This window comes from Streptomyces sp. NPDC049597, assembly GCF_040675505.1.
In the GTDB taxonomy this organism is placed as follows: Bacteria; Actinomycetota; Actinomycetes; order Streptomycetales; family Streptomycetaceae; genus Streptomyces.
Genome location: NZ_JBFAOY010000002.1, coordinates 1 through 56610, shown reverse-complemented (window position 1 = coordinate 56610; position 56610 = coordinate 1). Strand labels below are relative to the sequence as shown.

50 protein-coding genes (1 of these 50 only partly in view) are annotated in these 56610 nt (G+C 73.4%); 22 read left to right on the top strand and 28 right to left on the bottom strand.

The features are described from left to right. Nucleotides 1-748 carry the 5' portion of an alpha/beta hydrolase gene (locus AB0K02_RS04125; RefSeq protein WP_365991008.1) on the bottom strand. It extends 116 nt beyond the left edge of the window, so only the first 748 of its 864 coding nucleotides appear in the window; its start codon is at nt 746-748; its stop codon lies beyond the left edge, outside the window. Between the two features lie 531 nt (nt 749-1279). Continuing rightward, entirely contained in the window at nt 1280-1972 is a 693-nt protein-coding gene (locus AB0K02_RS04120; RefSeq protein WP_215177739.1) for a metal-dependent transcriptional regulator, read from the bottom strand. A gap of 201 nt (nt 1973-2173) precedes the next feature. On the opposite strand from AB0K02_RS04120, the gene AB0K02_RS04115 reads away from it, so the two are divergent. Beyond that, nucleotides 2174-2929 carry an SIS domain-containing protein gene (locus tag AB0K02_RS04115; RefSeq protein WP_365990793.1) on the top strand — a complete coding sequence of 252 codons (756 nt, stop codon included), beginning with the start codon at nt 2174-2176 and terminating at the stop codon, nt 2927-2929. 59 nt (nt 2930-2988) lie between these two features. Here the strand turns inward: AB0K02_RS04115 and AB0K02_RS04110 are convergent, their stop codons facing one another. Next, the gene (locus tag AB0K02_RS04110) at nt 2989-4383 is read right to left on the bottom strand and encodes a PAS domain-containing protein (protein ID WP_365990792.1); all 1395 of its coding nucleotides are present in this window, start codon (nt 4381-4383) and stop codon (nt 2989-2991) included. 408 nt (nt 4384-4791) lie between these two features. Further along, nucleotides 4792-5415 carry a pyridoxamine 5'-phosphate oxidase gene (gene pdxH, locus AB0K02_RS04105; RefSeq protein WP_365991007.1) on the bottom strand — a complete coding sequence of 208 codons (624 nt, stop codon included), beginning with the start codon at nt 5413-5415 and terminating at the stop codon, nt 4792-4794. Between the two features lie 432 nt (nt 5416-5847). Between pdxH and AB0K02_RS04100 the strand changes: the two genes are divergently transcribed. Beyond that, nucleotides 5848-6948, top strand: a complete 1101-nt coding sequence (locus AB0K02_RS04100) for a citrate synthase 2 (protein WP_365990791.1) — start codon at nt 5848-5850, stop codon at nt 6946-6948. Nucleotides 6949-7002: 54 nt separating this feature from the next. Here AB0K02_RS04100 and AB0K02_RS04095 read toward each other — a convergent pair whose 3' ends face one another. The 10 genes from AB0K02_RS04095 to AB0K02_RS04050 form a co-directional block, all read right to left on the bottom strand. Next, the gene (locus AB0K02_RS04095; RefSeq protein ID WP_365990790.1) at nt 7003-7137 is read right to left on the bottom strand and encodes a hypothetical protein; all 135 of its coding nucleotides are present in this window, start codon (nt 7135-7137) and stop codon (nt 7003-7005) included. Next, nucleotides 7134-7730, bottom strand: coding sequence for a TetR/AcrR family transcriptional regulator (locus AB0K02_RS04090; protein WP_365990789.1), 597 nt, complete (start codon nt 7728-7730; stop codon nt 7134-7136). Before AB0K02_RS04090 ends, AB0K02_RS04095 begins: the two co-directional genes overlap by 4 nt. Continuing rightward, nucleotides 7718-8449 (bottom strand): enoyl-CoA hydratase family protein, encoded by a 732-nt coding sequence (locus tag AB0K02_RS04085; protein WP_365990788.1) that lies wholly within the window; start codon nt 8447-8449, stop codon nt 7718-7720. The genes AB0K02_RS04090 and AB0K02_RS04085 overlap by 13 nt, the downstream gene beginning before the upstream one ends. Before the next feature lie 5 nt (nt 8450-8454). Beyond that, nucleotides 8455-10038 (bottom strand): 4-coumarate--CoA ligase family protein, encoded by a 1584-nt coding sequence (locus tag AB0K02_RS04080; protein ID WP_365990787.1) that lies wholly within the window; start codon nt 10036-10038, stop codon nt 8455-8457. A gap of 46 nt (nt 10039-10084) precedes the next feature. Continuing rightward, nucleotides 10085-11215 (bottom strand): acyl-CoA dehydrogenase family protein, encoded by a 1131-nt coding sequence (locus tag AB0K02_RS04075; protein ID WP_365990786.1) that lies wholly within the window; start codon nt 11213-11215, stop codon nt 10085-10087. Further along, on the bottom strand, nt 11212-13119 hold the full coding sequence (locus AB0K02_RS04070; RefSeq protein WP_365990785.1) for a biotin carboxylase N-terminal domain-containing protein: 1908 nt from the start codon (nt 13117-13119) through the stop codon (nt 11212-11214). Before AB0K02_RS04070 ends, AB0K02_RS04075 begins: the two co-directional genes overlap by 4 nt. Nucleotides 13120-13129: 10 nt before the next feature. Beyond that, complete coding sequence (locus tag AB0K02_RS04065; RefSeq protein ID WP_365990784.1) at nt 13130-14728, bottom strand: carboxyl transferase domain-containing protein; 1599 nt, start codon at nt 14726-14728, stop codon at nt 13130-13132. After that, entirely contained in the window at nt 14725-16392 is a 1668-nt protein-coding gene (locus tag AB0K02_RS04060; RefSeq protein ID WP_365991006.1) for an acyclic terpene utilization AtuA family protein, read from the bottom strand. The genes AB0K02_RS04065 and AB0K02_RS04060 overlap by 4 nt, the downstream gene beginning before the upstream one ends. Nucleotides 16393-16457: 65 nt before the next feature. Continuing rightward, nucleotides 16458-17276, bottom strand: coding sequence for a TIGR03084 family metal-binding protein (locus tag AB0K02_RS04055; RefSeq protein ID WP_365990783.1), 819 nt, complete (start codon nt 17274-17276; stop codon nt 16458-16460). Nucleotides 17277-17524: 248 nt separating this feature from the next. Continuing rightward, nucleotides 17525-18391 (bottom strand): EamA family transporter, encoded by an 867-nt coding sequence (locus AB0K02_RS04050; RefSeq protein ID WP_365991005.1) that lies wholly within the window; start codon nt 18389-18391, stop codon nt 17525-17527. Nucleotides 18392-18600: 209 nt separating this feature from the next. Here AB0K02_RS04050 and AB0K02_RS04045 point away from each other — a divergent pair, with 209 nt between their 5' ends. Continuing rightward, on the top strand, nt 18601-19461 hold the full coding sequence (locus AB0K02_RS04045) for a LysR family transcriptional regulator (RefSeq protein WP_365990782.1): 861 nt from the start codon (nt 18601-18603) through the stop codon (nt 19459-19461). 168 nt (nt 19462-19629) lie between these two features. Here AB0K02_RS04045 and AB0K02_RS04040 read toward each other — a convergent pair whose 3' ends face one another. Further along, complete coding sequence (locus tag AB0K02_RS04040) at nt 19630-22452, bottom strand: FAD-binding and (Fe-S)-binding domain-containing protein (protein ID WP_365990781.1); 2823 nt, start codon at nt 22450-22452, stop codon at nt 19630-19632. A gap of 231 nt (nt 22453-22683) precedes the next feature. On the opposite strand from AB0K02_RS04040, the gene AB0K02_RS04035 reads away from it, so the two are divergent. Both AB0K02_RS04035 and serC read left to right on the top strand, forming a co-directional pair. Then, nucleotides 22684-23220 (top strand): ATP/GTP-binding protein, encoded by a 537-nt coding sequence (locus AB0K02_RS04035; RefSeq protein ID WP_365990780.1) that lies wholly within the window; start codon nt 22684-22686, stop codon nt 23218-23220. 94 nt (nt 23221-23314) lie between these two features. Then, the gene (gene serC, locus AB0K02_RS04030; RefSeq protein ID WP_365990779.1) at nt 23315-24433 is read left to right on the top strand and encodes a phosphoserine transaminase; all 1119 of its coding nucleotides are present in this window, start codon (nt 23315-23317) and stop codon (nt 24431-24433) included. A 74-nt stretch (nt 24434-24507) separates the two neighbouring features. Here the strand turns inward: serC and AB0K02_RS04025 are convergent, their stop codons facing one another. From AB0K02_RS04025 to AB0K02_RS04015, 3 genes are all read right to left on the bottom strand, one after another. Next, nucleotides 24508-24873 carry a hypothetical protein gene (locus AB0K02_RS04025; protein WP_365990778.1) on the bottom strand — a complete coding sequence of 122 codons (366 nt, stop codon included), beginning with the start codon at nt 24871-24873 and terminating at the stop codon, nt 24508-24510. A 148-nt stretch (nt 24874-25021) separates the two neighbouring features. Next, nucleotides 25022-25996, bottom strand: a complete 975-nt coding sequence (locus tag AB0K02_RS04020) for a WD40 repeat domain-containing protein (protein WP_365990777.1) — start codon at nt 25994-25996, stop codon at nt 25022-25024. Nucleotides 25997-26027: 31 nt separating this feature from the next. Then, nucleotides 26028-26870 (bottom strand): methyltransferase domain-containing protein, encoded by an 843-nt coding sequence (locus AB0K02_RS04015; protein WP_365990776.1) that lies wholly within the window; start codon nt 26868-26870, stop codon nt 26028-26030. 87 nt (nt 26871-26957) lie between these two features. Here AB0K02_RS04015 and AB0K02_RS04010 point away from each other — a divergent pair, with 87 nt between their 5' ends. After that, nucleotides 26958-27545, top strand: coding sequence for a TetR/AcrR family transcriptional regulator (locus AB0K02_RS04010; RefSeq protein ID WP_365990775.1), 588 nt, complete (start codon nt 26958-26960; stop codon nt 27543-27545). A gap of 97 nt (nt 27546-27642) precedes the next feature. Here AB0K02_RS04010 and AB0K02_RS04005 read toward each other — a convergent pair whose 3' ends face one another. After that, nucleotides 27643-28347: an N-acyl homoserine lactonase family protein gene (locus AB0K02_RS04005; protein WP_365990774.1), complete on the bottom strand. Its 705-nt coding sequence runs from the start codon at nt 28345-28347 to the stop codon at nt 27643-27645. Nucleotides 28348-28440: 93 nt separating this feature from the next. Between AB0K02_RS04005 and AB0K02_RS04000 the strand changes: the two genes are divergently transcribed. Both AB0K02_RS04000 and AB0K02_RS03995 read left to right on the top strand, forming a co-directional pair. Then, nucleotides 28441-29124, top strand: coding sequence for a GDSL-type esterase/lipase family protein (locus AB0K02_RS04000; protein ID WP_365990773.1), 684 nt, complete (start codon nt 28441-28443; stop codon nt 29122-29124). Nucleotides 29125-29273: 149 nt separating this feature from the next. Beyond that, complete coding sequence (locus AB0K02_RS03995; protein WP_365990772.1) at nt 29274-30572, top strand: MFS transporter; 1299 nt, start codon at nt 29274-29276, stop codon at nt 30570-30572. Between the two features lie 78 nt (nt 30573-30650). Here AB0K02_RS03995 and AB0K02_RS03990 read toward each other — a convergent pair whose 3' ends face one another. Then, nucleotides 30651-31103, bottom strand: coding sequence for a carboxymuconolactone decarboxylase family protein (locus AB0K02_RS03990; protein WP_365991004.1), 453 nt, complete (start codon nt 31101-31103; stop codon nt 30651-30653). A gap of 148 nt (nt 31104-31251) precedes the next feature. Between AB0K02_RS03990 and AB0K02_RS03985 the strand changes: the two genes are divergently transcribed. Further along, on the top strand, nt 31252-32241 hold the full coding sequence (locus AB0K02_RS03985; RefSeq protein WP_365990771.1) for an aldo/keto reductase: 990 nt from the start codon (nt 31252-31254) through the stop codon (nt 32239-32241). Nucleotides 32242-32373: 132 nt separating this feature from the next. Here the strand turns inward: AB0K02_RS03985 and thpR are convergent, their stop codons facing one another. From thpR to AB0K02_RS03970, 3 genes are all read right to left on the bottom strand, one after another. Continuing rightward, nucleotides 32374-32943, bottom strand: coding sequence for an RNA 2',3'-cyclic phosphodiesterase (gene thpR / locus AB0K02_RS03980; protein WP_365990770.1), 570 nt, complete (start codon nt 32941-32943; stop codon nt 32374-32376). A 571-nt stretch (nt 32944-33514) separates the two neighbouring features. Continuing rightward, entirely contained in the window at nt 33515-34864 is a 1350-nt protein-coding gene (locus AB0K02_RS03975; RefSeq protein ID WP_365990769.1) for an MFS transporter, read from the bottom strand. A gap of 27 nt (nt 34865-34891) precedes the next feature. Beyond that, on the bottom strand, nt 34892-35338 hold the full coding sequence (locus AB0K02_RS03970; RefSeq protein ID WP_365990768.1) for a MarR family transcriptional regulator: 447 nt from the start codon (nt 35336-35338) through the stop codon (nt 34892-34894). Between the two features lie 147 nt (nt 35339-35485). Here AB0K02_RS03970 and AB0K02_RS03965 point away from each other — a divergent pair, with 147 nt between their 5' ends. Then, nucleotides 35486-35668 (top strand): ribbon-helix-helix protein, CopG family, encoded by a 183-nt coding sequence (locus tag AB0K02_RS03965; RefSeq protein ID WP_365990767.1) that lies wholly within the window; start codon nt 35486-35488, stop codon nt 35666-35668. 10 nt (nt 35669-35678) lie between these two features. Here AB0K02_RS03965 and AB0K02_RS03960 read toward each other — a convergent pair whose 3' ends face one another. Further along, nucleotides 35679-37133, bottom strand: coding sequence for an NCS2 family permease (locus AB0K02_RS03960; RefSeq protein ID WP_307714864.1), 1455 nt, complete (start codon nt 37131-37133; stop codon nt 35679-35681). A gap of 180 nt (nt 37134-37313) precedes the next feature. Here AB0K02_RS03960 and AB0K02_RS03955 point away from each other — a divergent pair, with 180 nt between their 5' ends. The 3 genes from AB0K02_RS03955 to AB0K02_RS03945 all read left to right on the top strand — a co-directional run bounded on the left by AB0K02_RS03955 (nt 37314) and on the right by AB0K02_RS03945 (nt 41552). Beyond that, on the top strand, nt 37314-37607 hold the full coding sequence (locus AB0K02_RS03955; protein ID WP_365990766.1) for a DUF2530 domain-containing protein: 294 nt from the start codon (nt 37314-37316) through the stop codon (nt 37605-37607). A 159-nt stretch (nt 37608-37766) separates the two neighbouring features. Beyond that, nucleotides 37767-40232 (top strand): HAD-IC family P-type ATPase, encoded by a 2466-nt coding sequence (locus AB0K02_RS03950; protein ID WP_365990765.1) that lies wholly within the window; start codon nt 37767-37769, stop codon nt 40230-40232. A 225-nt stretch (nt 40233-40457) separates the two neighbouring features. After that, nucleotides 40458-41552 carry a hypothetical protein gene (locus AB0K02_RS03945; RefSeq protein ID WP_365990764.1) on the top strand — a complete coding sequence of 365 codons (1095 nt, stop codon included), beginning with the start codon at nt 40458-40460 and terminating at the stop codon, nt 41550-41552. Between the two features lie 133 nt (nt 41553-41685). Here AB0K02_RS03945 and AB0K02_RS03940 read toward each other — a convergent pair whose 3' ends face one another. Together AB0K02_RS03940 and AB0K02_RS03935 are read right to left on the bottom strand one after the other, a co-directional pair. Further along, a complete protein-coding gene (locus tag AB0K02_RS03940) occupies nt 41686-44844 on the bottom strand; it encodes a molecular chaperone Hsp90 (protein WP_365990763.1) in 3159 nt (1052 codons plus the stop codon). A 703-nt stretch (nt 44845-45547) separates the two neighbouring features. After that, nucleotides 45548-46489: a DUF3027 domain-containing protein gene (locus tag AB0K02_RS03935; RefSeq protein WP_365990762.1), complete on the bottom strand. Its 942-nt coding sequence runs from the start codon at nt 46487-46489 to the stop codon at nt 45548-45550. 358 nt (nt 46490-46847) lie between these two features. On the opposite strand from AB0K02_RS03935, the gene AB0K02_RS03930 reads away from it, so the two are divergent. The 4 genes from AB0K02_RS03930 to AB0K02_RS03915 all read left to right on the top strand — a co-directional run bounded on the left by AB0K02_RS03930 (nt 46848) and on the right by AB0K02_RS03915 (nt 50714). After that, nucleotides 46848-48197: an MFS transporter gene (locus AB0K02_RS03930; RefSeq protein ID WP_365990761.1), complete on the top strand. Its 1350-nt coding sequence runs from the start codon at nt 46848-46850 to the stop codon at nt 48195-48197. A gap of 438 nt (nt 48198-48635) precedes the next feature. Further along, nucleotides 48636-49118: a DUF2771 domain-containing protein gene (locus AB0K02_RS03925; protein WP_365990760.1), complete on the top strand. Its 483-nt coding sequence runs from the start codon at nt 48636-48638 to the stop codon at nt 49116-49118. A gap of 34 nt (nt 49119-49152) precedes the next feature. After that, on the top strand, nt 49153-49824 hold the full coding sequence (locus tag AB0K02_RS03920; protein ID WP_365990759.1) for a futalosine hydrolase: 672 nt from the start codon (nt 49153-49155) through the stop codon (nt 49822-49824). Then, on the top strand, nt 49821-50714 hold the full coding sequence (locus AB0K02_RS03915; protein ID WP_365990758.1) for a 1,4-dihydroxy-6-naphthoate synthase: 894 nt from the start codon (nt 49821-49823) through the stop codon (nt 50712-50714). The genes AB0K02_RS03920 and AB0K02_RS03915 overlap by 4 nt, the downstream gene beginning before the upstream one ends. 10 nt (nt 50715-50724) lie before the next feature. On the opposite strand, the gene AB0K02_RS03910 is transcribed toward AB0K02_RS03915, so the two are convergent. Continuing rightward, the gene (locus tag AB0K02_RS03910; protein WP_215177820.1) at nt 50725-51108 is read right to left on the bottom strand and encodes a cold-shock protein; all 384 of its coding nucleotides are present in this window, start codon (nt 51106-51108) and stop codon (nt 50725-50727) included. 181 nt (nt 51109-51289) lie between these two features. Between AB0K02_RS03910 and AB0K02_RS03905 the strand changes: the two genes are divergently transcribed. Beyond that, entirely contained in the window at nt 51290-51544 is a 255-nt protein-coding gene (locus tag AB0K02_RS03905) for a hypothetical protein (RefSeq protein ID WP_365990757.1), read from the top strand. A 63-nt stretch (nt 51545-51607) separates the two neighbouring features. Here the strand turns inward: AB0K02_RS03905 and AB0K02_RS03900 are convergent, their stop codons facing one another. Beyond that, nucleotides 51608-52237, bottom strand: a complete 630-nt coding sequence (locus tag AB0K02_RS03900; protein ID WP_365990756.1) for an HAD family hydrolase — start codon at nt 52235-52237, stop codon at nt 51608-51610. A gap of 108 nt (nt 52238-52345) precedes the next feature. On the opposite strand from AB0K02_RS03900, the gene AB0K02_RS03895 reads away from it, so the two are divergent. From AB0K02_RS03895 to AB0K02_RS03880, 4 genes are all read left to right on the top strand, one after another. Next, nucleotides 52346-53356: an iron ABC transporter permease gene (locus tag AB0K02_RS03895; protein ID WP_365990755.1), complete on the top strand. Its 1011-nt coding sequence runs from the start codon at nt 52346-52348 to the stop codon at nt 53354-53356. 202 nt (nt 53357-53558) lie between these two features. Beyond that, nucleotides 53559-54632 carry an iron chelate uptake ABC transporter family permease subunit gene (locus tag AB0K02_RS03890; RefSeq protein WP_365990754.1) on the top strand — a complete coding sequence of 358 codons (1074 nt, stop codon included), beginning with the start codon at nt 53559-53561 and terminating at the stop codon, nt 54630-54632. Beyond that, complete coding sequence (locus AB0K02_RS03885) at nt 54629-55456, top strand: ABC transporter ATP-binding protein (protein ID WP_365990753.1); 828 nt, start codon at nt 54629-54631, stop codon at nt 55454-55456. Before AB0K02_RS03890 ends, AB0K02_RS03885 begins: the two co-directional genes overlap by 4 nt. Then, the gene (locus AB0K02_RS03880; protein WP_365990752.1) at nt 55453-56436 is read left to right on the top strand and encodes an iron-siderophore ABC transporter substrate-binding protein; all 984 of its coding nucleotides are present in this window, start codon (nt 55453-55455) and stop codon (nt 56434-56436) included. The genes AB0K02_RS03885 and AB0K02_RS03880 overlap by 4 nt, the downstream gene beginning before the upstream one ends. Nucleotides 56437-56610 lie beyond the last annotated feature (174 nt).

Genomic DNA, 56610 nt, shown 5'->3' with positions numbered 1-56610 from the left:
GCACGCGGACCATCTCCTGGGCCTCCGCGCGGCCCAGTTCGCCGTCGAGTCCGCGCACCACCAGCGTCGGGCAGCGGACCTGTGCCAGCTCCTCCCAGTGCGCGTCGAGGACCCACGTCTCGCGGGACGTGAGCATCTGACGGCGGGAGAACACCGGGCGCCAGCCGTCCGCCCGTTCAGCCATCACCTCGGCGAAGAACTCGCCCCGCGCCGGATTGGGACGCTCCACCCGGGGGTCGTCCTCACCGAACCACTTGCGGACATCCGCCAGCGTCGCGAACGGCACCGGCCAGGAGCGGAACCATTCCTCCCACTCACGCTGGGACGCCACCCCGAGCGCCGACGCCCGCATGTCGCAGATGACGAGCGCGCGCACGAGGTCCGGACGCCTGGCCGCGAGCTGCCAGGCCGTGAGCGCTCCCATGGAGTGGCCGATCAAAGTCACCGGGGCCAGCCCCAGCTGCTCGACGGCCGCCTCCGCGTCCGCCACATACGCCTCGCGCGTGAACGGCCCGTCGACCGGCTTCTCGCTGCGGCCGTGGCCGCGCTGGTCGAGGGCGACCGCGCGGTGCCGCTCGGCCAGCCACCGCGCCGTGGGCGCCCAGTGCGAGGCGCGGCCCATCAGCCCGTGCAGCAGTAAGACCCCCGGCGCACTCTCGTGCTCCCCGCGCCCCTTCGGCGGATCCGCGAACTCCCAGGCAGCCAGGCGCACTCCCCCGGCTCCGGTCACATCGATGCGCCGCACCATCTGGCCTGGCACCCCCTTGTCTCCCCCGGATCGAGTGGTTCGTGTCGAGATGACGCCAGACTATCGAACCTGTATTCGAAAACGCGGCTCTGCCGCGCAACACCCCTCGTACGAGTGACCAGGCCCGGGGATTGGACGGCGCTGCCGAGGGGAGATTCCCTGCGGGAGGCGGGCCGCTCGGGGAAAACGGTCCGACGGGATTGACCCTGGGAGCTCGGGGCTCCGGGTCAGCACCGGGGAGGACAGGTCCCGGCGCCCTCGGGCGTCGGGACTTCCCCATGTCGGGACGTACGGGACGTACGGGACGTACGGCAGGCGGCGCATCACCCTGGCTCCCCTCCCCGAACCGTGGTCATATGCCTCGGCTTCAGAGTGGCACGCGATCCGACCGGCCGCTGCCATTCCGGGCGGAAAACGGTTCAGCACGGAGGGAGCCCGACAGGGCGCAGGGCGACACACGTCGGGCGGCCCCGGAGCCTTCTGCTCCGGGGCCGCCCGACGTCGTACACCGCCCGGTCAGCCGGGCGCGCCTCAGCGCTTCGCCACGAAGACGTGCGAGGCGATCTCCGCCGCCAGCTCCGCCGCCTCCCCGCTGCTGCCCACCAGCACGCCACCCGGCGACTCCGTCACGCTCACCACCGAGCCGGGCTGCACGCCCGCCCTGCGCAGCGTGTACATCAGCTGCGCGTCCGTCTGGATCGGCTCACCGATCCGCCGCACGACCACCGTCTTGCCGTCCGTGCCCGGGTCGAGCTCGGCCAACGAGACCATGCTGTCGTCCAGGAACGGATCCGCCTCCGCCTTCTCGCCCAGCTCCTCCAGGCCCGGGATCGGATTCCCGTACGGCGACTCGGTCGGGTGACGCAGCAGCTCCAGCACACGGCGCTCCACCGCCTCGCTCATCACGTGCTCCCAGCGGCACGCCTCGGCGTGGACCTGCTCCCACTCCAGGCCGATCACGTCGACCAGCAGGCACTCGGCGAGCCGGTGCTTGCGCATCACGCGCGTCGCCAGCTGCCTGCCCTCGCCCGTCAGCTCCAGGTGCCGGTCGCCCGCCACCGTCACCAGGCCGTCCCGCTCCATGCGGGCCACGGTCTGGCTGACCGTGGGACCGCTCTGGTCCAGCCGCTCCGCGATACGGGCCCGCATGGGCACCACACCTTCCTCCTCCAGCTCGAGGATGGTGCGGAGATACATCTCCGTCGTGTCGATCAGTCCGGACATACGTGCCCCTCGAAGAATTCGTGCGCTGCGGCCCCGGCTCAATTCTTACGCATCCCACCGACAACCGTGCCGCGCGGGCGAAGCCCGTATTGACAGCGCAATGGTCCAGACCGCAACGTGATCGGCGGCACGGATGTTCCCGGGCCGTCACGCACTCGTACCGTTCCTACCCACCTCCCACGCTCCGGAAAGGGCTCGGCGATGAGCGAGAGCAAGCTGGCCGGTCAGTTCTTCGACGCCGCCATCGGTCTGCTGCAGCGCGCACGGGACGAGGAGTCGGCGAACATCGCCGCCGCCGGCTCGGCCGTCGCCGACGCCGTCGCCGCGGGCGGCCGGCTGTTCGCCTTCGGCGCGGGCCACTCCTCCCTCGCCGCCCAGGACGTCGTCTACCGGGCCGGAGGCCTGGCCCTGATGAACCTGCTGGCCGTGCCCGGCGCCGTCGGCGTCGACGTCATGCCCGCGACGCTCGGCTCCGCCCTGGAGCGCGTCGACGGCCTCGCCGCGGCGGTCCTCGACTCCAGCCCCGCCACGGCCGGCGACGTCCTCGTGATCGTCTCCCTGTCCGGACGCAACGCCCTGCCCGTCGAAATGGCGAAGAACGCCCGCGCACTCGGACTCACCGTCATCGGCGTGACGTCCTTGGCGTACGCGCGGGAGACCACGTCCCGGCACGCCTCCGGCACCTTCCTCAAGGACCACTGCGACATCGTCCTCGACTCCAAGATCGCGGTCGGCGACGCCGAACTGACGCACGAGGGAATCGAGGCGCCGTTCGCGCCCGCGTCGACGGTCGTGACCAGCGCGCTGATGCAGGCCGTGATGGCCGCCGCCGCCGAGCACCTGGTCGCACGCGGCATCGAGCCCCCGCTGCTGCGCTCGGGCAACGTGGACGGCGGACACGAGTGGAACGGCCGGGTGATGACGGAGTACCGCGACCGGATCTTCTTCCGCCACTGAGGTGCCACGGCGCGGTGCGCCGACTGCGCCCGCGTACGCCCGTGCTCGGCCCCGCCGCCTCAGCTCGGCCGGTCTTCCTGCTCCGCCTGCTCCGTCACCCGCGCCAGATCCAGCGACGCCGCCACCAGGACCGCCACGCTCTCCGCGTACACCGCGTCCGGGCGCTCGAACGCGGGGCGGCTCGCGGTGCGCAGGAACGTCAGCGCCCCCACCGTGCGGCCCCGGCTCCGCAGCGCCGTGCACAGCGCATGGGCCGCGTCCCCCGGCCACTGACGGCGCTCCGCCCACTCCCCGGGGGTGGCCTCCTGGCCCGCGCTCGCCCGCACCGACCCCGTGCGCTCGATCGCCTGGAACACCGGATGCCCCGGCTCGTACCGCACCGGGAGCCCGCCGCCCGCGGCCGACGCCGAAGGACCCGACGCGCCCGACGGCGAGACCGCCGCCCGCACCAGGCGCTGCCCGTCGTCCTCCGCCAGGTCGAGCAGCGCGTGGTCGGCGAACCCGGCGAGCGCGAAGTCCAACTGCACGGCCGCGGCCTCCAGCGGGTCCTCGCACTCCGCGGCCACCCGCCCCGCCCGGTGCAGCTGCCCCGAACGGAACCGCAGCCGGTCCGCGTCCTGCTCCGCCAGCTTCACGTCGGTCACGTCGTGGAACACCCAGCCCACCCCGAGCGGCACCGGCTCCTCCGCGAGCGGCGATGCCAGCCGCAGGAACCCGCTGCGCCAGCAGCGCCTGCGCTCGCCCTCCGGCGTCGCGACAGTCACCCACAGGTCCACGAGACCGCGCGGCGCGCCCTCCGCCAGCACGTGGTGCAGCGCGCCCTCCAGCTCCTCGACCCCCTGGGAGACGAGCTCCCCGAGCGGGCGCCCCAGCACGTTCGCCCGGCCCGCGCCGAGCACCCGCGCGGCCTCGCTGTTGACCACGGCCGGACGCAGATCCACATCGACCATGACGACACCCCAGGACGCGTCGTCGAACAGCGCCTCGCTCAGCGCGATGGACCGCTCCAGATCGATCTGGGCATGGACCTCGCTGAACGCGCAGTACACCCCGGCCGGCTTCCCGTCGGCGCCAAGCACCCGCGCGGACTGCGTGCGCACCAGCACCCGGCCCCCGTCCTTGCGCAGCAGCGCGAACTCGTGCACCTGCCGCCCCGGCACGGCCATCGCGGCCATCAGCCGCTCCTGCACCTCGTCGGCGTCCGCCCGGCGGACCGCCCACCCGGCGAACCCGCGCCGCCCCACGGCCTCCTCGGCGGTCCAGCCCAGAATGCGCTCCGCCTCGCGGTTCCAGTGCGTGACGGTCCCCTCGGCGTCGAACGCGCACAACGCCGCGTCCATCCCGTCGAGCAACGCCGCGAGCAGGTCGGCACCGGCCGGCCCCGCGGCGCCGGCCCCGGGCTCCGGCTCCCCGGACCCGAGGGCGTCGGTGATCTCACTCCTGGAAGCACTCATCCCGGCACCCCTTGCAGGACGTGTCCACGTGTACTGACGCACCTAGGCCCATTCAACTTCAACGTGACACAGGACACACACCGTTCCCCGAAATCGCCCCCGCTCCGGGAAAGAGAGCCGCCTAATTCGCTTGAACCGTGCCGCAGCGCTTCTTAAGGTGTGGGCACACGCGAAAGGAGGTGATCCGAAAACATGGTTTCTTTTCGGACTCGTGAGGTGACTGCGGGCTAACGGCCTGCCGTCGCACTCTGTGCACCTCGGCAGGCCGCCTGCCGAAACCCAAGCAGTCACCCGACCCGTGGGCCGCCGGTAAGTCCGGCCGGCTCCCTCCGTCCGGACGGAGGGACCAAGGCCCACGGGTCGTCTGCGTTTCCGGGCACGGTCTCCGGGCGCGCGGCGAGGGAGGACTCAGGGCGCGAGGCGTTCCACGCGCCAGGCGCCGTCGGTGCGCACGTAGCGCAGGCGGTCGTGCAGCCGGTTCTCGTGGCCTTGCCAGAACTCGACCTCGTCCGGCACGACCCGGATGCCGCCCCAGTGCGCGGGGGCGGGGACCTGTTCGCCCTCCGGGTAGCGTGCGGCCAGCTCCTCGTAGCGGTGCAGCAGTTCGGCGCGCGAGGCGATCACCGACGACTGGTCGCTCGCCCAGGCGCCGAGCTGCGAGCCGTGCGGGCGGGTGCGGAAGTACGCGGCGGTCTCGTCGCGGCCGATGCGGGACGCGGTGCCGTTGACGATGATCTGGCGCTCGAGCGCGTGCCAGGGGAAGAGCAGCGAGACGTACGGGTTGGCGTCGATCTCGCGGCCCTTGCGGGAGTCGTAGTTCGTGAAGAAGACGAAGCCGCGCTCGTCGTACTGCTTGAGCAGCACGGTCCGCGAGGAGGGCCGCCCGTCGGGCGTGGCCGTGGAGACGATCATGGCGTTGGGCTCGAGCAGCGCCGCCGCCGCGGCCTCGGCGAACCAGCGGGAGAACTGCTCCATGGGTCCGGTGGCCAGTGCCGACTCGTTCAGCGGCGTGGAGCGGTACTGCTCGCGCATGACGGCGGGGTCCGGGACGACGAGCTCGGTCTCGGCCGGGTCCGGCACGGGGAGGCCGGAGACGGTCACGTCCGGCGCGGCGTGGTCCGGGCCGGGGCGGCGCGGGCCGGCGGCATCGTGGGCGGCGTGGTCGGTCACGGGGACATCCTGCCGCAGGCCCCAGTTTGCCCGGCACGGAGTGCCGCCAATCCTCCGTGGGCGAATCGGGGCAGTGTGCCGGATGTCACGCTTCCCCGCATCGGACGGACCGGCCAAAATCTGAGGTCGGGCCACTGTGGCCTCCCTACAGCAGGCGATATCGTGCCTGCCTCCCGGCGGTTGGGTGACCACCGGCCGCACGGGGCATCACCGGGGTGACCGCCCCCGCCGTCCACACGGCACACGCACACCACCCGTGCACACCATGTCGTACGCATCTCGAGGAGCCGCCTGATGTCCGACTTCGTACCTGGACTCGAAGGAGTCGTCGCGTTCGAGACGGAGATCGCCGAACCCGACAAGGAGGGCGGCTCGCTCCGCTACCGGGGCGTCGACATCGAAGACCTGGTGGGGCACGTCTCCTTCGGCAATGTGTGGGGCCTGCTCGTCGACGGCGCCTTCAACCCCGGTCTGCCGCCGGCCGAGCCGTTCCCGATCCCGGTGCACTCGGGTGACATCCGCGTCGACGTCCAGTCCGCGCTCGCGATGCTCGCCCCGGTGTGGGGCCTCAAACCGCTCCTCGACATCGACGAGGCGCAGGCCCGCGACGACCTGGCCCGCGCGGCCGTGATGGCGCTGTCGTACGTCGCGCAGTCGGCGCGTGGCCAGGGCCTGCCGATGGTGCCGCAGCGCGAGATCGACAAGGCCGAGTCGGTCGTCGAGCGCTTCATGATCCGCTGGCGCGGCGAGCCGGACCCCAAGCACGTCAAGGCGGTCGACGCGTACTGGACCTCCGCCGCCGAGCACGGCATGAACGCCTCGACGTTCACCGCCCGCGTCATCGCCTCGACCGGCGCCGACGTGGCGGCGGCCCTGTCGGGTGCCGTGGGCGCGATGTCGGGACCGCTGCACGGCGGGGCGCCCTCCCGCGTGCTCGGCATGATCGAGGAGATCGAGCGCACCGGCGACGCGGGCGCGTACGTCCGGCAGGCCCTCGACAAGGGCGAGCGTCTGATGGGCTTCGGTCACCGTGTCTACCGGGCCGAGGACCCGCGGGCGCGCGTGCTGCGCCGTACGGCGAAGGAGCTGGGGGCGCCGCGTTTCGAGGTCGCGGAGGCGCTGGAGAAGGCGGCGCTCGAGGAGCTGCACAACCGCCGTCCGGACCGGGTGCTGGCGACGAACGTCGAGTTCTGGGCGGCGATCATGCTGGACTTCGCCGAGGTCCCGGCGCACATGTTCACGTCGATGTTCACCTGTGCCCGTACGGCGGGCTGGTCGGCGCACATCCTGGAGCAGAAGCGCACGGGCCGCCTGGTGCGGCCGTCGGCGCGGTACGTGGGGCCGGGCGCGCGCAGCCCGCGCGACATCGCGGGTTACGAGGACATCGCCGGCTGAGAGCCGTCACCGGCCGGACGGGGTGCGCGCGGGGGCCGCGCGCACCCCGGGTGCTCAGACGCCTGTGAGGTGGAGGCGGCCGTCGCAGAGGCGGGCCGTGACGTCGGCGTCCGGGGCGGGCATCACGACCGGCCCGGGCCGGAGCGGGCCCGTCTCGGTGACCGTGGCGTCGACGGTGTACCGCTTCACCCCAGCGCCTCCTCCACCAGTGCCGCCCACTGCGCCACCACCCGCTCGCGCCGCGCCGCGTCGTCGGTGAGGAGGTTGGCGAGGCCCAGGCCGCGCGCCATGTCGAGCAGGCCCTGGACCGTCTCGCGTACGCCGGGGCGCGACTCGTCGGCGTCCAGCAGGCGGACCGCGATGCGGTGGGTCTCGCGGCCGACCCTCGCCTCCAGTTCGGTCACGCGCGGACGCAGCTGCTCCTCGTTGGAGGCGGCCACCCACAGCTGGAGCGCGGCCCGGAACAGCGGGCCCGTGTAGAGGTCGACCAGGGCCGCGACGACCGACGCCCGGTCCTGGACGGGGAGGTCCCGCAGTGCCTGCGAGCGTTCCTCGGCGACGTACTCGACCGCAGCGGTGAACAGGTCCTCGCGGGTGGGGAAGTGGTGCTGCGCCGCGCCGCGGGAGACCCCGGCGCGCTCGGCGACGACGGACACGGTCGAACCCGCCCAGCCGACCTCGGCCAGGCAGGCGACGGCGGCCTCCAGCAGCCGCTGCCGGGTCGCCCGGCTGCGGTCCTGCTTCGGGGCCTTCGCCGCCGGGGGCGGAGTCACAACACCCATGCGGGATCCCGTCGTTCGAGAAAGGCTGTCATCCCCTCGCGCGCCTCGGGCGACGCGAAGAGCGTCGCCGAACGCCGGACCAGGTCCTCGGCGTCCCGGTCGAAGGTTTCCAGCACCCTAGCCGTGACCAGTGCCTTGGACGCGGCCAGCCCCTGGGGGGACGCCCTGCGCAGGCCCTCGACCAGCGGCGCCAGTGCCTCGTCCACGTCGGCGGCGGCGAGCGTGAGCAGCCCGGTGCGGGTGGCCTCGGCGGCGTCGAACCGTTCGCCGGTGAGGTAGTAGCGCTCGGCGGCGCGGGGGGCCATCCGGGGCAGCAGCGGCAGCGAGATCACCGCGGGCGCCACCCCGATCCGCACCTCGGTGAACGCGAAGTCCGACGTGTCCGTCGCGGCGGCGATGTCGCACGCCCCGACCAGACCGAGCCCGCCGGCCCGTACATGGCCCGCGATCCGTGCCACGACAGGTTTGGGCAGCGTCACGATCTGCCGCAGCAGGGCGACGAACGTGTACGGGCTCGGCGGCGCCTTCAGGTCGGCGCCGGCGCTGAACGTGGTGCCGGTGTGCGTGAGCACCACGGCCCGCACGGTCTCGTCCTCGCCGCACCGGGCGAGCGCCTCGGCCAGCTCGCCGACGAGCCGTGCGGACAGCGCGTTGCGGCTGTCCGGGGCGTCGAGCGTCAGGGTGGTGATGCCGCGGTCGCGGTCGGTGCGGATCGTCATGCGGTCTACTCCTCGGAACGGTTCTCGCGGTCCCTGAGCTCTCGACGGAGGATCTTCCCCGACGCGGCGCGCGGGATGCCGACGGTGAACTCGACGCGGCGCACTTTCTTGTACGGCGCGACGCGCTCGGCGACGAACGCGAGGACGTCGTCCTCGGTCAGCCGCTCCGCGTCCGGCTGCCGTACGACGTACGCCTTCGGGACCTCGTTGCCGTGCTCGTCCAGGACGCCGATCACCGCGGCGTCGGCGACGGACGCGTGGGTGAGCAGCAGCGCCTCCAGCTCGGCGGGGGCGACCTGGAAGCCCTTGTACTTGATCAGCTCCTTGACGCGGTCGACGACGAACAGCCAGCCGTCCTCGTCGACGCGCCCGATGTCGCCGGTGTGCACCCAGCCGTCGGCGTCGATCATGGCGGCGGTGGCGTCGGGGCGGCCGAGGTAGCCCTTCATCACCTGGGGCCCGCGGATGGCGATTTCGCCCTCCTCGCCGGCGGCCGCGTCCTCGCCGGAGCCGTCGAGGGCGAGGAGGCGCATCTCGGTGTTCGGCAGGAGCAGCCCCACGGCTCCCGGCGGGGGGTTCTGCGCGGAGAGCGGCACGACGTGGGTGCCCGGGGAGAGTTCGGTCATCCCGTACGCCTGCCGCACCGGCGGCAGGCCGAGGCGGCGGGAGCAGGCTTCGCCGAGCCGGGCGTCGAGCGGGGCGGCCGCGCTGACGATGTAGCGCAGCGAGGACAGGTCGTACTTCGCGACGGCCGGGTGCTTGGCGAGCGCGAGGACGATCGGCGGGGCGACGTACAGGCCGCTGATGCGGTGTTCCTGGATCGCCGACAGGAACGGGTCGAGCTCGAAGCGGGACAGCACGACGACGGTCGCGCCCTGCCGCAGCGGGGCGTTCATCAGGGCGGTGAGGCCGTAGATGTGGAAGAAGGGCAGGACGGCCAGGATGCGGTCGCCGGGGCCCGTCGGGATGAAGGGCTCCAGCTGAGCCAGGTTGGTGGCGATGGACCGGTGTGTGAGCATCACGCCCTTGGGCAGGCCGGTCGTGCCCGACGAGTACGGCAGGGCCGCGACGTCCTCGGTCGGGTCGATCGCCGGCTGGGGCTCGGGGGCGGTGGAGGCGAGCATGTCGAGGACGCTCGCATGCCCGTCGGCGCGGTCGCAGACGAAGATCTCCTCGATTCCGGCGGCGAGTTCGGCGGCGCGGCGGGCGACCTCCAGCAGCGGGGAGACGGTGACGATCCAGCGGGCGGAGGAGTCGCGCAGCTGTTTCGCGAACTCCTCCGCCGTGGAGAGCGGATGGACGGTGGTCACCGACGCGCCCGCCCGTGTCGCCCCGTAGAACACGGCCGGGTAGGCGACCGTGTTGGGGCTGTGCAGGGCCAGCACGTCGCCCTTGACGAGGCCGGCGTCGGCGAGGGCCGCGGCGATCCTGCGGTGGAACAGGTCGAGTTGCCGGTAGGTGACGGTGGTGCCGTTCGCGCCGTCGACGAGGGCTACCGTGTCGCCGTACTCGGCGGCGCGGCCCAGCACGGCCTCGTGGATGGGTTCGACGACGGCCGGGACATCTGCGTAGCTGCTGCGGAACACCATGACGGCCCCCTCGGCGGGTGGGTACGGACGGCCAGGATGTCGTGCGTCAGTACGACTTGGGGAGCCCCAGGGACTGGTGGGACACGTAGTTGAGGACCATTTCGCGGCTGACCGGGGCGATACGGGCCACGCGGGCCGCGGTGACCAGCCTCGCGAGGCCGTACTCGCGGGTGAGCCCGTTGCCGCCGAGGGTGTGCACGGCCTGGTCGACGGCCTTCACGCACGCCTCACCGGCCGCGTACTTGGCCATGTTGGCGGCCTCCCCCGCGCCGACGTCGTCGCCCGCGTCGTACAGGGCGGCGGCCTTCTGCATCATCAGCCGGGCGAGTTCGAGCTCGATGTGGGCCTGGGCGAGGGGGTGGGCGATGGCCTGGTGGGCGCCGATGGGGTCCTTCCAGACCTGGCGTTCCTTGGCGTAGTCGACGGCCTTGGCGAGGGCGTAGCGGCCCATGCCGATGGCGAAGGCGGCCGTCATGATGCGCTCCGGGTTGAGTCCGGCGAACAGCTGGAGCAGACCCGCGTCCTCTTCGCCGACGAGCGCGTCCGCGGGCAGGCGCACGTCGTCGAGCACGAGCTCGAACTGCTTCTCCTGTGCGTGCAGTTCCATGTCGATGGCCGTGCGGTGGAAGCCCTCGGCGTCGCGGGGGACGATGAACAGGCAGGGCTTCAGCCGGCCCGTACGGGCGTCTTCGGTCCGGCCGACGATCAGGGTGGCGTCCGCGATGTCGACCCCGGAGACGAAGACCTTGCGGCCGGTCAGCGACCAGCCGTCGGCGGTCCGGCGGGCGGTGGTGGTGATGCGGTGCGCGTTGGATCCGGCGTCCGGCTCGGTGATGCCGAACGCCATGGTCACACTGCCGTCGGCGAGACCGGGCAGCCAGGTGCGCCTCTGCTGCTCGGTGCCGAACCGCGCGATGACGGTGGCGCAGATCGCGGGCGAGACGATCATCATGAGCAGGGGGCAGCCGGCCGCGCCGGACTCCTCCAGCACGATGGACAGTTCGCTGATGCCGCCGCCTCCGCCGCCGTACTCCTCCGGGAGGTTCACGCCGAGGTAGCCCAGCTTGCCGGCCTCGGCCCACAGTGTGGCGCGGTCGTACGACTGGCCGTGGCGCCTGGCGAGGGCGGCGACGGCGGCGCGCAGGTCCTGGTGGTCCTGGCTCTCGATGACGGTCATGACGCGATGTCCTCCTGGGCTTCCGGTACGTCCTGTACGACGGCGAGCAGGGCGCCGACCTCGACCTGGCGGCCGGGGTGGGCGTGGAGCGCGGTGAGCGTGCCGGAGGCGGGCGAGACGATCCTGTGCTCCATCTTCATGGCCTCCAGCCAGACGAGCGGCTGCCCCTGGACGACCCTGGCGCCCTCGTGGACGCCGTCTCCGACCCGCACGACGGTCCCGGGCATGGGAGCGAGGAGCGAGCCGGGCTCGGCCCCGGCGGCGGGGTCGGTGAACCGGGGGCGGGCGGTGAGGGTGTGGGCGCCGGCGGGGCTGTCGACGTACACGGTGTCGCCGTGGACGGTGACGTCCCAGGCCCGTACGACCCCGTCGGTCTCCAGCCGCACGCGGGAGGGGGCCGCCTCGACGGCGCGTACGCCGGGGGTGCCGGGGAGTTCGTAGCCCCCGTCGCGGGCGGGCCGGTAGCGGACCTCGTGGCCGTTGTAGGTCTTGACCTGGTCCTGGGAGGCGAGGTTGCGCCAGGCGCCGCCGAACCGGCCCCGGCGCCCGGCGGCGTCCGCGAGGGCGGCCGCGACGGCGGCGTGCGCCTCGCCGGGCCGGGGGGCGGTGAGTTCGCCGAGGTGGCGTTCGTAGAACCCGGTGTCGAGGCGGGCTCCGGCGAAGTCGGCGTGCTCCAGCGACCGCACGAGCAGGTCCCGGTTGGTGACGGGCCCGTGCAGGCGGGCCCGCCGCAGGGCGTGCGCGAGCCGGCGGACCGCCTCGGCGCGGGTGGGCGCCCAGGCGACGACCTTGGCGATCATGGGGTCGTAGTGCACGCCGATGGTGTCTCCCGCGGCGTACCCCGAGTCGACGCGGACGGCCGGGGGGCCGCCCGGTACCTCGAAGGCGTGCAGCACCCCGGTCTGCGGGGTCCAGCCGGTGGCCGGGTCCTCCGCGTACAGGCGGGCCTCCACGGCGTGGCCCGCGGACTCGGGCGGGTCCGCGGGCAGGGCCGCTCCCTCGGCCACGGCGAGCTGCAGGGCGACCAGGTCGATGCCGAAGACGGCCTCCGTGACCGGGTGTTCGACCTGGAGGCGGGTGTTCATCTCCAGGAAGTGGGCCCGGCCGTCCCGGCCCACGAGGAACTCGACGGTGCCCGCGCCCGTGTAGCCCACGGCCCGCGCCGCCCGCACGGCCTGCGCGTGCAGCGCGTCGACGAGCCCGTCCGGCAGTCCGGGCGCCGGTGACTCCTCGATCACCTTCTGGTGGCGGCGCTGCAGCGAGCAGTCCCGCGTGCCGAGCGCCCACACCGTGCCGTGCGTGTCGGCGAGGATCTGGACCTCCACGTGGCGGCCGTCCTCCACGTAGGGCTCGACGAACACCGCTCCGTCGCCGAACGCGGACGCCGCCTCCGAACTCGCCGCCTCCAGTTCGCCCGGCAGCGCGGACAGGGAGCGGACGATCCGCATCCCCCGGCCGCCGCCGCCCGCCGCCGCCTTCACGAGGACGGGGAGGTCGGCCTCGGTGAGCGTGCCGGCGTCCAGGGGCGCGAGGCCCATCAGTTCCTTGGCCCGCGTCTTCGACGCCATCGCCTCGATGGCCTCGGGAGCCGGACCGATCCAGGTCAGGCCGGCGTCCTGCACGGCGCGGGCGAAGTCCGCGTTCTCGGAGAGGAACCCGTACCCCGGGTGGACCGCGTCCGCGCCGGCGGCCAGCGCCGCCTTCACGATCAGGTCGCCGCGCAGGTACGTCTCCGCGGGCGCGGCGCCCGGCAGCCGTACCGCCGCGTCCGCCTCGCGCACGTGCAGGGCGCGGGCGTCGGGGTCGGAGTGGACCGCGACCGTCGCGATCCCGAGGTCACGGCAGGTGCGGAAGACGCGGCAGGCGATCTCGCCGCGGTTCGCCACCAGGACAGAAGCAATCACGGAAGGGTCCTCACATCCGGAAGACGCCGAAGCCGCCGCGGGCGCCCTCGACCGGTGCCGTGTGGATGGCGGACAGGCACAGGCCGAGCACCGTCCGCGTGTCGCGGGGGTCGATGACCCCGTCGTCGTAGAGCCGCCCCGACAGGAACACCGGCAGCGACTCGGCCTCGATCTGCTGCTCGACCATCGCGCGCAGCCCGGCGTCGGCTTCTTCGTCGTAGGGCTGCCCCTTCGCCGCCGCCGACGCGCGGGCGACGATCGACAGCACGCCCGCGAGCTGCTGCGGGCCCATCACCGCCGACTTGGCGCTCGGCCAGGCGAACAGGAACCGCGGGTCGTACGCCCGTCCGCACATGCCGTAGTGCCCGGCCCCGTAGGAGGCGCCCATCAGCACCGACAGGTGCGGGACACGGGAGTTGGACACCGCGTTGATCATCATCGCGCCGTGCTTGATGATGCCGCCCTGCTCGTACTCCCTGCCGACCATGTAGCCGGTGGTGTTGTGCAGGAAGACCAGCGGGATGTCGCGCTGGTTGGCGAGCTGGATGAACTGGGCCGCCTTCTGCGACTCGGCGCTGAAGAGCACGCCCTGCGCGTTGGCGAGGATGCCGACGGGGTAGCCGTGCAGCCGCGCCCACCCGGTCACCAGGCTCGGCCCGTACAGCGGCTTGAACTCGTCGAAGTCCGAGCCGTCCACGATCCGGGCGATGACCTCCCGCGGGTCGAACGGCGTCTTCAGGTCCTCCGGCACGATGCCGAGCAGCTCCTCGGCCGCGTACTTCGGGGGCTTTGCCGGAAGGGGATCGGCGTGTGCCTTGCGCCAGTTGAGACGGGCGACGATCCGCCGCGCCTGACGCACCGCGTCCTGCTCGTCGAGCGCGTAGTGGTCCGCGAGCCCGGAGGTGCGCGCGTGCATCTCGGCACCGCCCAGCGACTCGTCGTCGCTCTCCTCGCCGGTCGCCATCTTCACCAGCGGCGGGCCGCCGAGGAAGACCTTCGACCGCTCCTTGATCATCACGGTGTGGTCGGACATGCCGGGGACGTACGCCCCGCCGGCCGTCGAGTTGCCGAACACGACCGCGATCGTCGGGATGCCGGCCGCCGAGAGCCGGGTGATGTCGCGGAACAGCGCCCCGCCGGGGATGAAGATCTCCTTCTGGGACGGCAGGTCCGCGCCGCCCGACTCGACGAGCGCGATGCACGGCAGCCGGTTGGCGTACGCGATCTCGTTGGCGCGCAGGGCCTTCTTGAGCGTCCACGGGTTGGACGCACCGCCGCGCACCGTCGGGTCGTTGGCGGTGATCAGGCACTCGACGCCCTCGACGACGCCGATGCCGGTGACGATCGACGCGCCCACGGGGTAGTCGCTGCCCCACGCGGCGAGCGGGGACAGCTCCAGGAAGGGGGTGTCGGGGTCGAGCAGCAGCTCGATCCGCTCGCGGGCGAGGAGCTTGCCCCGCTTCCGGTGCCGGGCGACGTACTTCTCGCCGCCTCCCGCGAGCGCCTTGGCGTGCTCCGCCTCCAGGTCGGCGAGACGGGCGAGCATCGCCTCGCGGTGGGCGGCGTATTCGGGGCCCGTCACATCGAGGGCCGAGCCGAGGACGGTCACAGCAAAGCCTCCGGGATGTCGGCGTAGCGGGCGCGCAGCCATTCGCCCAGTGCCTTGGCCTGCGGGTCGAAACGGGCCTGGGCGGCCACGCCGTCGCCGAGGATCTTCTCGACGACGAAGTTCAGGGCGCGCAGGTTGGGCAGCACGTGCCGGGCGACGGGCAGCGCGGCGGTCTCCGGTAGCAGGGCCCGCAGCCGCTCGGTGGTCAGTTCGTGGGCGAGCCAGCGCCAGGCGTCGTCGGAGCGGGCCCAGACGCCGATGTTGGCGTCGCCTCCCTTGTCCCCGCTGCGGGCGCCCAGGACGAGACCGAGGGGGGCGCGACGGGTCGGGCCGGGGGGCAGCGGCTCGGGCAGCGCGCCGGGGGGCACCTCGCCGTCCGGCGCCACGCCGGCGGCGGACGGGATGTCCACGCGCTGCCCGTCCGGGAGCACGGCGGTGTGCGGGACCGTGGCCGCGGGGACGTGCACGGCGTCGAACACCCCGTACGGCGCGCCCTTGCCCGGCGGGGCCGTCACATGGAAGCCGGGGTAGCTGCCGAGCGCGAGTTCGATCGCGGCGCCGCTCACCGCGCGCCCGACCCGTTCGGCGTCCGGGTCGCGCACCACGAGCCGGAGGTAGGCGCTGGCCCGTTCCTCGGTGTCGGCGTCGGCCGCGTCGGTGCGGGCCAGCTCCCAGCGCACCTCGGCGGGCCGGTGCTTGCCGAGCGCGTCCTCCAACTGCTCCTGGACAAGTCGTGCCTTGGCCTCGACGTCGAGCCCGGTCAGGACGAACACGACCTCGTTGCGCCAGCCGCCGATGCGGTTGAGCCCCACCTTGAGGGTGGGCGGCGGAGCCTCGCCGCGCACGCCGGAGATCCGCACCCGGTCCGGGCCGTCCTCCTCCAGGCGTACGGTGTCGAGCCGGGCGGTCACGTCCGGCCCCGCGTACCGGGCACCGCCCGTCTCGTACAGCAGCTGCGCGGTGACCGTGCCGACGTCGACCAGGCCGCCGGTGCCGTCGTGCTTGGTGACGACGCAGGTGCCGTCGGCGTGGATCTCGGCGAGGGGGAAGCCGGGGCGGCGCATGTCGTGGCCGGCGAAGAACGCGTAGTTGCCGCCGGTGGCCTGGGTGCCGCATTCGAGGACGTGCCCGGCGACGACCGCGCCCGCGAGCCTGTCGTACTCCTGCGGTCCCCAGCCGAAGTGGGCGGCGGCGGGGCCGGTGACGAGGGCGGCGTCGGTGACGCGGCCGGTGACCACGACGTCCGCGCCGGCGCGCAGGCACGCGGCGATGCCGGCGCCGCCGAGGTAGGCGTTGGCGGTCAGCGCGTCGGGGAAGCGGGCGGACAGGTCGTCGCCCTCGACGTGGGCGACGCGGACGGGGACGCCGATCCGTGCGGCGAGGGCGCGGACGGCGTCGGCGAGTCCGGCGGGGTTGAGCCCGCCCGCGTTCGTGACGATGCGGACGCCGCGTTCGTGGGCGAGGCCGAGGGTGTCCTCCAGTTGCCTCAGGAAGGTCTTGGCGTAGCCGAGGCGCGGGTCCTTGAGGCGGTCGCGGCCGAGGATGAGCATGGTCAGCTCGGCGAGGTAGTCGCCGGTGAGGACGTCGAGGGGCCCGCCGGTGAGCATCTCGCGCACGGCGTCGAACCGGTCGCCGTAGAACCCGGATGCGTTCCCGACGCGCAGCGGCGCGGTGCTGCCACGGAGGGCGCCGTCCGTGGCCGCGGGAACGGGGCCGCCGCCGGCCCGGTTCACCGGTGCCCCCCGTCGTCGGCACCCGGCTTGCGGGTTCCCGGCTCGCGTCCCGTGCCGGGCGGGCCCGCGAAGGCCTGGGCGATGTCGAGCCAGCGGTCGGCGTCGGGCCCCGTCGCGCGCAGCGACAGGTCCGCGCGGTGCGCGCGCTGCGTGACGAGGAGGCAGAAGTCCAGCGCCGGGCCGGTGATCCGCTGGACCGCGTCCTTCGGACCGTGGGCCCACAGGCGGCCGCCGGGTCCGGTCAGTTCGACACGGAACGGCTCGGACGGCGGGGTCAGCCCGTGCACCCCGTACGCGAAGTCCCGCGTCCGCACGCCGAGGCGCACGATCTGCGCGAGCCGCGTCGTCGGTTCCCGCACGACGCCGAGCGCGTCGGCGATGTCCTGGCCGTGCGCCCACGTCTCCATCAGGCGCGCGGTCGCCATCGTCGCGGCGCTCATCGGGGGCCCGTACCAGGGGAACCGGGCGCCGGGCGGGGCCTCGCGCAGGGCGGTCAGCAGCACCTCGCGGCCCTCGCGCCACCGGTGCATCAGGTCGGCGGGGGGCAGGGCCGCGCCTTCGGCCGCGCCGTCGTCGACGAACGAGTGCGGAGCGGCGAGCGCCTTGGTGATCTCCGCGGCGAAGGAGTCGGGATCGGTGACCGCCGTCAGCGCGGCACGGTCGGTCCAGGCGAGGTGGGCGATCTGGTGGGCGACGCTCCAGCCCTCGGCGGGGGTCGCCGCGGTCCATCCGGCGGGGTCCAGACCGGCGACCAGCCGGTCGAGTTCATCGCTTTCGTCGCGCAGGTCGTCGAGCACGGCAGTCGGATCGGACACGTAACGCTCCCTGGGGGCACGACGGTTCGTGCCCGGAGCATGGCAGCGTTCCATAAAACAAGCAAGCGTGCTTGCTTTGATTTTTAGCCGTAACAGGCCCGTTCAGGCCCCACGTGCGTCAGGACCGCAGCGACCACCGGCACCAACCACCAACGGCCCCCGCCCCGGTCAGGAACGGGCCTGGCTGCACCACGTGCATCAGGACCGCAGCGACCACCGGCACCAACCACCAACGGCCCCCGCCCTGGTCAGGAACGGGCCTGGCTGCACCGGACCGCTCCCATGCTCGCCGCGACCACCAGCGCGATCGCCGCCAGCTCGGCGGGTGCCAGAGCCTGGCCCAGGACGAGGAATCCGGCCGTCGCCGCGATCGCGGGCTCCAGGCTCATCAGCACGGCGAACGTCGCCGCGGGCAGCCTGCGCAGCGCCAGCAGTTCGAGGGTGTACGGGAGGACCGACGACATCAACGCCACCGCGAGGCCGAGCCCCAGCGTGGACGGCACGACCAGCTTCGACCCGGCCTCCATCAGGCCCAGCGGCAGACTGAGCAGCGCGCCCACGCCCATCGCGAGCGCGAGCCCGTCCGCCTGCGGGAAGCGCCGCCCGGTGCGGGCGCTGAAGACGATGTACGCCGCCCACATCGCTCCCGCGCCCAGGGCGAACAGCGCGCCCACGGGGTCGAGCCGGTCGAAACCGCCGCCGCTGAGCAGGAACACGCCCGCGAGCGCGAGCCCCGCCCACAGCAGGTTGACGAGCCTGCGCGAGGCGATCACCGACATGACGAGCGGGCCGAGCACCTCCAGGGTGACGGCGGCGCCCAGCGGGATGCGGTGGGCGGCCTGGTAGATGAGGACGTTCATCGCGGCCATCGCGGCGCCGAAGGCGACGACCGTGACCCAGTCGGCGCGCGTGTGCCCGCGCAGGCGCGGCCGGCACACCACGAGCAGCACGAGCGCGGCGAGCACGAGCCGCAGCGTGACCACGCCGAACGGGCCCGTACGCGGCATCAGCATCACGGCGATGGCGGCCCCGAACTGCACGGACAGCGCTCCCGCCACGACCAGCGACACGGGCCCGAGCGACCGCCGCGACCGTCCGGCCGACGCCTCGGCCACGGGCCCGGCCCCCTCGGGGAGTACGACGACGGCCCCGGCGGCACCGGGGCCGCCCGCCCCCGTGGGTACGCCCGAGCGTCCGTCCACGGAGCCCGCCTCGTTCACCGCCCGGCCTCCCTGCTCGCCTCGCCCGGTTCCGTCCCTCCCACGCTACGGACCCGCCCTGCCCCGGTGAAATGTTTTTCTCGCTGCGGTTATGCTCTGTACGTATGAGCATCGAGCTGCGTCACCTCCGCTGCTTCCTCGCCATCGCCGAGGAGTCGAGCGTGACCAGGGCCGCCGCCCGGCTGAACCTCACCCAGCCCAGCGTCTCCCGCTCGCTCGCCGCCCTGGAGAGGCATCTCGGCACCCGGCTCGTCGACCGCTCCACGCACCACCTGGCGCTCACCGCCGAGGGGCGGGCGTTCCGCGACAAGGCGGCCGCCGCCGTCACCGCGTTCGACGAGGCGCTGGACGCGGGCCGGCTGCTGCGCACACCGCTGCGGCTCGGCCACGCCTGGGCCGCCCTCGGCGCGTACACCACGCCGCTGCTGCGCCGGTGGGAGCGCGAGCACCCGCGGACACCGCTCGAACTGCTCCGTGTCGACGACCGCACGGCGGGGCTCACCGGCGGCCGGGTGGACGCCGCCGTCCTGCGCGGCCCCGTCGACACGCCGGGCCTGGTCACGGCGCTGCTGTTCACCGAGGCGCGCATCGCCGCGGTCACGGCCGACGGCCCGCTCGCGGCGCGCGCCACGCTCACCCTCGCCGACGTGGCGACCGGGCCCGTCGTCCTGAACACCGTCTCCGGCATGACGACCCCCGATCTGTGGCCGCCCGACGCCCGGCCCGCCGACACGCTCACCGTCGGCAACACCGACGACTGGCTGACCGCGATCGCGGCCGGCCGCGGCGCGGGCGTCTCGGCCGCCTCCACCGCCGAACTGCACGCCAACCCCGGCGTCGCCTACCGCCCGCTGACCGACGCCCCGCCGGTCCCGGTCCTGCTCGCCTGGCGTGCCACGTCACCGCACCCCGCGATCACCGCCCTGCTGACCCTGGCCCGGCAGGTGGCGACGGCCGCTCCCTGACCGGCCCGGCGCGCCGCCCCGACACCCCTGGCCCGGCTGGTCGGTGACGGTTCCGCTCGGGGGGCGCCTCGCATCGCCCCGCGGGACGAGGGCCCGCCCGGGGGCAAGGCCCCGGGTCCGGGGAACGCTCACAGTGTGCCGCCTCGGCGAGGCGGCCCGCCCGCGGGGTCAGCCGTCCGGGGCCGTGCTCAGTGCGTCCGCCAGCACCTCCGCCAGGTGCCGCGCCCGGCGGCCGGCCAGCTGGTCCAGTTGGGTGCGACAGGAGAAGCCGTCCGCCAGCAGCACCGTCTCCGGCGACGCCTCCCGCACCGCCGGGAGCAGCTGCTCCTCCGCGCACGCCACCGACACCTCGTAATGGCCCGCCTCGAAGCCGAAGTCGCCTGCCAGGCCGCAGCAGCCGCCGCTCAGCTCCCCGCTCAGCCCGGCCTTCTCCCGCAGCGCCCGCTCGTCCGCGTCGCCCAGCACCGCGTGCTGGTGGCAGTGCGTCTGGCCCGCCACCGGGCGGTCCAGGCGCGGCGGGTTCCAGTCGGGGGCGCACTGCGCGAGGGTCTGCGCGAACGTCCGCACCGAGGCCGCGAGCCGGGCAGCCCGCGGATCACCGCCCATCAGCTCCGGCAGGTCCGTCTTCAGCGTCGCGGCGCAGCTCGGCTCCAGCACCGTGACCGGGGCGCCCAGTTCGAGCAGTGGCTCCATCGTGTCCAGCGTGCGCCGCATGACGGAGCGTGCCCGGTCCAGCTGGCCCGTGGAGACGTACGTCAGCCCGCAGCAGACCCGGCCGGGCGGCAGCACGATCCCGACGTCCGCCGCCTGAAGGACATCCGCCGCCGCCATGCCCACGGACGGCGACAGCCGGTCGGTGAAGGTGTCCGGCCACAGCACCGTCGTACGGCCCCTCGCGAACACGCCCGTGCGCTCCCGCAGATGCTCCCGCAGCAGGCGGCTCAGCGGACGGGGCGCGAGGACCGGCAGCCGCCGCTCCGGCGCGATGCCGCACATCCGCTTGGCCAGCGCGGCCGCCGGGCCGAAGCGGGCGAGCGCGTTGACGGCCGGCGCGAGGGGCCCGGCGAGCCGCAGCCACTCCGGCAGCCGGCCCATCGCGTAGTGCGCGGCGGGCCTGCGGCGGCCCGCGTAGTGGTGGTGCAGGAACTCCGCCTTGTACGTGGCCATGTCCACGCCCACCGGGCAGTCGCTGCGGCAGCCCTTGCACGACAGGCACAGGTCGAGCGCCTCCAGCACCTCCGCCGACCGCCAGCCGTCCGTGACGATCTCGCCCGCCAGCATCTCGTGCAGCAGCCGCGCCCGCCCCCGTGTCGAGTGCCGCTCCTCGCCGGTCGCCCGGTAGGAGGGGCACATCACGCCGCCGCCGGCCGCGGGCTGCTCCGTACGGCACTTGGCGACGCCGACACAGCGCCGCACCGCGCCCGCGAAGTCGCCGCCATCGTGCGGGTAGCCGAACGCGACGTCGACCGGCCGCCTGGGCAGCACGTCGAAGCGGAGGTCGGTGTCGAGCGGGGCGGGGCGGACGAGCACGCCCGGGTTCAGCAGGCCGTCGGGGTCCCACAGGTCCTTGAAGGCGCCGAAGAGACCGACGAGTTCCGGCCCGTACATCCGTGGCAGCAGCTCCGCGCGCGCCATGCCGTCGCCGTGCTCGCCGGACAGCGACCCGCCGTGCGCGACGACGAGGTCGGCCACCTGCTCGGAGAACGCGCGGAAGCGCGCCACCCCCTCCCGGCTCATCAGGTCGAAGTCGATGCGGACGTGGATGCAGCCGTCGCCGAAGTGGCCGTAGGGCGTGCCGCGCAGGCCGTGGTCGGCGAGCAGGGCACGGAAGTCGCGCAGGTACGGGCCGAGGCGCGCGGGCGGGACGGCGCAGTCCTCCCAGCCCGGCCACGCCTCGCCTGCGTCCCGCGTCCTGGTCGCGGTGCCGGCCGCGTCCTCGCGTACGCGCCACAGCGCCCGCATGCCGGCCGGGTCGTCGACGACCGTGCCGTCGAGCGCGTCGGCGGCCCGTAGGATCCGGGCCGCGCGCGCACGCGCCTCGGCGGCGGTGCGGCCGCCGGTCTCGACGAACAGCCAGGCCCCGCCGCGCGGCAGGCCCGCCGCGTCCGGTACGAGGTCGTCGGCCATGCCCTCGACGGTCAGCGGCCGGTGGGGCAGGAGGCCGGCGGCAGCCTCGGCCGCGGCGCTCTCGTCGGGGTAGCCGAGCACGGCGAGGGCGCGGGCGGCCGGGGTCTCGACCAGGCCGACGGTCACCTCGGTCAGGACGGCGAGGGTGCCCTCGCTGCCGCAGAAGGCGCGGGCGAGATCGGTGCCCTTCTCGGGGAGCAGGGCGTCGAGGGCGTAACCGGAGATCCGGCGCGGCAGCCCGGCGGGATAACCGGTGCGCAGCAGCGCCAGGTTGGCGCGGACGAGGTCGTCGAGGCCGGGCGGGACGCCGGTGGAACCGCTGCCCCGGCCGAGGGTGACGGGGGTACCCGTCGAGGTGACGGCCTCGAGGCCGTGGACGTTGTCCGCCGTGGTGCCCCAGCGCACGGAGTGGGAGCCGCACGCGTTGTTCCCCACCATCCCGCCGATCGTGCACCTGCTGTGCGTCGACGGGTCCGGTCCGAAGGCGAGGCCGTGGGCCCGCACCGCCGCCTGGAGCGTGTCCAGCACCGCTCCCGGCTGCACGACGGCCCTACGGGCCCCGGGGTCGACGGAGAGGATCGCGTTCATGTGGCGCGTGAAGTCGAGGACGACGCCGACGCCCGTGGCCTGGCCCGCGATCGACGTCCCGGCCCCGCGCGGCACCACGGGCACCCCGTGCTCGCGGCACACCGCCAGCGCCGCCGCGACGTCGTCCGCGTCGCGCGGCGCCACCACGCCCTCGGGGACCCGCCGGTAGTTGGAGGCGTCCATGGTCGTCAGGGCCCGTGCCGCGACGCCGAAGTCGACATCGCCCCGCACGGCGGCTCTGAGCGCCCGCGCCACGTCGTGCGTATCCCCTGTCATGTCTCCCAGGATGACCCGCACGGCCCGCCTCACACCTGCGTCACCTCCGGGAAGCCGGTCCCGGTCGCGCACGCGGTACGGCGGAGAACGGAAAGAGGGGCGCCGGCCCCTTGCCCAAGTGATCGCCAACTCTCCTATAGTGACCTCCACTTGATCAGCATGCAGCGGCTTCGACACTCCCCACCGCACCCCCGGAAGGCACCGTTCGATGACCCGCACCGACGAGAAACGATGACCTGCGCGGGGGCACAGCTCAGCGCGATGAAGATCGTGGTGGCCGGCGGTTCCGGCACGGGAAGCACGACGATGGTGCGGTCCGTCAGCGAGATCCGCCCGCTGCACACGGAGGAGCCGATCAGCGTCCCCGCCGCCGTGCCGGGCCGGACGGTGACGACGGTCGCGCTCGACTTCGGGCGCCTCACCCTCGACGAACGCACGGTGCTCCACCTCTTCGGCATGCCCGGGCAGGACCGGTTCCGCTTTCTGTGGGACCCGCTCCTGGACGGCACGACCGGCGCCGTCGTCCTCGTCGACACCCGCGCGCTCGACGGTGCCCGGTACGCGATCGACTGCCTGGAGGGCCGCGACACGCCGTTCATCATCGCCGTCAACGACTTCGGCGGTCCCTTCCGATCGGAGGACGAGATCCGCGGGGAGCTGACGCTCGGGCCGGACGTCCCGCTCGTCGAGTTCGACGCCCGGGACCACTCCTCCAGCAAGTTCGTCCTGATCGCGCTGCTCAAGCACCTGGAGGAGCGCGCCGGCTGATCCCGCAGCTCAGGGCCGTTCCGTCGGCTCAGGGCCCGTCTCATGGTCCGGACCGGGTCGGCGTCGGGCAGCCTGAGGGGATACGCTCCGGCTCGTGGCTGATATCCAGATTCCCGCTGACATCAAGCCCGCCGACGGCCGTTTCGGCGCGGGCCCCTCCAAGGTGCGTACGGAGGCGCTGGACGCCCTGGCCGCCACCGGTACCTCCCTGCTCGGCACCTCCCACCGCCAGGCTCCGGTCAAGAACCTGGTCGGCGAGGTCCGCGACGGTGTGCGCGAGCTGTTCTCCCTGCCCGAGGGCTACGAGGTGATCCTTGGCAACGGCGGCTCGACCGCCTTCTGGGACGTCGCGACGCACGGGCTGATCGAGAACAAGTCCCAGCACCTGTCCTTCGGCGAGTTCTCGTCCAAGTTCGCCAAGGCCTCCAAGCTGGCGCCGTGGCTGGCCGAGCCGACGGTGATCTCCTCCGACCCCGGCACGCACCCCGAGGCGCAGGCCGAGGCGGGCGTCGACGTCTACGCCCTGACCCACAACGAGACCTCGACCGGTGTCGCGGCCCCGGTCAAGCGGGTCGCCGGCGCCGACGAGGGCGCGCTCGTCCTGGTCGACGCCACCTCGGGCGCGGGCGGTCTGCCGGTCGACATCACCGAGTCGGACGTCTACTACTTCGCCCCGCAGAAGTCCTTCGCCGCCGACGGCGGACTGTGGCTCGCCGCGTTCTCCCCGGCCGCGATCGAGCGCGCCGAGCGCGTCCACGCGTCCGGCCGCCACGTGCCGGAGTTCTTCAGCCTGCCGACGGCGATCGACAACTCCCGCAAGAACCAGACATACAACACCCCGGCGCTGGCCACCCTCTTCCTGCTGAACGAGCAGCTGAAGTGGATCAACGGCCAGGGCGGCCTCGACTGGGCGGTGCGCCGCACGGCCACGTCGTCGCGCACCCTCTACGGCTGGGCCGAGGCGTCGAAGTACGCGACCCCGTTCGTCGTGGACCCGGCGAAGCGCTCGCAGGTCATCGGCACGATCGACTTCGCGGACGAGATCGACGCGTCGGCGGTGGCGAAGGCGCTGCGCGCGAACGGCATCGTGGACACCGAGCCGTACCGCAAGCTGGGCCGCAACCAGCTGCGCATCGCGATGTTCCCGGCGGTCGACCCGGCGGACGTCGAGGCACTGACGGCCTGCATCGACTACGTGATCGAGAAGCTGTAGCAGCGGACCGCACAGCGAAGGGCCCGGCGGCCGGACACCGCCGGGCCCTTCGCCGTCCCCGCGCCCCGCGGATCTCAGCCCATCTGTGCCTTGACGTGGTCGATCACCTCGGTGAACTCCGCGGTCGGCGAGAACTCCACCACGTCGGTGTCCTCCAGGGCTTCGGGAGCATGACCGGGCCCCCAGTAGTACGCCTGACCGGCCTCGTAGGTCTCCTCGCCCGCAGCGGTCCGCATTCTGATCCGGCCCTTGAACAGGAATCCCCAGTGGGGGCACTGGCACAGGTCCCCGGGCATCCCCTTGAGCGCGGGCCCCATGTCCGTCCCCTCGGGCAGGTGGAGGAAGGCGACGGACATGTCACCGCCGGCCTCCTTGATCCGCACCTCGACACCGCCGCCCTCGAGCACGACGGGGGTGTCCTCACGCGTGGTCGCCGTCATGATCGCCTCCACGGCCGATCGGTCCCGCTTCGTTGATCCACTGCCTCTTCCAGTCTCTGCCCGACCGGCTCGGCGGTCGACCGCGGGCGGGTCCGCCCCTGGTCAGCGCCCCGGCCCACGGCGAGGGGGCCGTCGGTGCGGACGGTGCCTAGCGGCGCCGGCGGCGCAGGGCGAACCACAGCAGCGCCCCGCCGCCGAGCAGGAGCAGACCGTACGTCGTCACGCCCGCCTCCTCGCCCCCGCCGTCGGCTCCGGCCGCATCGCCGCCACCGGGCCGTGCCGTGTCACCGCCGCCGGAACCGCCCTCGTCCCCCGACGTCACCACCACCCGCTCGACGCGGCTGCGTTCGCCCTCCGTGCCGAACAGCAGCGCCTTGCCGTCGAGCGTGTACGTCACCGACTCCGCCTGCCCCTGGATCGGAGCGCGCACCCGGTGGTCGGCGCCCAGGCGGCCGTTCTCCCAGGCGTAGCCGCGGGCGCTGAAGTACGAGCGCAGTACGAGCTCCTCGCCGTCCGGGGAGAACGCGCCGTCGGTCACCCACGGCACCTCGCCGATCCGCCGGAAGGTGTTGGTGCCCGACGCGCTGAGCGTGGCCGGGCCCTCGTAGAGCCCGCCCCCCTCCTCGTTCTTCGAGGCGATGTACACGCGGCCGGTCTTCGGATGCACCATCAGCGCCTCGGCGTCGCGCGGGCCGTCGGCGTACTTCACGACGAACTGCGTGGCGTCCACCGTCCGGTCGCGCAGCCGCGACGGCTCGGGGAAGCGGTAGATCCACACGTGGTCCCAGCTGCCGTCGAGGTTGTCGCCGATGTCGCCGACGTAGACGTTCCCGTCCGCGCCGACGGAGATCGCCTCCATGTCCCGCGGCGTGCCCACGCCCCGCAGCGTGATCGTCGCCACCGTCTCGCCCGTCGCCGAGTCGACGGCGAAGACGCGGGGCTCGTCCTGGTCGTTGTGCGTCCAGTAGACGCCGGGGTGCGCCCGGCTCGCCGCGAGCCCGCTGGACTCGGTGATCCTCGGGTCCTCGACGGTGAACCCGCCATCGTCCTCCGCGGCGGCGGGCACGGCGGCGGCGAGGAGGAGCGCGGCGGCGAGGCCGGTGACGTACGGAAGCGAACGCATGCCCCCAGCCTGCCACCTCCGCTCCCGGCCGCTACGGGCGCACGGCGGTGACCAGCCATGCCGCGCTGCGCAGCCGGACGGCGCCGTCCTTCTCGTGTGCGCGCAGGACGTCCGCGAGTGCGCGCCGGGCCCGCTCGCCCGTGGCCTCGTCGACCTGGGCGAGCAGATGCCGTCCGGGCCCCGAGCCCAGCAGGAACGCGGCGGCGTCCTCGGCATCGCTCCCCCACCTCCCGTACGCCTCCACCCGCTCGGCCGCGATCCCGTCGAACCCCGCCCCCGCCAGCACCTCCTGGATGCGGTCGGGGTCGGCGAGCGAGAACATGCCCGGCCCGCCGGTCGCCCCGAAGCCGCCCAGGGGCAGCAGGTCCCGCAGCCGGGCGAGGGCCTGGAGCCACTCGTTGTCCCCGGCGTCCGCGGCCACCACGAACGCGGCGCGGCCGCCGGGGCGCAGGCCGGCGCGGATGTTGGCGAAGGCGGCGACCGGGTCGGCGAAGAACATGACCCCGTAGCGGCTGATGGCCACGTCGAAGGCACGGCCCGCCAGTGGATGCACCTGGGCGTCGCCGCGCTCGAAGGCCACGTTGCCGAGGTTATCGGCGCGGGCCGAGGCGCGGGCGCGCTCCAGCATCGGGGCCGACAGGTCCAGGCCCGTGGCCCGGCCGCCGGCCGCGCGCCGGGCGGCGAGGCGGGTGGTGGCCCCCGCGCCGCAGCCGATGTCCAGGACGGTGTCCTCGTCCCGGATCGCGGCGGCGGTGAGCAGGGGCTCGGTGAACCCCTCGTTGACGGCGTCCCAGCGGTCCTGATGGCGGGCCCAGTGGGCGCCTTCGTAACCGTTCCACGCCTGCTCCTGCTCGGTGTTGACGACGTTCTGCACGACAGTGCCTCCCGACTAGTATGGGCGTACGCCCAAACAGTATGGGCAAGCGCCCATACTGTCCATGCCCTGCTGGGAGGAATCCGGATGTCACCGCGCGGAGTCGCCGTACCCAACGCCCGCGAGCGGCTGTTCGCCGCCGCCGAACGCGTCGTCGCCGCGGCCGGCCCCGGCGCCCTGACCAGCAGGGCGATCACGGACGAGGCGGGCTGCTCCAAGGGCCTGCTGCACGCGCACTTCGCGGGCGGACTGGACGAGTTCGTCGCGGAACTGGTCCTGGACCGCCTCGGCCGCGCGGCCGCGCTCGCGGCGGACCTCCCCGTCCGCGCGGGCACGGACACGGTCGCGGTCAACCTCTCCGGCGTCGCCACCGCCCTGCTCACCGCCACCGGACCGGACCTCTCGGGCCTCGCCCTCACCCGCCCCGGCGCGGCCGAACGCTTCCGCGAGGCGATGGCGTCCGGAGCGCCGGGCTTCGCCGCGATCCAGGAGTCCGTCACCCGCTACCTGGACGCCGAACGCTCCCTCGGCCGCGTCCCCTCCGGTCTGGACACGCACGCCGCGGCGCTCGCCCTGGTGGGCACGGTCCACCACCTGCTGATGACCACGTGGCCCGGTGCGCCGGACCCGCGCGAGCAGGTCGGACGGCTGGTGGCGCTGCTGACCCGCCCCTGACCGTTCAGCGACCCGTCAGCGGCCCGACGGCTCCTCCGTGACCGTTCAGCGACCCGTCAGCGGCCCGACGGCTCCTCCGTGACCGTTCAGCGGCCCGTCAGCGGCCCGACGGCTCCCACACGGCGCAGTCGTGCGCGAACAGCACCCGCGCCGGGTCGAAGCCGGCCAGTCGCTCCATCCACGCCGGGTACGGCGGGAGCGGCTGCGCCACGCCGTCGCGGGCGGCCCGCCGGGCGAAGTCGGCCGCACCGTAATCGAACGCGGTGTCATACGCCTGTCCGGCCAGCACGTATGCCCCGCCGGGGCGTTCGACCACCAGGGACTGGTGCCCGTCCGTGTGCCCGGGCGTGGGCACGACCCGTACCCCCGGCCGGATCTCGGCCTCGCCGTCCAGCTCCTCGTAGCGGGCTCGGGGGAAGTCGACCAGGTGGTCGAGCGTGTAGTCGCCGCGCCGGGCCGTCGCCAGCTCGACCCGCTGCACCACGATCGGCACCCCGGCGAACAGCGGGTTGCCGCCGCAGTGGTCGAAGTGCAGGTGGCAGTTCACGACGAGCGAGACGTCCCGCGGTCGCGCCCCGACCGCGGCCAGCGCCTCGCCGAGGGGCCTGCGCCGCGGCCTGTACCGCGCCTCGACGCCGTCGTGCCCCGCACCGATCCCGGTGTCGAAGAGGATCAACTCGCCGTCGGTGCGCACCAGATACGCGAGAGCGGGCTCGACCCGCGGATGCGGGCCGCCCGCCTCGGCCGCGGAGCGGACGAAGTAGCCGAGATCGAGCCGGTGCACCAGGGTGTCGGTCGCCATCGGCCCATCCTGCCCCTGCGGGGCGGGGCCGTGTCCAGCCTCACATCGCCGATCCCTGACGGGTTACCGACGGGTTCGGCGATGATGTCGCCCATGCGTTTCCTGTTCGTCGGCGACTCCATGACCATCGGACGCGCCGGCGACTACAGCTGGCGCTACCGGATGTGGCAGCACCTCGCGTCCCTCGGCGAGCCGTACGAGATCGTCGGCCCGCGCACCACGCTGTACGACACCGAGGCGAACGCCCCCGTGTCGACGGCGTACGCCGATCCGTCCTTCCCCGAGCAGGCCCGTCGCCACCTCGCGGGCTGGGGCGAGGGCTGGCTCCACATGGCCCCGGTCATCGGGGAGACGGTCGCCGCCTGCCGGGCCGACGTCCTCCTCGTCTCCCTCGGCCTGATAGACCTCGGCTTCTACACCAACAGCGACCAGACGGCCGCGAACGCACGGCAGTTCGTCGCCGGGGCCCGCGAGGCCGACCCGCATGTGCGCATGGTCCTGCTGCCGGTCATCCCCAACGTCCGCGCCGAGTCCGACGCCCCGTTCGCCGCCGAGTGCGACCGCTTCAACGTGCTCCTCGCGAAGGCGGTCGCGGACCTGGACACACCGGCGTCCCCGATCCTGCTCGCCTCGCGCCCGCCGTCGTACGACATCCACCGGGACACCTACGACGGCACCCACCCGGGCCCGACCGGCGAACACAAGCTGGCGGCCGCGTTCGCCGACGCGATGCACCAGGCGTGGGGAGTGGGCCGCCCGTACCGGGCCGCCGCCTGACGGCCCGGGCCTCACGGGCTCTGTCGGCCACCGTCAGGACGTCGACGGCCATACGCGGACCGCCGGCACGTCCCTCTCCTCGTACTGGCCGGCCCTGCCCGCCCGAAAAGGCCAGGCGGGGGCCGCCGGCACCGTCCTATGCTCGCCGGATGCCCGAAGTCCCCGATGACGAACCGTTGATGAACCGGTCCCGGCCCCCTCGGCGCAACCGCGACTTCGGCCTCTTCTGGGTCGCGCAGACCCTCTCCGTCATCGGGGACTCGTTCGCTCTCATCGCGCTCCCCCTCCTCGTCCTGCACGAGACGGGGTCCGTGGCGCAGATGGGTCTGCTGACCGCCGTCGCGGGCGCGGCGTCGGTGGTCGCCGGGGTCTTCGCGGGGATCGTGGTCGACCGGGTGGACCGCAGGAAGCTGCTGATCGCCTGCGACCTGGGCCGCATGGCGCTCTACGGGCTCATTCCCCTGATGTGGGCGTTCGGTCCGCAGGTCTGGCTGCTGTACGTGGTGCTGCCCCTGGCCGAGGCCGTCGGCATGCTCTTCTCGGTCACGTACGTCACCGTCGTACGCGCCCTCGTCCCGGGGGACCGCATCACGGAGGCCAACGGCAGACTCAACGCGACGGCCGCGGCGGCCGGGGTCGTCGGCCCGCTATGCGCGGGTGTGGTGGCGGCCTGGTTCGGCCCGGCGGCCGCGGTCGGCGTGGACGCGGCGAGCTTCGGCGTGTCGGCCGCCTGCCTGGCCTTCGTACGGTTCCGCAACCGCACATCGGCGCAGGACAGGGTCCGGCTGACGCTGGGCAAGGACCTGCTCGCCGGGGTGTCCTTCCTCCGTCGGCACCCGGTGCTGCGGGCCCTGACCGTCCTGCTGTCCTTCTTCAGCTTCCTGACGCTCGGCCTGAACGACCTGCTCATCTACCACCTGAAGCACGACCTCGGCCGCGGCGACAGCACCGTCGGCACGGTCTTCGCGGCCGGGGCGTTGGGCACGATCACCGGGGCCCTGCTGGTGGCCCGTTTCCGGCGCAGGCTCGGCTTCGGTGCGACATGGATCGGCGCCGTCGCGGTCTGCGCGGTCGCCGTCGCGGGCATCGGCTCCGCCCGAAGCGTTCCGGGTGTCGCCGCGTTGACGGCCGCCTTCCTGTGCTGTGTCGGCATCGCGGGGACCTGCTCCATGTCCCTGCGCCAGGAGGTGACTCCCGACCACCTGCTGGGCCGGGTCACTTCGGCGTTCTGGACCCTCCACTACTCGGCGGCCCCGGCGGGCGCGGCGCTTCTCACCTGGGCCGCACAGCGCCACGGCACAGCACCCGTGTGCCTGGCGGCCGGTGCGAGCCTCCTGCTCACAGCGGCCCTGGCGCTGCTCACCCCGGTCCGCCGGTCCCGTCCGGAGCTCCCGCCGTCCGGGCGTACGGCATCCGCCGGCCCTCCCGCGCCGTCGGTGTCACCGTGAACCGCCCCTCTGTCACCGGACGGCGCGGCGAGCGGCACACGCCGCACGCCCCGACAACGGCCGGAACCCGTCGTCCGTCTAGGCGCGGACCAGGCGGTTGGCGAGCGTCGACATCGTGTACGTGCCGATGCCCATGACCACCTCCAGGGCGTTCTGCGGGGTGAACCCGTGGGCGAGGAAGGCACGCAGCTCGCCGTCGCCGACCGCGCCCGCCGTGCGCAGCACCTCCAGCGTGAACTGGCGTACCCCCTCCAGTCGTTCGTCGGGCAGCGGGCGCCGCTCGCGCAGCGCGGCGATCAGCTCCCGGCCGGCGCCGAGGGTCCGCAGCTTTCCGGTGTGCATGGCGACGCAGACGTGGCACTCGTTGCGCACGGCGACTGTCATGACGACGGTCTCGCGGGCGAGCGGTTCGAGCGTGGTCTGTCCGAAGGCCGCGCTGAGCGTCAGGAAGCCGTCGAGCAGGTGGGGCGAGGTGGCCAGCTTGGCGACGGCGGCCGGCACGTGGCCGAGGCGCTCGGCGGTGGCCTCCATGGCGGGGCGGGAGGCGGGCGGGGCGGTGGCGAGGACGGCGCCACAGCCCGGCTGCACCGCGCGGACGCGGACACCGGCCGCCGCCACCCGTGACACCGGGCCGCGCGCCCTTGCCTGGAGTGGACTCGAAGCAGTTGGCTTGGACTCCATGAGGTACACGCAGCTCGGACGCACCGGACTCAAGGTCAGCCGACTCGTCCTGGGGACGATGAACTTCGGGCCCCAGACCGACGAACCCACCAGTCACACCATCATGGACGCCGCACTCGACGCGGGCCTGAACTTCTTCGACACCGCCAACGTGTACGGCTGGGGCGAGAACAAGGGCCGCACCGAGGAGATCATCGGCAACTGGTTCGCCAAGGGCGGCGACCGCCGCGACAAGGTCGTGCTCGCGACCAAGGTCTACGCGAACATGGCCGCCGACGGCGACCCGTGGCCCAACCACGACCGGCTCTCCGCCCTCAACATCCGCCGCGCCGTGGACGCTTCGCTGAAGCGGCTGCGGACCGACTACATCGATCTGTACCAGTTCCACCACATCGACCGCCGCACGCCCGTCGAGGAGATCTGGCAGGCGATCGACGTCCTGATCGGGCAGGGCAAGATCCTCTACGCCGGCTCCTCCAACTTCCCCGGCTGGAAGATCGCCCAGACCAACGAGACCGCGCGCAGGCTCGGCTCGTACGGGCTGGTCAGCGAACAGTGCCTGTACAACCTCGCGGAACGACGCGCAGAGATGGAGGTCATCCCGGCCGCGCAGGAGTACGGCCTCGGGGTCATCCCCTGGTCGCCGCTGCACGGCGGACTGCTCGGCGGCGTGATCAAGAAGGAGGTCGGGGGCGGCCGGCGCGCTTCGGGCCGCTCGGCGGACGCGCTGGCCAACACGGCCGTGCGCGCCCAGGTCCAGGCGTACGAGGACCTGCTGGAGAAGCACGGCCTGGAGCCGGGCGAGGCGGCGCTGGCGTGGCTGCTGACGCGGCCCGGAGTGACCGGCCCCATCGTCGGCCCGCGCACGGCCGCCCAGCTGGAGTCCGCGCTGCGGGCGGTCGAACTGGAGCTGTCCGAGGAGGTCCTCACGTCCCTGGACGAGATCTTCCCTGGCCCGGGGCCCTCGCCGGAGGCCTTCGCCTGGTGACGCCGCAGGCGCGCCGTGGCGGCGGTGACCGGGCTATTCGCCGGCCAGGGCCGCCACGGCGATGATCACGAACATGAGCACCAGAACGGCGGCCATGATCTGGTTGCGAGTCTTCGGGTTCACCCGTCGAGGTTAACCCGCGGGCTTCAGCGGCCAGGAATCGACCACCTCGTAGCGCGGATGCGCACCCGGCGCGCCGCCGCCCGGGAGGCTGCTGCGGACCAGCGAGAGCTCCTCCACGTGCCAGGGGGAGCCCTCGAAGTCGTCGAGCGCCTCGACGTACGGGCGCAGGTCCGTGTCCTCGCGGGCGCGGGCGATGGTCAGGTGCGCGTGGTAGCTGCGGTGCTCGTCCATGTCGATGCCGGAGCGGCGGGCGGCAGCGTCGGCGCGCTCGGCGAGCAGCCGCATCGCGTCCAGCCCGCCGGCGGCCCCGGCCCACAGGGCGCGCCGCCCGAAGCGTCCGCCGCGGTGCAGGCGCAGCGGGAACGCCTCGGTCCGGTGCGCGGCCCGCGCGAGGCGCTCCCGCAGCTCGGGCACGAGGTCGTCGCCGACCTCGCCCATGAACGCGAGCGTGAAGTGCCACCCGTCCCGCGCGGTCCACCGCAGCCGGTCGGCCCCGGCCATGCCGCTCAACCGGTCGACGGCGAGCCCGAGTTCGTCCACGGCGGGTTCGGGCGGGAGGACGGCGGCGAAGAGTCTCATGCGCCCAGTGTGCCGCGTTCCCCACCCGGTGACTCCGCCTTCCGGAGCCACCGCGCCTTCCACGCCGGCGGGGCTTCTCGTACGCGGCGCTCTCGTCGGGGCTCCGTCCCAGGCCTCGCGCCTCAATCGCCGGCGGGGCTGCATTCAGGGGCTCCGCCCCCGCGCCCCGCGCTGCCCCCACGGCCGCCAGGCGGTAGGGGGAGGGCGGGGTCGGGGAAAGCGCCCTCCGCAGGAGCCACCCCCCAGGGCGAACCCCCGAAGGGGGACCGGGGCAGCGCCCTCGGTTGCCAGGTGGGGTACCGCCCACAGCCGCCAGGCCGTAGGGGGAGGTCGAGGACACCGCGCGAAGCGCGGTGCGGGGTCTGGGGCGAAGCCCCAGTTCGGGGAGGGGCGGGGTGGGGAAGGCCCTCGCCGCAGGCCCCACCCGCAGCAGCCACGCCCAGGGGCGGAGCCCGAAAGGGACACGGGGCAGCGCCCCCGGTTTCGAGGGGGTACCGCCCACGGCCGCCAGGCCGTAAGGCGGGGGTCGGGGTCGGGGAAAGCGCCCCCGTCCCCGCGGCCCCCGGGCCGCCTACGCCGCAGTCGCCAGGCGGTCCCGTTCCACGAAGCGCACCTGTGGGTGGCCGCGGTGCCAGCCCACCGAGAGGCGCAGGCCGCCGACCCGGGCCAGCATCACGCCGACGCCCACCGCCGCGAGCGCCGCCACCGCGCCGCCCGCCGCGAAGCCGACGCGCGCGCCGTACGTGTCGGTGACCCAGCCCACCAGCGGCGCGCCCACCGGCGTGCCGCCCGTGAACACCATCATGAACAGGCTCATCACACGGCCCCGCATCAGCGGATCCGTCGCCATCTGGACGCTGGAGTTCGCCGTGACGTTGACCGTCAGGCCGAACATGCCGATCGGGACCATCAGCGCCGCGAAGATCCAGAACGCCGGGGCGAACGCCGTGACGACCTCCAGCACACCGAACAGCACCGCCGCGCCCACGAGCATCCGCAGCCGGGACGTGCCGCGCCGGGCCGCGAGCAGGGCGCCCGCGAGCGAACCGGCCGCCATCAGGGTGTTCAGCAGGCCGTACGTGCCGGCACCGGAGTGGTAGACGTCGTCGACGAAGGCCGACAGCCAGATCGGGAAGTTGAAGCCGAAGGTGCCGATGAAGCCGACGAGCACGATCGGCCAGATCAGCTCGGGCCGGCCCGCGACGTAGCGCAGACCCTCGCGCAGCTGGCCCTTGCCGCGCGGCGCTCGCTCCACCTTGTGGAGTTCGGAGGGCCGCATCATCAGCAGTCCGACGAGGGGCGCGAGGAAGGACAGGCCGTTGAGCAGGAAGGCGTAGCCGCTGCCGACGGCGGTGATGAGCACACCGGCGACGGCGGGGCCCACCAGCCGGGCGGACTGGAAGTTCGCGGAGTTCAGCGAGACGGCGTTGCGCAGCTGGTCGGGGCCGACCATCTCGGCGACGAACGACTGCCGGGCCGGGTTGTCGACGACGGTGACGAGGCCCAGCAGGAACGCCGTGAGGTAGACGTGCCAGACCTGGACGTGGCCGCTGAGCGTGAGCACGGCGAGCGCCAGGCCGGTGAGGCCCATGGCGGCCTGGGTGACGAGAAGCAGCCGCCGCTTGGGCATGCGGTCCGCGATCACACCGCCGTACAGGCCGAACAGAAGCATGGGGAGGAACTGCAGCGCGATGGTGATGCCGACGGCGGAGGCGGATCCGGTCAGGCTCAGTACCAGCCAGTCCTGGGCGATGCGCTGCATCCAGGTGCCGGTGTTGGAGACCACTTGTCCGGTCGCGAAGAGCCGGTAGTTACGGATCCTCAGCGAGCTGAACATGGTCTGCTTGCGGTCGGGTCGGTCGGTTGTGGAGTCGTTGGCGGTCGGTGCGGGGGCGGAGTCTGCTCCGGATCCCGTACTCAAAGGGGTTCGCCTCCTCGGCGTCGGCGGTTACGGCAGATGTGCGAGCTTCTCCAGCACGGGGGCGGCGGCGCGCAGCGTGGCCCACTCGTCCTCGTCGAGGCCCTCGGCGAGGGACGTCAGCCAGGCGTTCCGCTTGCGGCGGCTCTCTTCGAGCATGGCCTCGGCCTGCTCGGTCTGGCTGACCACCTTCTGCCGGCGGTCCTCGGGATGCGGCTCCAGCCGGACCAGTCCCTTGGCCTCCAGGAGCGCGACGATCCGGGTCATCGACGGCGGCTGGACGTGCTCCTTGCGGGCCAGCTCACCAGGGGTGGCCGAGCCGCAGCCGGCCAGGGTGCCGAGCACGGACATCTCGGTCGGGCTCAGCGATTCGTCGACGCGCTGGTGCTTCAGGCGTCGGCCCAGCCGCATGACGGCGGAGCGCAGCGCGTTCACTGCGGCGACGTCGGCGTCAGTACCGTGGGACAGGTCAGGCATGTTCATTAGCATAACTCATTACCCTCGCTAAAGACCAGTCCCCATCTGCCCCACTGGTCACGGTTTTGATCGATGTATCACCCATATGAGTGAGACTGAGTCCGAAAGTGACCCACGGGCTCCGGCGGTCCGGCGACCCTGGCCCGTATGGGATCGACAGTGCTCAGCCTGCGGATAGACGGTGAGCTGCTCGACCGGCTCCGGCAGCACGCCGCCAGACGACAAATGAGCGTCCAGGACTATGTGGTCCGAACGCTCATTCGCGACGACTTCGACGAACGCTTCAAGGCGGCCGTCGACGAGACGGAGAAGTTCTACGGGATGGCCTGACGGCCCCGGCTCACGTCAGACCGAGCGCCGGCATCGCGTAGAAGAAGACGAACACGGCCGACACCGCGTACATCGCGACGGGCACCTCGCGCCCGCGCCCCGTCGCCAGCCGCAGCACGCTGAACGCGATGAAGCCGAGGCCGATGCCGTGCGTGATCGAGTAGGTGAACGGCATCATCACCATCGCCAGGAACGCGGGCGCGGCGATCGTGAAGTCGCTCCAGTCGATGTCCTTGACGGAACCGGCCAGGATCAGGAAACCGACCGCCACCAGCGCGGGCGTCGCCGCCTGGGACGGGACCATCGTCGCGAGCGGCGTGAGGAACAGCGCCAGCGAGAACAGCAGGCCCGACACGACGGACGCGAGTCCCGTACGGGCGCCTTCGCCGACACCGGCAGTGGACTCGACGAAGCAGGTGTTGGCGGAGCAGGAGGCGGCGCCTCCCGCGGCGACGGCGAGGCCGTCGACGACCAGCACCTTGTTGATGCCGGGGTAGTTGCCGTCCTCGTCCATCAGCTCGGCCTCGTCGCCGACGGCGAGGATCGTGCCCATCGCGTCGAAGAAGCACGACAGCAGCACGGTGAAGACGAACAGGACACCGGTCAGCACGCCCACCTTCTCGAAGCCTCCGAACAGGCTGACCTGGCCGAGCAGCCCGAAGTCGGGGGTCGAGACGGGGTTGCCGGGCCACTCGGGCGTGGTCAGACCCCAGGACGCGACGTCCGCCACGGCGTTGACGATCACCGCGAGGACGGTCATCACGACGATCGAGATGAGGATCGCGCCCGGCACCTTGCGAATGATCAGCGCGAGGGTGAGCAGCGTGCCGAGGGCGAAGACCAGGACCGGCCAGCCGAGCAGGTGACCGCCGGTGCCGAGCTGGAGCGGCACGGTGGTGTGGGCGGCGTCGGGAATACGGGTGACGAACCCGGAGTCGACGAGGCCGATGAGCATGATGAACAGGCCGATGCCGATGGCGATCGCCTTGCGGAGCCCGAGCGGCACCGCGTTCATCACGCGCTCGCGCAGGCCGGTGGCCACCAGCAGCATCACCACGAAGCCCGCGAGCACCACCATGCCCATCGCGTCGGCCCACGCCATCTGGGGCGCGAGCTGGAGAGCGACGACCGTGTTCACGCCGAGTCCGGCGGCGAGCGCGATCGGGACGTTGCCGATGACGCCCATGAGGAGCGTGGAGAACGCCGCCGTGACGACGGTGGCGGTGACGAGCTGGCCGCCGTCGAGCTGGTGACCGTACATGTCCTTGGCGCTGCCGAGGATGATCGGGTTCAGCACGAGGATGTAGGCCATCGCGAAGAAGGTGGCGAACCCTCCGCGGACCTCGCGCGCGACCGTGGAGCCGCGCTCCGAGATCTTGAAGAAGCGGTCCAGGCCGCCGACGGGCTGCGGGGGCGTGGGGGGCAGGCCGGGGGAAGCGACCTCGGCGGTGGCCGTGGGGGACATGCGGGACCTTTCTCACCCGGTTCCCGTGGGGGACACGCAAGAGGTTCATACGAAGGAAACCGGTCTGGCACAAACTCGTTCAGTATGAACGCATAAAGGCGAAAATCGGTATCTCCGCGCGTAGACCCCGCGGGCCCCGGGCCTCGCAGCCGCTTCCCTACCCGCACCTACACTGTGCGCATGGCGAAATGGACCCCCAGGCACGAGGCACCCGAGCCCCTTGAGGGGCCGGTCGTCGCCACCATCACCGGCGGCACGATCCTGTGGTTCGTCATGTTCCTCGCCCAGGTCCCCTTCTACGGCTGGTTCGCCGACCGCGACCTGACCTGGTGGGTGTGGACCTGCCTGGCCGGTGGCGGCCTCGGCCTGATCGGCATCTGGTACGTGCGCAGCCGGGACGCGGCGATCAAGCGGGACCGGGACGCACGCGAGGTCGAAGCGGCCGGGCCGCCCGAGGCCGGGCCGGGGACCTGACGCACGACCGCCCGGTCCGCGAGCGACCGCGGGGCGGCCCGCGGAACTCCGCCGGACCCCCCGGCCCGTAGGATCTCGGGACCTTTCGCGTCCTCCTCCGGTCCGGTCCTGCGCCCGCCCGGGGGGTGAAGCGCCCGCGCCCGCCGTACCGTCGAAACCATGACGCAGCGGGCGGAGACCGACATGGACGGCGAGGAGCCCCGCGGACCCGTCGTCGACACGGGCGCCGAACTCGACCCCGTACGCCCCCGGCAGCCACCGCGCCCCAAGCCGTCGGCCACCGCTCCCGCGACCGGGCTGACCGCGGACCAGGTCGCCGAACGCGTGGCCCGCGGCGAGGTCAACGACGTGCCGGTGCGCAGCTCGCGCTCTGTCGTCGACATCGTCCGCGCCAACGTCCTCACCCGCTTCAACGCGATCATCGGCGTGCTGTGGGTGATCATGTTCTTCGTCGCGCCGATCCAGGACAGCCTCTTCGGTTTCGTGATCATCGCCAACACCGGCATCGGCATCGTGCAGGAGCTGCGCGCCAAGAGGACCCTCGACTCCCTGGCCGTCATCGGGGAGGCGAGACCGCGCGTACGGCGCGACGGCGTCGCCTCCACCGTCTCGACGTCCGACATCGTGCTCGGCGACCTCGTCGAACTCGGGCCGGGGGACAAGGTCGTCGTCGACGGCGAGCTCGCCGAGGCCGACAACCTGGAGATCGACGAGTCGCTGCTGACCGGCGAGGCCGACCCGGTGCTCAAGCAGCCGGGCGACCAGGTGATGTCCGGCAGCTTCGTCGTGGCCGGCGGCGGCGCGTTCACGGCGACGAAGGTGGGCCGGGAGGCGTACGCGGCCCAGCTCGCGGAGGAGGCGTCGCGGTTCACGCTCGTCCACTCCGAGCTGCGTTCCGGAATCTCCACGATCCTCAAGTACGTGACCTGGATGATGGTCCCGACCGCGATCGGCCTGATCATCAGCCAGCTCGTCGTCAAGGACACCGACCTCAAGGACTCGGTCGCCCGCACCGTCGGCGGCATCGTGCCGATGATCCCCGAGGGGCTCGTGCTGCTGACGTCGGTCGCCTTCGCGATCGGCGTGATCCGCCTCGGCCGCGAGCAGTGCCTCGTCCAGGAACTGCCCGCGATCGAGGGCCTGGCCCGCGTGGACGTCGTGTGCCTCGACAAGACGGGCACGCTCACCGAGGGCGGGATGGACGTCACGGAGCTGCGGCCGCTGGGCGGGACGGACGAGGCGTACGCACGGCAGGTGCTCGGTGCGCTCGGGGAGTCCGATCCCCGGCCGAACGCCTCGCTGCAGGCGATCATCGAGGCGTATCCGGACAGCGAGGAGTGGCGCTGCACGGAGTCGCTGCCGTTCTCCTCGGCGCGCAAGTACAGCGGTGCGAGCTTCAGCGAGGGCAACGGGGAGACGTCCACATGGCTGCTCGGCGCGCCCGACGTCCTGCTGCCGGACGACGACCCGGCCCTCGACGAGATCGACGCCCTCAACCGGCAGGGCCTGCGGGTGCTGCTGCTCACCAGGGCCGCCGAGGGACTCGACGCGCCGTCCCCGGCCGACGGCGCGAAACCGGCGGCCCTGATCGTCCTCGAACAGCGGCTGCGGCCCGAGGCGCCCGCGACCCTGCGCTACTTCGCGGACCAGAACGTCGCGGCGAAGATCGTCTCCGGGGACAACGCGGTCGCGGTCGGCGCGGTCGCGGACAAGCTGGGGCTGCCGGGCTCGGCCCGTACGGTCGACGCCCGCCGGCTCCCGGCCGAGCGGTCGGCGATGGGCGCGGAGATCGACGCGAACGCGGTCTTCGGCCGGGTCAGCCCGCAGCAGAAGCGCGACATGGTGGGCGCGCTCCAGTCCCGCGGCCACACGGTCGCGATGACCGGCGACGGCGTCAACGACGTCCTGGCGCTGAAGGACGCGGACATCGGCGTCTCGATGGGCTCCGGCTCGGAGGCCACGCGCGCCGTGGCGCAGATCGTCCTGCTCAACAACAGTTTCGCGACGCTGCCGTCCGTGGTGGCCGAGGGCCGCCGGGTGATCGGCAACATCACGCGCGTGGCCACGCTCTTCCTGACGAAGACGGTGTACTCCGTCCTCCTCGCGATCCTCGTGGTCTGCTCCCAGGTGGAGTACCCGTTCCTCCCCCGGCACCTGACGCTGCTGTCCACGCTCACCATCGGCGTCCCGGCCTTCTTCCTCGCCCTGGCGCCCAACAAGGAGCGGGCCAAGCCCCACTTCGTACGGCGGGTGATGCGCTACGCGATCCCGGCGGGCCTGATCGCGGCGGCGGCGACGTTCTCGACCTACCTGCTGGCGCGCTCGCACTACAGCGGCCCGGGCGCGCTGGACGCGGAGACGAGCGCGGCGACGCTGACGCTGTTCCTGGTCGCGATGTGGGTCCTCGCGATCATCGCCCGGCCCTACACATGGTGGCGGATCGGCCTGGTGGCGACGATGGGCGCGGGCTTCCTGCTGGTGCTGGCCGTCCCGTGGCTCCAGGACTTCTTCGCGCTGAAGCTGGTCGGCGTGACGATGCCGTGGACGGCGGTGGCGATCGCGGGGTGCGGTGCTGCGCTGCTGGAGTTCGCCTGGCGTGTGGTGGGGCGGCGGATGCCGGGGTAGGGCCGGGCACCTCACCCGTGCGGGACCGTGGCCGACCGGCCGTCAGGTCCCGACGCCGGCCGCTCCCGTCGTGCTCGGCACTCGGCCCCCGGCCGCCTGGGCGTACGTGCGCGTCCCCGTGCCGTACCGGAATCGTCACGGCCGAAGCACAGCGGCGGATACGCCCCGGCCCCGGTGTTTGCATGGCCTGCGATCGCCGCGGAGCACGACAGAGGGAGACCGGGCATGGCACTACAGCGACGGCGAAGGGGTGCGCTGTTGACGGCCGGTGCGGCCGTCGCCGTTCTCGCGACCGGTGGCTGCGGCGACGAGCCCCCGGAGAACCGCGGCAGCGAATCCCCCGAGACCCCTTTGGTGACCGCCCTGTCCCAGGTCCGCTTCGCCAACCAGGGCTACGTGGAGTTCGGGGACCTGGCCGCGCAGCGCGCCGCCGGGATGGCACCGGACGACCCCACGTCGCCGCTGTACGGCTACGGATGGTCGTCGACGGCCGTGCGCCAGGGCGTCGTCAGGCGGACCCTCGGGCTGGACGGCGGCAAGGCGGACCGCGCCCTGCAGATCGGGCGCGGCCGCTCCGCCGGACGCTTCGACGGCGCCGACACGGCCGCGGTCGAAGCGGGAGCACGGAAGCTCGACGGCAGGAAGGACGGCACGATCGGACCGCTGGACCGTTGGCGGCTGGCCCCGGATGACAGGATCCAACCGACCGGCCCGCTCGCCGCGCTCTCCCCTGCCGGCGAGTTCAACGTCCTCGGCGTGGGCGGCGGCACCGTGGTCCGCGCCCCGAACGGCGCCCTCGCCGACGAACTCACCGCCGACGGCAAGGGCGACACCCTCGCCACCGACAAGAGGTACCGGGCGAGCGCGGAGTGCCTGGGTACGCCGCTGGCCGCGCTCCTGGACAGCGACCTCACGGCGAGCGGCGAGGTGGGTACGTACGTGCTGGCCGCCGGTGTCACGGGCACCGACGACGCCCGCCTCGGCCAGACCGCCTGTCGCACCGCCCTGTCGAAGCAGGCGGCGGAGATCGTCGCAGAGGCCGTGCGGGAACGTCTCAGGACCGGCCGCACCGCGAACGCCGTGCCGTGGAGCGACCTGCTCACCAAGACCGAGGTCGACGTCGTCACCGGCTCGGGACCGACGTACACCGTCCGCCTGACCGCCACCTCGCGGAAGAGTCCCCGCCTGATCCTCGACCTGACCCGCGACGGCGATCTGTCCACGCTCTTCGCCGGCCCCCCGAGCCTGGACCACGAGGGATATCCGGACTCAGAAGCACGGAGCTCCCTGCGGATCCTGCCCCTCGGGCTTCCCGAGTAGAAAGAGGCACCCCTCCCGCTGTTCGCGGGAGGGGGCCCGTTCCTGGACTTTCTCCGATTTCCCGTCGCCGTGGCTCGCTGGGCCCTCGTCAAAGGGGGAACGCGTCCGGCCCGCCCGCCTGCCCGGTGAGCCGCTACGCGTCGAACCAGCGCGCCCGTTCCAGCTCCACCGTCCGGGACGCGTCCTCCAGCAGCGCCGCCACCTCGAAGCGGCGCGGCCACTGGGCCGTCGACCAGGCCAGGGCAGCCGCCACGCCCTCCAGCGTCGCGGCGTGCAGCACGCCGTCCGGGGTGCGGCGCCAGTCGAGCTCGACGCCGCCCGCGATCAGCTCCTCGTGCTCGACGTACGTCGCGGGCGTGGAGGGACCCAGCAGGGTCCGTACGGACTCGGGGACCTCGTGCTCCTCGCCCTCGGTCGTGACCTCCGCCGTGACCGCCTCGCTCAGGCGGCGCACCTGGAACAGCTCGGCCAGGTCCGCGGCGCGCGAGGGCGCCACCGGGAGCAGGGGCAGCCCTGCGGTGAGCGGCAGCAGGTCCGGGGTGTCCGCCACGACCGCGTCGCCCGCGTCCACGACCACCACCTCGCCGTCCACCACGGCCCGCAGCTCGTCGGGGAGCGTGACCTGCTCCGGGTCGAGGTCGGCCAGCGCCGTGTACAGGGCGTGCAGCCGGTCGGCGCGCACCGGGCGGCCGGGGTCGGCGAGGCGCGCCAGCAGCTCCGCCGCGCCGCCCGGCTCGTCGAGCAGCGCCGCGACGGACGTCCGTACGCCGAGGGCGTGCAGCACCTGCGCGTCCTCGAAGCCGGTCGTGTCGGCCGACTCGTACAGGCCCTCCAGCAGCGGGTCCGCGCCCGCCGCGCGCAGGCCGGCGGGGCGGCGGCCGTCGAGCACCGGATGGTCGCGCAGCCACCACGCCGTGTACGGCCGCACCGTCTGCGTCGTGCCGTCCGGCAGCAGGATGCGTACGGGCTGCGTCAGCGCGTCCCGCAGCGGCGGCTGCGCCAGCAGCGCGAGGGCCTGTGGCCAGCAGTCGTCGTCCACCAGATCCAGGTCGCGCACCGCGACGATCTCCGTGGCGACCGGCGGCACCGGTGTCTCGGGCAGCCGGTCGAGCACGTCCTCGCACCACACGTCGACCGCGTCGAGCAGCCCGGCGTCGTCCGGCTCGGCGAAGTCGCCCTCGCGGGGCTCGAGTTCGTCGGGGTCGAGGACCACGTCCGAGGCCCGGACCAGGGCGAAGTTCGCGAGGACGCCGCAGGCGGCGAGCGGCTGCTCGCCCCAGCGTTCGGCCAGTTCGGCGTCGCACAGCGCGAGTTCGCCCTCGCGCATGACCGAGGCGAACGGGCTGCCGGGCAGCACGAGTTCGCCCGCGGGCGCGAGCTCCCCGTCCTCGTCCGTCAGCGCCAGCGCGCCCAGCCACGGCTCGTCACCGGGCTCCAGCTCCGCGTCCCGCACGAGCGCGAGGACGGTCTCGGCCAGTTCCTCGGCGTCGAGGGTGTCCGCTGCGTCCTCCCCGACTCCGTCGTACCAGACCTCTCCCTCGTCGAGCGACGCCGCCACCGCCGTCCGCACCTGCGGCGTCGTCAGCACGGCGCGCGGAGTCGCGGGCAGTGCGCCCAGCTTCTCCAGCAGGGGGTGCGCGGCGTCCGGGTGGACGACCTTCAGCCCGAGACGGGCCAGGTGGGGCGGGGTGTCCGCGAGAGGGAGCAGCGTCTGGCGGGGGCCGATGGTCGTCCGGTTGTCCGCGAGAGGCACGGGCAGACCCGACAACCGGTCCGGGTCGACGCCCGCGAGGCTGTCGTAGAGCCTGCGCCACCACCCGGGTTCGCGTTCCAGACCGGCGAGGCGGTCGATCGCCTCCGTCAGCGGCACCCGCGCGACACCGAGCGTGCGCAACTCGACCCGGCGCTCGAGACCGGCGGGCAGCAGGCTCGGCAGCACGTCGGCCAGGACGCGTACGGTCTCGGCGCCCGCGCCCTCCAGGACCTCCGCCTCGATGGGCCGCAGGGCCCGGTGCGCCTCGCGGCCGGGCAGACCGGAGTCGTCGTCCGTGTGCTCCCACGGCGCGGCGGCCTCCAGGAACGCCGTACGCGCAAGCCGCGCGAGGATCGCCGCCCGCAGCCTCCCGTCCAGCTCGCCCTTGCCGAGCGGGCCGGGCACCAGGTCGATCGTGCCGGTGCTCACCGGCCGCCACTCGCCGAGCAGTTCGGCGTACGCGTCGGCCGCGCGCTCCACCAGGAAGTCGGTCAGCGGTCCGGGCGCCGGGTGCCGGCGCGTCGTGTCCAGCGGCAGCGAGGCGATCAGCAGCGCGGGTACGCCCAGGGGTTCGTCGGTGGGCGTCGGCGCGTGGACGACGGGCGCGGTGTCCGGGCGGGCCGGGGCCCCGTCGACCTCGACGGGCACGGCCCAGGTGACGGACCAGTGCGGGCGCAGCCGCTCCTCGACGGGCCGGTCGGCGAGCAGCGCGGACTCGATCGGCCCGGCGTGACTCACCACGCGCCAGCGCCGTTCGCCGCGGGTGCTGTCCTCGACCCGTACGTAGGCGCCGTGCGTGCTGCGCCGCAACTCCCGTACGCCGTCCGGCGTCTCGATCACGATCTCGGCGAGTCCCGGGAGCGTCAGCAGGAGAGCGTCGTCGATCCCGGCGAGCAGCCGCTCCACGAGATCGACCGCGGCCCCGTCCCGCAACGGCAGGACCACGACCGTGTCGTACCCCTCGGGCGCGCTGCCCTCGGCGGGCAGCGGGAGCCGCAGCAGCGGCACGTGGCCGTCACGGCGGCGCAGTTCGTCGCCGAGACCGGGGCTGGCCTCGGCCGCATGCCAGGCGAGTTCCCGCGCCTCGGCCAGGGACCAGCGCACACCGCCGTGGCGGCCGATGACGGCGGGCTCGTCGCTGACCGCGAGGACGGCGGCGAAGCCGACGCCGAAGCGGCCGACGGACGTCTCGTGGCCCTCGCGCTTGGCGGAGGCGCGCAGGGTGCTCAGCGACTCGACGCCGGTCGCGTCGAGCGGCGCGCCGGTGTTCGCGGCGGCCAGCACGGTGGGCTCGCCGCCCGTGCCCGGCCGCAGTGTGAGGCGCAGCCGCCCGGGCACCTGGGCGCGGGCGGCGGCGTCGGCGGCGTTCTGCGCGAGCTCGACGACGAGCCGGTCCCGGTAGCCGCCGAGCGCGAGGTCCTCCTCGGCGTTGGCGTCCTCCCGGAAGCGTGCCGGGCTGGCCGCCCACGCGTCGAGCACACCGCGCCGCAGCCGCGCCGTTCCGAACGGGTCGGCCCACTCGGTCGTCCTGACGCTCACGCTGTGACTCCGCCCTGCCGGTGCCGCATGCCTGCGGCGGCCTGTGTGTTGCTGCTGGGGCCGAAGGTACCGCGTACGGGAGTTCCGTAACGTGGCGGGCGGCTGCGGGGGCGTGCCTTTCAGCCCGTTCTGGAGGCACCACGTATGGCCGCCGGGCCGGTAAGGGGAGATCGAGGACGTGCCCGCAGGGCATGCCCTGCCACCGGACCCGTCGCGCAACCCCGTCGTCGGGGCTCCGCCGCGAACCCCACGCCTCAAACGCCGGCGAGGCTGAACGAGCCAGCCGGCAAGCCCAGCACTCGACGAGCCGCAACCCGCCCGGCCCGCGGGCCCAACGGCCCGCGAGGCCGAACGTGCCCAGCCCGCAAGCCCAGCCCCCGGCGGGGCGTGTTCCCAGCCCGTCCGGGGCACTCCGCCGGCCACGGCCGCCGAGCCGAAGAGGGAGACTGACGACGCACCCGCAGGAGATGCCCTGCCACCGGGACCCATCGCGCAACCCCGTCGTCGGGGCGCCGCCCCGAACCCCACGCCTCAAACGCCGGCGAGGCTGAACGAGCCAGCCGGCAAGCCCAGCCCCCCGAAGCTGAGATCCCGCCCGTGGGCCCAGCGCTCGACGAGGCCGAAATCGCCCAGCCCGCGGGTGCAGCGTGCTGAACGCGGCTCGCCCTGGGGCCCGAGAGGGCGGACCTGCCGGCCGGAGAGGCTAGGAGTGGCCCAGGTCCTCCGACTCCGCGTCCGTCTCCGGCGACACCGACCCGCTGTCGCGCGCCGGCCGCAGCGGGAATTCGTCCGCCGCCATCGAGTCGAGTACCGGCGGCGGCGGCACCGGCGGCTTCGGCATCACGGCCGCCTCCGAGTGACCACCGCAGCCGTAAGCCAGCGACACCACGTGCCCGTCCGCCGGCGAGAACTCGTTCGCGCACACGCCGAACGCCTGCCGCAGCGAGCCCGCGATCGGCACCAGGAAGGCGCACGTCACGCACGACGCCGGAGCCGCCTGCGCCATCGCTGTCTTCGGGCCGAAGGACTCGTCCCAGCGGTCCGCCGCCGTGTGCAGCCCGTACCGGGACAGCACCCGGGCCCGGCGCATGCCGAGCTCCTCGGCCAGCGCCGCGATCTGGCCGCGCCCGTTGTTGTCGGTCGCCTCGACGGCCGGCCTGCGGTCGGTGAGCTCGGCGTCCTCGGCGTCGACCCGCTCGACCAGGTCGTGCGACGGCGGATGCTCGGCGAGCACCGAGTTCGGCGGGGGCTCGTCCTCCCCCGTGTAGCCGGGCTCGAGCCGCAGGTCGTCGGCCTCCGTGGGCAGCAGGTCTCCCGGCCCCATGTCGCCCGGCCGCAGCCGCTCGCTCCACGGCACCCACTCCGGCGCGAGGAGCGCGTCCGGACCGGGCAGCAGGACGGTTTCGTCGAGCGTGACCACCTTGGCGCGGGACGCGCGGGCGACGGTCACGGCCCAGCGCCAGCCCCGGTAGCCCGGTTCCTTGCACTCGAAGAAGTGGGTGACGACCCGGTCCCCCTCGGAGACGAGGGACACATGCTCGCCCACCACTCCCGGTGCAGCGGCCTCCTCGGCCGCCTCCCGGGCGAGGTCTACCGCCTCGGCGCACAGACGGTCGGGGGTACGGCTTCGCGTCGTCGCACTCACAGGTCTCGCTTCTCTCCTACGCCGTCTCACGGGTGCGCCTGCCGGGCCGACAGGTACGGGGCCGTGGGCGGAGCGGACCAGAGGGCCGCATCGACGTCCACGCCCGGACCGATCCGTTTCCGGGCACACCTGACGTCATCCATTCTGCGGGATGCCGAAGAGGCGCGCGGCCGAGAACAACCGCCGGTGGCGCGCTACGCACGCTACCCCTTTCGCAGCTCCCCGCCCACCTGCCCGTCGCAACACGGGACGAACCGACAGGCCGCGCTGTCCGCATCGCGGACGCCATCGGCGGCCAACACGCCGCCTCCGCGCGGAGCACGGTTCGCGCCGAAGGGGGTTGGGGCACTATGACGAGGTGGCAGCCGCGAGGTCGTCCGAGACGTCCGGGCCGCTCCGACGAGCGGGCCGGAAGGTCGGGCGTGCCCTGCACCTGCCGTTCACCGGCACCGCGCGCGGCATCCGCAAGGCGACCCACGCGCACGGCGCGGGCGAGTCGGGCCTCGGAAAGCTGATCGAACTGCACGCGGTCAACGGCGCGGGTGACGTCATGATCACCGTCGCGCTCGCGTCCACCGTGTTCTTCTCCGTGCCGACGGACGAGGCCCGCGGCCGGGTCGCGCTCTACCTCGCCATCACGATGGCACCCTTCACGCTGCTCGCTCCCGTGATCGGCCCGCTGCTCGACCGCCTCCCGCACGGGCGGCGCGCGGCGATGGCGGGCGCGATGCTCGCCCGAGTGCTGCTGGCGCTGCTGCTGTCGGGCGCGGTCGCGACCGGCGACCTGGAGCTGTATCCGGCCGCGCTCGGCGTGCTCGTGTCGTCCAAGGCGTACGGCGTGGTGCGCAGCGCCGTCGTGCCCCGACTGCTGCCGCCCGGCTTCTCGCTGGTGAAGGCGAACTCCCGGGTCACACTCGCCGGCCTGCTCGCCACGGGCATCGCCGCGCCCGTGGGGGTGGGTCTGCAGCAGATCGGGCCCCAGTGGCCGCTGTACGGGGCCTGCGCGCTGTTCCTGCTGGGCACCTACTGGGCCTTCACGATGCCGCACAAGGTGGACTCGGCGAAGGGAGAGCGCAAGGCGCACATGCTGACGCACGGCGAGAAGAAGCCGAGCCTGCGCACGGTGGGCCCCTCGGTGCTGCACGGCCTCCAGGCGAACGCGGCGCATCGCGCGCTGTCCGGGTTCCTGATCTTCTACCTGGCGTTCCTGCTGCGCGAACATCCGCTGCCCGGCCAGTCGGCCGCGGTGTCGCTCGGCATGGTGGGCGTGGCGGCGGGGGTGGGCAACGCGCTGGGCACGGCCGTGGGCGCGTGGCTGAAGGCGCGCGGCCCTGAGCTGATCATCGCGACGATGCTGGCGGTGGTGCTGACCGCGGCGGTCCTGTCGGCGGTGTTCTTCGGCACGGGCATGGTGGCGGTCCTGGGCGCGGCGGCGGGCTTCACGCAGGCGCTGTCGAAGCTGTCACTGGACGCGCTGATCCAGCGGGACGTGCCGGAACAGGTCCGTACGTCGGCGTTCGCGCGCTCGGAGACGCTGCTGCAGATGTCGTGGGTGCTGGGCGGGGCGATCGGCATCGCGCTGCCGCTGAACGGCTCGCTGGGGATGTCGGTGGCGGCGGCGATCGTGGCGGCGGGTGCCGTGTCGGCGGGGCGCGGCCTGCTCTCCTCGGCCCGCCGCGGCGACGCGCCGCGCCCGCGGGTGGCATGACGCCCGCGCCGGCTCCGGGCTGCTCCTCGGCCTCCGCCGAGCCACGCCGCACACACGGACCGTGCCCCGTCCAGCCCCGCCCGTCCGAGGCACGGGGCCCGTAGCAGAGGCAAGGCGCCGCGCCCACGGAGCCGGCCCACCCCCGCCCCGCCGGCGCTTGAGGCGCGGGCCCGGGGCAGAGCCCCACAGGCGCGCCGCGCCTACGGACCCGGCCGCATCCAGTCCCCCGCGCGAGGCACGGGGGACGGGGCAGAGCCCCGCGACCGGGTCGGCGCTCCGGCCCCGGTCACCCGGTGGCGCCGCACGGCCTGCGGCCGTGTCCTCCATCGCCGGACGGGCTGGAAACGCACGCCCCCGTGAGCCGCACGGGCCGGGCGGGAGACACGCGCCCCGTACCCCCGCGCCGCCGTGACCGTCGCGCCCGATAGCCTTCGGACCATGACCGTTGCGTTCTTCTCCGGCAAGCGCCGCCGGACCGCTGCCGCTCTCGGCGCTGTCTCCGCCGGGCTCCTCGTCCTCTCCGCCTGTGGCGACAAGCCGACCCCGCTCGCGACCGTGACGGTCGGATCGGACTCGGTCCACACCGAAGCGACCTGCTACAACGACGGCGAGGCGCTCAAGGAGTCCGAGGTCCAGAAGTGCCTCACCAAGGGCACTCCCACCAAGATCAAGTTCGCCGTCGACGACAAGGTCCGCCTCGGCGTCGACCCGGAGATCGCCGACAACGGCTGGACGCTGCTCTTCGGCGTGCAGCCCGTCGAGCAGGAGCCGTACAAGAAGTCGTACCGGACCATCCCCGGCAACGCCTTCTTCTCGTCGCAGACCGGCGAGCCGACCACCAAGGCCGACGTCAACATCATGGAGACGAAGGGCAAGAAGGTCATCGGCATCTACCGCTTCCAGTTCGAGAAGGCCTCCTGACCCGCAGGACCCGCAGGACCCGGAGGGCACCCTCGTGCGCGTCCTTGTCGTGACCGCCGTGGCGGCGGAGGCCGAAGCCGTCGCCACGGGGGACCCCGGCGTCCTCCCCGGCGGCTACGCCCTCACCCGTACGCCGTCGCTCGACGTCCTCGTCGCCGGCGTCGGACCGGCCGCCGCCGCCGCGGCCACCGCCACCGCGCTGACGGCCGCGCCCGAGCCGTACGGCCTCGTCGTCTCCGCCGGCATCGGCGGCGGCTTCGCCGCGCACTGCCCGGTGGGCTCCCTCGTCGTCTCCGACGCGATCGTCGCCGCCGACCTCGGCGCCGACACCCCCGACGGCTTCCTCCCCGTCGACGCCCTCGGCTTCGGCCGCACCGTCCACCTGCCGCCCGCGCGGCTGTCCGCGCGCATCGCCGAGGCGGTCGGCGCGGTGCACGCGCCCGTCCTCACCGTCTCCACGGTCACCGGCACCGCGGCCCGCGCCGACGAGCTGACCGCACGTCACCCCCGCGCCGCCGCGGAGGCCATGGAGGGCTTCGGGGTCGCCGAGGCCGCCGCCGCCCACGGCGTGCCGGTGGTCGAGATCCGCGCGGTCTCCAACGCCGTGGGGCCCCGCGACCGCGCCGCCTGGCGCATCGGCGAGGCGCTCGGCGCGCTGCGCGGTGCGTTCCAGCAGCTCGCCCCCGTCCTCCAGGAGCAACCGTGACCCTGCAGATCGCCTACTCGCCCTGTCCGAACGACACCTTCGTCTTCGACGCCTGGGCACACGGCCGCATCCCTGGCGCACCCGAGCTGGACGTGACGTTCGCGGACATCGACGTCACGAACGCATGGGCCGTGCGCGGTGGGGCCTCCCTGGCGGCGCCTCCCGGACGGAGTCCGGGGGAGAAGCGAGGGGAGGAGTTCGACGTGCTGAAGGTGTCGTACGCGGTGCTGCCGTGGGTCCTCGACGAGTACGCGCTCGTCCCGTGCGGCGGCGCGCTCGGCCGCGGCTGCGGCCCTCTCGTGCTGACCCGCGAACCGGGCGGCGACCTGGCGGGCAGGACGGTCGCGGTGCCGAGCGAGCGCTCGACCGCGTACCTGCTGTTCCGGCTCTGGGCCGCCGACGCCGTCCCGGCCGGGGTCGGCGAGGTGGTCGTGATGCCGTTCCACGAGATCATGCCCGCCGTGCGCGACGGCAAGGTGGACGCCGGGCTGGTCATCCACGAGGCCCGCTTCACCTACCAGCGGTACGGGCTCCACGCGCTCGCGGACATGGGCGAGCACTGGGAGCGGACGACGGGACTGCCCATCCCGCTCGGCGCGATCATCGCCAAGCGCTCGCTGGGCGCCGAGATGCTGCGCCGGGTGGCCGACGCCGCGCGGACGTCCGTCCGCATGGCGTGGGACGACCCCGACGCGTCCCGGCCGTACGTGCTGGAGCACGCCCAGGAGATGGACCCGGCCGTCGCGGACCAGCACATCGGGCTGTACGTGAACGAGTTCACCCACAACCTGGGCGACGACGGTTACGCGGCCGTGCGCGGCCTGCTGACGCGCGCGGCGGCCGAGGGGCTGGTACCGCCCCTCGGCCGGGATGCGCTGTCGTTCGTCTGAACGCCGGGCGTCACACGTCCAGCTGGTCCGCGACCGCCCTCAGCAGGCCGGCGATCTTCTTGCCGTGCACCTTGTCGGGGTAGCGGCCGCGCTCCAGCATCGGCGTGATGTTCTCCAGAAGCGTCGTCAGGTCCTGCACGATGGACGCCAGCTCGTCCGGCTTGCGCCGCTGGGCCGCCGCCACGGAGGGGGTCGGGTCGAGCAGCGTCACCGACAGCGCCTGGTCGCCGCGCTGGCCCGCCACCACGCCGAACTCGACGCGCTGGCCCGGCTTGAGGACATCCACGCCGGAGGGGAGCACGGAGGAGTGCACGAAGACGTCGCCGCCGTCGTCGCGTGAGAGAAAGCCGAAGCCCTTCTCGCTGTTGAACCACTTGACTTTGCCGGTGGGCACGTCTGTCCTCGTCCTCGTACTCGTCGGGCGCTGGGGGCACCGCGGGCGGGCGCCGAAAAAACGGCTCTGGATAGCACTACAGCGGGTCGCCTGACCCGCCACCCCCAAGGCTAATGGTCCAGAGGCTGGTGACAAGACGTCCCCGATCGGTTCCTACGCGCAGGGGAACTACCCTGGCCGAATGACTGCTACTCCTCCCGCAGCCGCTCCCGCCCCGGGTGACGGGCTGGTGCGCGTCGGCGGCATCGTCTTCGTCGTCGGCGCCGTCGCCACTCTGGTCACCGTCGCCCCGCTGTTCCTGGGCACGGAGCCGTTCCCGACGGTGGCGTACGTCGTGAGCATGCTGATGGGCGTCGGATTCCTGATCGCCGCGGCCGGGGTGCTGCGGTCGGTCGCGGCGCAGCGACGTCAGGCCAAATCCGCTCGGTCGCGGTAACGACCGCAACAGGATTCGGTTTACGGCGCCGGGGGACGCCCCCGGCGCGGCGGTGCGCCGGCGTCAGGCCCTCGCGTGGCTTCGCAGCCAGTCGGGGAACGCGGTGAGGTCGTCCAGGATCACGTCCGCGCCCGCCCCGCGCAGTTCGTCCGCGTCGCAGGGGCCGGTCGGCACGGCCACCGAGAGCGCGCCGGCGACCCGCGCGCCGCGCACGTCGCCGATGTGGTCACCGACGTACACGCTCGCGCCGTGCTCGCGCAGCGCCTCCGCCTTGGCCTCCGCCCACAGCCAGCCGACGACCTCGTCCGGGGCGATGCCGAGATGGGCGAGGTGCAGCTTGGCGTTGGGTTCGTGCTTGGCGGTGACGACGACGGCGCGTCCGCCGAGCTCCTGGACCGCCTCGATCGCCTCGCGGGCGCCGGGCATCGCGAGCGTCGGCGCTATCGCGTGCTCCGGGTAGATCTCCCGGTAGCGGTCGCCCATCTCCTGGATCAGCTCGTCCGGGAACCAGTGCGCCAGCTCCTGCTCCAGCGGCGGCCCGAGACGGGTGATCGCCAGGTCCGCGTCGATCCACACCCCGCTCTCGGCGGACAGTGCCCGGTAGGCGGCGTGGATGCCGGGGCGCGAGTCGATGAGGGTCATGTCGAGGTCGAATCCGACGGTGGGCGGCTGCGGTGCGGTTCGGATGGCCATGCCGGCCATTGTGCCGGGGGGCGTGCGGCCCCCTCGGAGACGGCGAATTCCGGACGCCTAGACTTAGCCAAGCCTTACCAACCTGGGTCCTCTCTGCGATAGGTGTCCATGTCAGCCAGACGCGCTCAAACCGTCCGCCGTGTCGGCTGGACGGCGGCGGCCGCGGCGGCTCTGCTGCTGGCGGTCCTGCTCAGCCTCGCCGTCGGGGCGCGCGCGGTCGCGCCGTCGGCGGTGCTCGACGCCCTGCTGCACGGCGCAAGCGGCCCGGACGCCGAGGTCGTCCGGGAACTGCGCGTACCGCGCACCCTGATCGGCCTGATGGTCGGCGCGGCGCTGGCGATCGCGGGCGCGGCCCTGCAGGGCATCACCCGCAACCCGATCGCCGACCCGGGCATCCTCGGCATCAGCCAGGGCGCGTCGGTGGGCGTGGTGCTGGCGATCGCGTTCGCCGGCATCCACACGCTCACGGGGTACGTCTGGTTCGCGTTCGCGGGCGCGGCCCTCGCGTCGGTCGCGGTGTACGCGATCGCCTCCAGCGGCCGCGGCGGTGCGACACCGGTGAAACTGGCCCTGGGCGGCGCGGCGATCAACGCGCTGCTGGTGTCGGTGACGATGGGCGTCCTGACGATGAAGGCGGCGGCGCTGGACGAGTTCCGCTTCTGGCAGGTCGGTTCGGTGGCCGGACGCGACGCGGAGATCGTGCAGCAGGTCTGGCCCTTCCTTGTGGTGGGCACGGTGCTGGTGGTCGCGGTGGCCCGCGGCCTGGACGCACTGGCCCTCGGCGAGGACGTCGCGAAGGGCCTCGGCCAGAACGTGGCGACGGTACGGATCGTGGGCGGCGTCGGCGCGACGGTGCTGACGGGCGTGGGCGTGGCGGCGGCGGGCCCGATCGCGTTCATCGGCCTCGCGGTCCCGCACATCGCCCACGCGATCGTGGGCAGCGACCACCGCTGGCTCCTGCCCATGGCCGCGCTGATCGGACCCGTGATGCTGCTCGTGTCGGACGTGCTGGGCCGTGTGGTGTTCGCGCCGAGCGAGATCCCGGCGGGCGTGATGACGGCGCTGATCGGCGTGCCGTTCCTGGTGACGCTGGTGCGGCGCAAGGCGGTGCCGGCGTGACGTCTTCCCCTGCCCGCCCCATCCCCAACCGGGGCTCCGCCCCAGGCCCCTGGGGCCCAGCGCCCCGGCGGCCGCGCGCCGTGCGGGGCTCCGCCCCGTGCCCCGTGCCGCGCTCCGCGCGGTGTCCTCAATCTCCCCCTACGGCCTGGCGGCCGTGGGCGGGGGTCCCCGACGGGCTGACAAAGCCCACGTGGAGGACCGCATGACCGCCGGCACCATCGACCGCGTCCGCCCCGCCGGGTACACGCTCGCCCGCGCCGGGCGCGCCAGCTTCCTGCTGCACCGGCGCGCCGCGCTCGTCGCCGTCGGGCTCACCGCCGTGCTCGCCGCCGCCTGCGTCGCCTACCTCGGCGTCGGCGAGAGCTTCGTCGCGCCGGCCGAGGTGCTGAAGGTGGTCCTCGGACAGCCGTCCCCCGACGAGCTGGTCGTCGGCACGCTGCGGCTGCCCCGGCTCGTCGTCGGGCTGCTCGCCGGCGCCGCCTTCGGGATCGCCGGCGCGCTCATCCAGACCGTCGCGCGCAATCCGCTCGCCAGCCCCGACATCATCGGCATCAGCCAGGGCGCGAGCGCGCTCACGGTCGCCGCGCTGACCTTCGGCGTCACCTCGTACGCCGCTCTGCCGTACCTCTCCGTCACCGGCGGCATCGTCGCGGCCGCGCTCGTGTACGTCTTCGCCTGGCGCGGCGGTCTGCACGCCACCCGCTTCGTCCTCATCGGCATCGGCTTCGCGATCGCGCTCCGCTCCGTCACCACCCTGGTCATGACCAAGGGCGACTATCTGGTCGCCCAGCAGGCCCAGATCTGGATGACCGGTTCCCTCAACGGCCGCGGCTGGGACGAGGCCGGGCCGCTCGGCTGGACGCTGCTCGTCCTGCTGCCCGCCGTGCTGTGGGCGGCCCGCGCGCAGCGCACCGTCGCGATGGACGACGACACGGCGACCGCGCTCGGCGTGCGGCTCGGGCGCGTCCGCCTGGGGCTGGTGCTGCTCGGGATCGTCCTCGCGTCCGTCGCGACCGGCGCCGCCGGCCCCGTCGACTTCGTCGCCCTGCTCGCGCCGCAGATCGCCCGCCGCATGACCCGCACCGCGCAGATCCCGCTGCTCTGCTCCGCCCTGATGGGCGCGGTGATCGTCGTCCTCGCCGACCTGCTGGCGCGGCGGCTGTTCTCGCCGACCGAGCTTCCCGTGGGCGTGCTCACGGCCGCCGTCGGCGCCCCGTATCTGATCTGGCTGATCGTCCGCAGCCACACCGGTCGTACCGCTGGAGGCAATTCGTGAGCAGGCTGACGGCGCGCGAGCTGACGCTCGCCTACGAGGACCGCACGGTCGTGCACGAACTCGACCTCGCCGTGCCCGACGGGAAGGTCACCGTCATCGTCGGCCCCAACGCCTGCGGCAAGTCGACGACGCTGCGGGCCCTGGGGCGGCTGCTGAAGCCGAAGGGCGGCGCGGTGCTGCTCGACGGCCAGGAGCTGGCGAGGATCCCGACGAAACGGATCGCGCAGGCGATCGGGCTGCTGCCGCAGTCGCCCGTCGCACCGGAGGCCATCACCGTCGCGGACCTCGTCTCGCGCGGCCGCCAGCCGCACCAGGCCTGGTGGAAGCAGTGGTCCGACGAGGACGAGCGCGCGGTCACCGACGCGATGACCCGCACCGACGTCACCACCCTGGCCGACCGCCCGGTCGACGAGCTCTCCGGCGGCCAGCGCCAGCGCGTGTGGATCGCGATGGCGCTCGCGCAGGAGACGGATCTGCTGCTGCTGGACGAGCCGACGACCTACCTCGACATCGCCCACCAGGTCGAAGTGCTCGATCTCGTACGGCAGTTGAACCACGAGCGCGGCCGCACCGTCGTCGCCGTCCTGCACGACCTCAACCAGGCCGCCCGTTACGCGGACCATCTCGTCGCCATGAGGGCGGGCCGGATCGTGGCCGAGGGCCGGCCGGGGGACGTCGTCACCGCCGAACTCGTCCGTGAGGTCTTCGGAATGGAGTCCGTGGTCGTCCCCGACCCGGTGACCGGCTCGCCGCTCGTCGTACCCGGCGCGCCCTACACCCCGTCACCCCCCGTCCCCCCGACCGAAAGGGTCTCCTCCTCATGACCACGTCCCTCCGCCGCCACGGCCTCGTCGCCGGTTCCCTCGCGCTGGCCGCCGCGATGACGCTCGCCGGGTGCGGTTCCTCGGACTCGTCCTCGAAGTCCGGCTCCGCGGACCCGTCCGCGGCCGGCGGCACGCACACGGTGAAGACCGCCATGGGGGACGTCGAGGTGCCCGACGCCCCGAAGCGCGTCGTCGTGCTCGACACCGCCGAGCTGGACTCCGCGATCACGCTGGGCGTCGAGCCGGTCGGCGCGACGCACACCGACACCGAGTCCGGCTTCCTGCCCTACCTGCCGAAGGACAAGGTCGCGGGAATCAAGGACGTCGGCGAGATGATGACGCCGAACCTCGAGGCGATCGCGGCGCTGAAGCCCGACCTGATCCTGACGTCCAAGATCCGGCACGGCGCGAAGTACGCCGAGCTGAAGAAGATCGCGCCGACGGTGATGACGGAGACGACCGGCTACCCCTGGAAGGAGAACTTCCAGCTCCACGCGGACGCGCTCGGCAAGAAGGCCGAGGCGACGAAGGTCGTCGCGGAGTACGAGGCCCACACGAAGAAGGTCACCGACGCGCTCGGCGGCAAGGACAAGGCGGCGGCGACCGAGGTGAACGTGGTCCGCTTCGTCGAGGGCGCGGACATCCGCATCTACGGCAGGCAGAACTACATCTCCACGATCCTCGCGGACGTCGGCCTCGGCCGCCCGGCCGTGACGGACAAGGCCAAGGACGGCTTCTCGTACGACGTGAGCCCCGAGAAGATCGACCTGGCGGACGCGGACGTGGTCTTCCACTCGACGTACGGCGACCCGAAGAAGGCGAAGCAGACGCAGACGCTGGACGGCGCGCTGTGGAAGGGGATGTCGGCGGTGAAGAACGACAAGGTCTTCGCCGTGGAGGACGAGCTGTGGATCCAGGGCATCGGGTACACGGCGGCGGCGAAGATCCTGGACGAGCTGCAGGCGGATCTCACGAAGTGAGGTGACGGGGGGTGGGTGCGGCGGTTGGGGGCCGCTGCGCGGGCTGTCCCCACCCCGCCCTCCCCCTACGCCTGGCGGCGTGGGAGGTACCCCCATCCCGAACCGGGGGGCTCTGCCCCCCGGCCCCCCGCGCCTCAAACGCCGGCGAGGCCGATTTCGCGGAGCGAAATCCAG

Coding starts and splice junctions, on each gene's coding strand:
- AB0K02_RS03895 (WP_365990755.1), top strand. CDS start 52,346: ATGTCAGCCAGACGCGCTCAAACCGTCCGCCGTGTCGGCTGGACGGCG.
- AB0K02_RS03960 (WP_307714864.1), bottom strand. CDS start 37,133: ATGTCCCCCACGGCCACCGCCGAGGTCGCTTCCCCCGGCCTGCCCCCC.
- thpR (WP_365990770.1), bottom strand. CDS start 32,943: ATGAGACTCTTCGCCGCCGTCCTCCCGCCCGAACCCGCCGTGGACGAA.
- AB0K02_RS04040 (WP_365990781.1), bottom strand. CDS start 22,452: ATGACAGGGGATACGCACGACGTGGCGCGGGCGCTCAGAGCCGCCGTG.
- AB0K02_RS03950 (WP_365990765.1), top strand. CDS start 37,767: ATGACGCAGCGGGCGGAGACCGACATGGACGGCGAGGAGCCCCGCGGA.
- AB0K02_RS04020 (WP_365990777.1), bottom strand. CDS start 25,996: ATGCGTTCGCTTCCGTACGTCACCGGCCTCGCCGCCGCGCTCCTCCTC.
- AB0K02_RS03965 (WP_365990767.1), top strand. CDS start 35,486: ATGGGATCGACAGTGCTCAGCCTGCGGATAGACGGTGAGCTGCTCGAC.
- AB0K02_RS04000 (WP_365990773.1), top strand. CDS start 28,441: ATGCGTTTCCTGTTCGTCGGCGACTCCATGACCATCGGACGCGCCGGC.
- AB0K02_RS03990 (WP_365991004.1), bottom strand. CDS start 31,103: ATGGAGGCCACCGCCGAGCGCCTCGGCCACGTGCCGGCCGCCGTCGCC.
- AB0K02_RS03995 (WP_365990772.1), top strand. CDS start 29,274: ATGCCCGAAGTCCCCGATGACGAACCGTTGATGAACCGGTCCCGGCCC.
- AB0K02_RS03970 (WP_365990768.1), bottom strand. CDS start 35,338: ATGCCTGACCTGTCCCACGGTACTGACGCCGACGTCGCCGCAGTGAAC.
- AB0K02_RS04035 (WP_365990780.1), top strand. CDS start 22,684: ATGACCTGCGCGGGGGCACAGCTCAGCGCGATGAAGATCGTGGTGGCC.
- AB0K02_RS03905 (WP_365990757.1), top strand. CDS start 51,290: ATGACTGCTACTCCTCCCGCAGCCGCTCCCGCCCCGGGTGACGGGCTG.
- AB0K02_RS04080 (WP_365990787.1), bottom strand. CDS start 10,038: ATGGTGTTCCGCAGCAGCTACGCAGATGTCCCGGCCGTCGTCGAACCC.
- AB0K02_RS04010 (WP_365990775.1), top strand. CDS start 26,958: ATGTCACCGCGCGGAGTCGCCGTACCCAACGCCCGCGAGCGGCTGTTC.
- AB0K02_RS04115 (WP_365990793.1), top strand. CDS start 2,174: ATGAGCGAGAGCAAGCTGGCCGGTCAGTTCTTCGACGCCGCCATCGGT.
- pdxH (WP_365991007.1), bottom strand. CDS start 5,415: ATGCGCGAGCAGTACCGCTCCACGCCGCTGAACGAGTCGGCACTGGCC.
- AB0K02_RS04100 (WP_365990791.1), top strand. CDS start 5,848: ATGTCCGACTTCGTACCTGGACTCGAAGGAGTCGTCGCGTTCGAGACG.
- AB0K02_RS03985 (WP_365990771.1), top strand. CDS start 31,252: ATGAGGTACACGCAGCTCGGACGCACCGGACTCAAGGTCAGCCGACTC.
- AB0K02_RS04090 (WP_365990789.1), bottom strand. CDS start 7,730: ATGGGTGTTGTGACTCCGCCCCCGGCGGCGAAGGCCCCGAAGCAGGAC.
- AB0K02_RS04085 (WP_365990788.1), bottom strand. CDS start 8,449: ATGACGATCCGCACCGACCGCGACCGCGGCATCACCACCCTGACGCTC.
- AB0K02_RS03890 (WP_365990754.1), top strand. CDS start 53,559: ATGACCGCCGGCACCATCGACCGCGTCCGCCCCGCCGGGTACACGCTC.
- AB0K02_RS04120 (WP_215177739.1), bottom strand. CDS start 1,972: ATGTCCGGACTGATCGACACGACGGAGATGTATCTCCGCACCATCCTC.
- AB0K02_RS03900 (WP_365990756.1), bottom strand. CDS start 52,237: ATGGCCATCCGAACCGCACCGCAGCCGCCCACCGTCGGATTCGACCTC.
- AB0K02_RS03955 (WP_365990766.1), top strand. CDS start 37,314: ATGGCGAAATGGACCCCCAGGCACGAGGCACCCGAGCCCCTTGAGGGG.
- AB0K02_RS03880 (WP_365990752.1), top strand. CDS start 55,453: ATGACCACGTCCCTCCGCCGCCACGGCCTCGTCGCCGGTTCCCTCGCG.
- AB0K02_RS04075 (WP_365990786.1), bottom strand. CDS start 11,215: ATGACCGTCATCGAGAGCCAGGACCACCAGGACCTGCGCGCCGCCGTC.
- AB0K02_RS04045 (WP_365990782.1), top strand. CDS start 18,601: ATGAGCATCGAGCTGCGTCACCTCCGCTGCTTCCTCGCCATCGCCGAG.
- AB0K02_RS04025 (WP_365990778.1), bottom strand. CDS start 24,873: ATGACGGCGACCACGCGTGAGGACACCCCCGTCGTGCTCGAGGGCGGC.
- AB0K02_RS04110 (WP_365990792.1), bottom strand. CDS start 4,383: ATGAGTGCTTCCAGGAGTGAGATCACCGACGCCCTCGGGTCCGGGGAG.
- AB0K02_RS03925 (WP_365990760.1), top strand. CDS start 48,636: ATGACCGTTGCGTTCTTCTCCGGCAAGCGCCGCCGGACCGCTGCCGCT.
- AB0K02_RS03945 (WP_365990764.1), top strand. CDS start 40,458: ATGGCACTACAGCGACGGCGAAGGGGTGCGCTGTTGACGGCCGGTGCG.
- AB0K02_RS04005 (WP_365990774.1), bottom strand. CDS start 28,347: ATGGCGACCGACACCCTGGTGCACCGGCTCGATCTCGGCTACTTCGTC.